At 68.4% G+C, this 55,639-nt stretch carries 53 protein-coding genes, 1 pseudogene and 1 riboswitch (2 of these 55 running past the window's edge); of the genes and pseudogenes, 27 read left to right on the forward strand and 27 right to left on the reverse strand.

Annotated features, from left to right (window positions below):
- From mepK to AC07NN_RS05840, 3 genes are all read left to right on the forward strand, one after another.
- A protein-coding gene (gene mepK, locus AC07NN_RS05830; RefSeq protein ID WP_494638426.1) for a peptidoglycan L,D-endopeptidase MepK crosses the window boundary here: on the forward strand, nt 1-152 show its final stretch. It extends 490 nt beyond the left edge of the window; the window shows 152 of its 642 coding nt (coding positions 491-642); its start codon lies beyond the left edge, outside the window; it ends in the stop codon at nt 150-152.
- Between the two features lie 10 nt (nt 153-162).
- Nucleotides 163-507: a hypothetical protein gene (locus AC07NN_RS05835; RefSeq protein ID WP_494638428.1), complete on the forward strand. Its 345-nt coding sequence runs from the start codon at nt 163-165 to the stop codon at nt 505-507.
- A gap of 98 nt (nt 508-605) precedes the next feature.
- A complete protein-coding gene (locus AC07NN_RS05840) occupies nt 606-1,019 on the forward strand; it encodes a GFA family protein (protein ID WP_494638430.1) in 414 nt (137 codons plus the stop codon).
- Nucleotides 1,020-1,073: 54 nt separating this feature from the next.
- Here AC07NN_RS05840 and AC07NN_RS05845 read toward each other — a convergent pair whose 3' ends face one another.
- The 6 genes from AC07NN_RS05845 to AC07NN_RS05870 all read right to left on the reverse strand — a co-directional run bounded on the left by AC07NN_RS05845 (nt 1,074) and on the right by AC07NN_RS05870 (nt 4,332).
- Nucleotides 1,074-1,235 (reverse strand): hypothetical protein, encoded by a 162-nt coding sequence (locus AC07NN_RS05845; RefSeq protein WP_494638432.1) that lies wholly within the window; start codon nt 1,233-1,235, stop codon nt 1,074-1,076.
- A 71-nt stretch (nt 1,236-1,306) separates the two neighbouring features.
- Entirely contained in the window at nt 1,307-2,347 is a 1,041-nt protein-coding gene (locus AC07NN_RS05850; RefSeq protein ID WP_494638434.1) for a substrate-binding domain-containing protein, read from the reverse strand.
- 113 nt (nt 2,348-2,460) lie between these two features.
- The gene (arsC, locus tag AC07NN_RS05855) at nt 2,461-2,868 is read right to left on the reverse strand and encodes an arsenate reductase (glutaredoxin) (RefSeq protein WP_494638436.1); all 408 of its coding nucleotides are present in this window, start codon (nt 2,866-2,868) and stop codon (nt 2,461-2,463) included.
- Nucleotides 2,865-3,533, reverse strand: a complete 669-nt coding sequence (locus AC07NN_RS05860; RefSeq protein WP_494638438.1) for an MIP/aquaporin family protein — start codon at nt 3,531-3,533, stop codon at nt 2,865-2,867. The genes arsC and AC07NN_RS05860 overlap by 4 nt, the downstream gene beginning before the upstream one ends.
- Entirely contained in the window at nt 3,530-3,862 is a 333-nt protein-coding gene (locus tag AC07NN_RS05865) for an ArsR/SmtB family transcription factor (protein ID WP_494638440.1), read from the reverse strand. Before AC07NN_RS05865 ends, AC07NN_RS05860 begins: the two co-directional genes overlap by 4 nt.
- Before the next feature lie 44 nt (nt 3,863-3,906).
- On the reverse strand, nt 3,907-4,332 hold the full coding sequence (locus AC07NN_RS05870; protein WP_494638443.1) for an Rrf2 family transcriptional regulator: 426 nt from the start codon (nt 4,330-4,332) through the stop codon (nt 3,907-3,909).
- A 141-nt stretch (nt 4,333-4,473) separates the two neighbouring features.
- Between AC07NN_RS05870 and hmpA the strand changes: the two genes are divergently transcribed.
- Together hmpA and AC07NN_RS05880 are read left to right on the forward strand one after the other, a co-directional pair.
- On the forward strand, nt 4,474-5,679 hold the full coding sequence (gene hmpA, locus AC07NN_RS05875) for an NO-inducible flavohemoprotein (protein WP_494638445.1): 1,206 nt from the start codon (nt 4,474-4,476) through the stop codon (nt 5,677-5,679).
- 28 nt (nt 5,680-5,707) lie between these two features.
- Nucleotides 5,708-6,157 (forward strand): hypothetical protein, encoded by a 450-nt coding sequence (locus AC07NN_RS05880; RefSeq protein WP_494638447.1) that lies wholly within the window; start codon nt 5,708-5,710, stop codon nt 6,155-6,157.
- Nucleotides 6,158-6,212: 55 nt separating this feature from the next.
- Here AC07NN_RS05880 and AC07NN_RS05885 read toward each other — a convergent pair whose 3' ends face one another.
- Nucleotides 6,213-8,570: a TonB-dependent receptor gene (locus tag AC07NN_RS05885; protein ID WP_494638449.1), complete on the reverse strand. Its 2,358-nt coding sequence runs from the start codon at nt 8,568-8,570 to the stop codon at nt 6,213-6,215.
- A 187-nt stretch (nt 8,571-8,757) separates the two neighbouring features.
- Between AC07NN_RS05885 and AC07NN_RS05890 the strand changes: the two genes are divergently transcribed.
- From AC07NN_RS05890 to AC07NN_RS05900, 3 genes are all read left to right on the forward strand, one after another.
- Nucleotides 8,758-10,248, forward strand: coding sequence for an esterase-like activity of phytase family protein (locus AC07NN_RS05890; RefSeq protein WP_494638451.1), 1,491 nt, complete (start codon nt 8,758-8,760; stop codon nt 10,246-10,248).
- A gap of 23 nt (nt 10,249-10,271) precedes the next feature.
- A riboswitch (cobalamin riboswitch) is annotated at nt 10,272-10,460 on the forward strand.
- Between the two features lie 30 nt (nt 10,461-10,490).
- Nucleotides 10,491-11,129, forward strand: coding sequence for a cob(I)yrinic acid a,c-diamide adenosyltransferase (cobO, locus tag AC07NN_RS05895; protein WP_494638453.1), 639 nt, complete (start codon nt 10,491-10,493; stop codon nt 11,127-11,129).
- The gene (locus AC07NN_RS05900; protein WP_494638455.1) at nt 11,126-11,530 is read left to right on the forward strand and encodes a DUF1636 domain-containing protein; all 405 of its coding nucleotides are present in this window, start codon (nt 11,126-11,128) and stop codon (nt 11,528-11,530) included. Before cobO ends, AC07NN_RS05900 begins: the two co-directional genes overlap by 4 nt.
- Here the strand turns inward: AC07NN_RS05900 and AC07NN_RS05905 are convergent.
- Both AC07NN_RS05905 and AC07NN_RS05910 read right to left on the reverse strand, forming a co-directional pair.
- A complete protein-coding gene (locus AC07NN_RS05905) occupies nt 11,527-13,737 on the reverse strand; it encodes a transglycosylase domain-containing protein (protein ID WP_494638457.1) in 2,211 nt (736 codons plus the stop codon). The two genes, AC07NN_RS05900 and AC07NN_RS05905, sit on opposite strands and share 4 nt — an antisense overlap.
- 271 nt (nt 13,738-14,008) lie before the next feature.
- A complete protein-coding gene (locus AC07NN_RS05910; RefSeq protein ID WP_494638459.1) occupies nt 14,009-16,033 on the reverse strand; it encodes a phytase in 2,025 nt (674 codons plus the stop codon).
- Nucleotides 16,034-16,218: 185 nt separating this feature from the next.
- Between AC07NN_RS05910 and AC07NN_RS05915 the strand changes: the two genes are divergently transcribed.
- Entirely contained in the window at nt 16,219-17,475 is a 1,257-nt protein-coding gene (locus tag AC07NN_RS05915; protein ID WP_494638461.1) for a histidine-type phosphatase, read from the forward strand.
- A 159-nt stretch (nt 17,476-17,634) separates the two neighbouring features.
- On the opposite strand, the gene iolG (AC07NN_RS05920) is transcribed toward AC07NN_RS05915, so the two are convergent.
- Nucleotides 17,635-18,621 carry an inositol 2-dehydrogenase gene (iolG, locus tag AC07NN_RS05920; protein WP_494638463.1) on the reverse strand — a complete coding sequence of 329 codons (987 nt, stop codon included), beginning with the start codon at nt 18,619-18,621 and terminating at the stop codon, nt 17,635-17,637.
- 16 nt (nt 18,622-18,637) lie between these two features.
- Nucleotides 18,638-19,624, reverse strand: coding sequence for an inositol 2-dehydrogenase (gene iolG, locus AC07NN_RS05925; RefSeq protein ID WP_494638465.1), 987 nt, complete (start codon nt 19,622-19,624; stop codon nt 18,638-18,640).
- Nucleotides 19,625-19,808: 184 nt separating this feature from the next.
- Here iolG (AC07NN_RS05925) and AC07NN_RS05930 point away from each other — a divergent pair, with 184 nt between their 5' ends.
- From AC07NN_RS05930 to AC07NN_RS05970, 9 genes are all read left to right on the forward strand, one after another.
- On the forward strand, nt 19,809-20,684 hold the full coding sequence (locus tag AC07NN_RS05930) for a MurR/RpiR family transcriptional regulator (protein ID WP_494638467.1): 876 nt from the start codon (nt 19,809-19,811) through the stop codon (nt 20,682-20,684).
- 127 nt (nt 20,685-20,811) lie between these two features.
- Nucleotides 20,812-22,743 (forward strand): bifunctional 5-dehydro-2-deoxygluconokinase/5-dehydro-2-deoxyphosphogluconate aldolase, encoded by a 1,932-nt coding sequence (locus AC07NN_RS05935; protein WP_494638469.1) that lies wholly within the window; start codon nt 20,812-20,814, stop codon nt 22,741-22,743.
- A gap of 1 nt (nt 22,744) precedes the next feature.
- Nucleotides 22,745-24,589 (forward strand): 3D-(3,5/4)-trihydroxycyclohexane-1,2-dione acylhydrolase (decyclizing), encoded by a 1,845-nt coding sequence (gene iolD, locus AC07NN_RS05940; RefSeq protein WP_494638471.1) that lies wholly within the window; start codon nt 22,745-22,747, stop codon nt 24,587-24,589.
- Between the two features lie 3 nt (nt 24,590-24,592).
- Nucleotides 24,593-25,492 carry a myo-inosose-2 dehydratase gene (gene iolE, locus AC07NN_RS05945; protein ID WP_494638473.1) on the forward strand — a complete coding sequence of 300 codons (900 nt, stop codon included), beginning with the start codon at nt 24,593-24,595 and terminating at the stop codon, nt 25,490-25,492.
- Between the two features lie 115 nt (nt 25,493-25,607).
- Complete coding sequence (iolB, locus tag AC07NN_RS05950; protein WP_494638475.1) at nt 25,608-26,432, forward strand: 5-deoxy-glucuronate isomerase; 825 nt, start codon at nt 25,608-25,610, stop codon at nt 26,430-26,432.
- A 125-nt stretch (nt 26,433-26,557) separates the two neighbouring features.
- The gene (locus AC07NN_RS05955) at nt 26,558-28,057 is read left to right on the forward strand and encodes a CoA-acylating methylmalonate-semialdehyde dehydrogenase (protein WP_494638477.1); all 1,500 of its coding nucleotides are present in this window, start codon (nt 26,558-26,560) and stop codon (nt 28,055-28,057) included.
- Nucleotides 28,058-28,270: 213 nt separating this feature from the next.
- Nucleotides 28,271-29,608, forward strand: a complete 1,338-nt coding sequence (locus AC07NN_RS05960) for an MFS transporter (RefSeq protein WP_494638479.1) — start codon at nt 28,271-28,273, stop codon at nt 29,606-29,608.
- 3 nt (nt 29,609-29,611) lie between these two features.
- Entirely contained in the window at nt 29,612-30,415 is an 804-nt protein-coding gene (locus tag AC07NN_RS05965; RefSeq protein ID WP_494638481.1) for an inositol monophosphatase family protein, read from the forward strand.
- 87 nt (nt 30,416-30,502) lie between these two features.
- Complete coding sequence (locus AC07NN_RS05970; protein WP_494638483.1) at nt 30,503-30,724, forward strand: hypothetical protein; 222 nt, start codon at nt 30,503-30,505, stop codon at nt 30,722-30,724.
- A gap of 99 nt (nt 30,725-30,823) precedes the next feature.
- On the opposite strand, the gene AC07NN_RS05975 is transcribed toward AC07NN_RS05970, so the two are convergent.
- Entirely contained in the window at nt 30,824-32,848 is a 2,025-nt protein-coding gene (locus AC07NN_RS05975) for a TonB-dependent receptor plug domain-containing protein (RefSeq protein ID WP_494638485.1), read from the reverse strand.
- A gap of 120 nt (nt 32,849-32,968) precedes the next feature.
- On the opposite strand from AC07NN_RS05975, the gene AC07NN_RS05980 reads away from it, so the two are divergent.
- The 5 genes from AC07NN_RS05980 (at nt 32,969) to tpiA (ending at nt 38,843) form a co-directional block, all read left to right on the forward strand.
- A complete protein-coding gene (locus tag AC07NN_RS05980; RefSeq protein WP_494638487.1) occupies nt 32,969-33,313 on the forward strand; it encodes a PepSY domain-containing protein in 345 nt (114 codons plus the stop codon).
- Entirely contained in the window at nt 33,314-33,979 is a 666-nt protein-coding gene (locus tag AC07NN_RS05985) for a response regulator transcription factor (RefSeq protein ID WP_494638489.1), read from the forward strand. It abuts the gene before it with no gap.
- Complete coding sequence (locus AC07NN_RS05990) at nt 33,976-35,328, forward strand: sensor histidine kinase (RefSeq protein ID WP_494638491.1); 1,353 nt, start codon at nt 33,976-33,978, stop codon at nt 35,326-35,328. Before AC07NN_RS05985 ends, AC07NN_RS05990 begins: the two co-directional genes overlap by 4 nt.
- Before the next feature lie 135 nt (nt 35,329-35,463).
- Nucleotides 35,464-38,043: a TonB-dependent receptor gene (locus AC07NN_RS05995; protein WP_494638493.1), complete on the forward strand. Its 2,580-nt coding sequence runs from the start codon at nt 35,464-35,466 to the stop codon at nt 38,041-38,043.
- A gap of 68 nt (nt 38,044-38,111) precedes the next feature.
- Nucleotides 38,112-38,843 (forward strand): triose-phosphate isomerase, encoded by a 732-nt coding sequence (gene tpiA, locus AC07NN_RS06000; RefSeq protein WP_494638495.1) that lies wholly within the window; start codon nt 38,112-38,114, stop codon nt 38,841-38,843.
- On the opposite strand, the gene pcaDC is transcribed toward tpiA, so the two are convergent.
- Genes pcaDC through AC07NN_RS06035 form a run of 7 tightly spaced genes read right to left on the reverse strand, consistent with a single transcriptional unit; the run spans nt 38,840 to nt 45,133 of the window.
- The gene (gene pcaDC, locus AC07NN_RS06005; protein ID WP_494638498.1) at nt 38,840-40,024 is read right to left on the reverse strand and encodes a bifunctional 3-oxoadipate enol-lactonase/4-carboxymuconolactone decarboxylase PcaDC; all 1,185 of its coding nucleotides are present in this window, start codon (nt 40,022-40,024) and stop codon (nt 38,840-38,842) included. The two genes, tpiA and pcaDC, sit on opposite strands and share 4 nt — an antisense overlap.
- Entirely contained in the window at nt 40,024-41,187 is a 1,164-nt protein-coding gene (gene pcaB / locus AC07NN_RS06010; RefSeq protein ID WP_494638500.1) for a 3-carboxy-cis,cis-muconate cycloisomerase, read from the reverse strand. The genes pcaDC and pcaB overlap by 1 nt, the downstream gene beginning before the upstream one ends.
- Before the next feature lie 21 nt (nt 41,188-41,208).
- Nucleotides 41,209-41,862, reverse strand: coding sequence for a protocatechuate 3,4-dioxygenase subunit alpha (pcaG, locus tag AC07NN_RS06015; protein WP_494638502.1), 654 nt, complete (start codon nt 41,860-41,862; stop codon nt 41,209-41,211).
- A complete protein-coding gene (gene pcaH, locus AC07NN_RS06020; RefSeq protein WP_494638504.1) occupies nt 41,852-42,565 on the reverse strand; it encodes a protocatechuate 3,4-dioxygenase subunit beta in 714 nt (237 codons plus the stop codon). Before pcaH ends, pcaG begins: the two co-directional genes overlap by 11 nt.
- 8 nt (nt 42,566-42,573) lie before the next feature.
- Nucleotides 42,574-43,776 (reverse strand): 3-oxoadipyl-CoA thiolase, encoded by a 1,203-nt coding sequence (pcaF, locus tag AC07NN_RS06025; RefSeq protein ID WP_494638506.1) that lies wholly within the window; start codon nt 43,774-43,776, stop codon nt 42,574-42,576.
- Entirely contained in the window at nt 43,773-44,417 is a 645-nt protein-coding gene (locus AC07NN_RS06030; RefSeq protein ID WP_494638508.1) for a CoA transferase subunit B, read from the reverse strand. The genes pcaF and AC07NN_RS06030 overlap by 4 nt, the downstream gene beginning before the upstream one ends.
- Nucleotides 44,417-45,133: a CoA transferase subunit A gene (locus AC07NN_RS06035; protein ID WP_494638510.1), complete on the reverse strand. Its 717-nt coding sequence runs from the start codon at nt 45,131-45,133 to the stop codon at nt 44,417-44,419. Before AC07NN_RS06035 ends, AC07NN_RS06030 begins: the two co-directional genes overlap by 1 nt.
- Before the next feature lie 143 nt (nt 45,134-45,276).
- On the opposite strand from AC07NN_RS06035, the gene AC07NN_RS06040 reads away from it, so the two are divergent.
- Entirely contained in the window at nt 45,277-46,053 is a 777-nt protein-coding gene (locus AC07NN_RS06040) for an IclR family transcriptional regulator domain-containing protein (RefSeq protein WP_494638513.1), read from the forward strand.
- Nucleotides 46,054-46,135: 82 nt separating this feature from the next.
- On the forward strand, nt 46,136-47,308 hold the full coding sequence (locus AC07NN_RS06045) for an MFS transporter (RefSeq protein ID WP_494638515.1): 1,173 nt from the start codon (nt 46,136-46,138) through the stop codon (nt 47,306-47,308).
- Here AC07NN_RS06045 and qhpR read toward each other — a convergent pair.
- Nucleotides 47,305-48,336, reverse strand: a complete 1,032-nt coding sequence (qhpR, locus tag AC07NN_RS06050) for an AraC-like transcriptional regulator QhpR (RefSeq protein WP_494638517.1) — start codon at nt 48,334-48,336, stop codon at nt 47,305-47,307. The two genes, AC07NN_RS06045 and qhpR, sit on opposite strands and share 4 nt — an antisense overlap.
- A 94-nt stretch (nt 48,337-48,430) precedes the next feature.
- Between qhpR and AC07NN_RS06055 the strand changes: the two genes are divergently transcribed.
- A complete protein-coding gene (locus AC07NN_RS06055) occupies nt 48,431-49,795 on the forward strand; it encodes an aminotransferase class III-fold pyridoxal phosphate-dependent enzyme (RefSeq protein ID WP_494638519.1) in 1,365 nt (454 codons plus the stop codon).
- Between the two features lie 43 nt (nt 49,796-49,838).
- The gene (locus AC07NN_RS06060) at nt 49,839-50,963 is read left to right on the forward strand and encodes a class II histone deacetylase (protein WP_494638521.1); all 1,125 of its coding nucleotides are present in this window, start codon (nt 49,839-49,841) and stop codon (nt 50,961-50,963) included.
- A gap of 9 nt (nt 50,964-50,972) precedes the next feature.
- On the opposite strand, the pseudogene AC07NN_RS06065 reads toward AC07NN_RS06060, so the two are convergent.
- From AC07NN_RS06065 to AC07NN_RS06095, 7 genes and pseudogenes are all read right to left on the reverse strand, one after another.
- Nucleotides 50,973-51,061, reverse strand: a pseudogene (locus AC07NN_RS06065) (hypothetical protein); the annotation flags it as partial.
- Entirely contained in the window at nt 51,058-51,831 is a 774-nt protein-coding gene (locus AC07NN_RS06070; RefSeq protein WP_494638524.1) for a MoaF C-terminal domain-containing protein, read from the reverse strand. The pseudogene AC07NN_RS06065 and the gene AC07NN_RS06070, both read right to left, overlap by 4 nt.
- Nucleotides 51,832-51,839: 8 nt before the next feature.
- Nucleotides 51,840-52,634: an SDR family NAD(P)-dependent oxidoreductase gene (locus AC07NN_RS06075; protein WP_494638526.1), complete on the reverse strand. Its 795-nt coding sequence runs from the start codon at nt 52,632-52,634 to the stop codon at nt 51,840-51,842.
- Between the two features lie 19 nt (nt 52,635-52,653).
- A complete protein-coding gene (locus tag AC07NN_RS06080; RefSeq protein ID WP_494638529.1) occupies nt 52,654-53,877 on the reverse strand; it encodes an MFS transporter in 1,224 nt (407 codons plus the stop codon).
- A gap of 64 nt (nt 53,878-53,941) precedes the next feature.
- On the reverse strand, nt 53,942-54,310 hold the full coding sequence (locus tag AC07NN_RS06085) for a nuclear transport factor 2 family protein (protein WP_494638531.1): 369 nt from the start codon (nt 54,308-54,310) through the stop codon (nt 53,942-53,944).
- A 91-nt stretch (nt 54,311-54,401) separates the two neighbouring features.
- Nucleotides 54,402-55,313 (reverse strand): helix-turn-helix domain-containing protein, encoded by a 912-nt coding sequence (locus AC07NN_RS06090; RefSeq protein WP_494638533.1) that lies wholly within the window; start codon nt 55,311-55,313, stop codon nt 54,402-54,404.
- 91 nt (nt 55,314-55,404) lie between these two features.
- Nucleotides 55,405-55,639, reverse strand: the 3' portion of a protein-coding gene (locus tag AC07NN_RS06095; RefSeq protein ID WP_494638535.1) for an aldehyde dehydrogenase family protein. The gene runs 1,265 nt beyond the window's last position; the window shows 235 of its 1,500 coding nt (coding positions 1,266-1,500); the start codon falls outside the window, past its right edge; the stop codon is at nt 55,405-55,407.

A 55,639-nucleotide genomic window follows, 5' to 3' on the forward strand; every position in this document is an offset into this window, starting at 1 on the left:
GCAAGGCCATGGATATCTATCTGGAAGACGTCGATCTCCGATACGTCCGGGCCGCGGCTCTGGACATCGGACGCGGCGGCGTGGGCTACTACCCCACGAGCAACTTCGTGCACGTCGACGTCGGTCCGGTCCGGCGGTGGTCGGGTACCTAAAGGGGACTAGATGAGCGAGCGTCGCGGCAATCCGTTCGGTTGGATCCTCCTGGGGTTCGTGATCGGGGTCCTGGCGACGTTCGGGACCGTCCTGTTCTTCAGCGCCGGTGGCGATGGCGGCTACGAGGATGGCCCGGCCGAGGTGCGCACGGCGGCCGATGACGCGCTCGCCGACGCGATGGGTTCAGGCTCCGGCAAAGCCAAGCCGCCCAAGGTGGAGGCCTCCGCGCCTGTTGCCGAGACTCCGGCTCAAACGCCTGCCCATGAGCGCCCGCCCGCCCAGCCTCTGCCGCCGCTGGACCCGCAGGTCGCCGACGACGCGGCGGCGGCCGGCATGACCTCGCGCACGCGCTAGAGACCGCGACAACCCACCGCACATCGTTCCATCGCCTGCTGACACCAAGCTGGCGGCAGGGGAGGCGCAGGTTCCTTGGGCATTCCAAGGAGATGCGTTTGACGATCAAGGGAAGTTGCTGCTGCGGCGGCGTCCGTTTCGAGCTGTTCGAGCCACCCGCGATGATGGGGACGTGCCATTGCTCGCGGTGCCGCAAGGCCGGCTCCAGCACCTATGTCTATGTTCGGGCCGAGGCGTTTCACTGGCTGGCGGGCAGGGACCTGCTGGTCCGCTACCAGCCCAAGCCGCCGATGAAGTTCAACCGGACCTTCTGCAAGCGCTGCGGCACGTCGCTGGGCGATCCGGACGCCGGGCGCATCCTGGCCATCGCCGCCAATTGCCTGGACGACGATCCGGGGCTGAAGACGGACTTCCATGAATATGCGCCGGGCAAGCCGTCCTGGTACGAGATCCCTGAAGACGAGAAGCCGTACGGGCAGACGCTCGACGCCGAAGCCAAGGGGTCGGAATAAGAGAAAGGGCGGTCGTCGCCGACCGCCCCCTTGTCCTTGTCCGGCGAAGCGCCCTTAGGCGGCTTCTTCCTCGGGCTTGCGCAGCTGGGCGACGGCCGCTCGATGCGAGAGGCGGCCCAGCGCCTGGACCATGTCTTCCAGCGCCTCGATCCGCTCGGCTTGCCTGACCACGAGCGCTTCCAGATCGCGCAGTCGTTCCTCGACCTTGTCGGCCATCGTCGCCTCCAATTCCAGTCGGCGCCATGGAGCGCCGACTGGAGAAGAAGGTCAAGCGTGCGACCGCACCCTTAGTCTTTCGGCGCCGGCATCGCCGGCATAGCGGTGGCTTTCTGCTTCATCTGGCCGTGCACGGCCGGCGGCAGCGGGATCAGGCCACGGCCTTGCAGGTAGCCGCCGCGACCGGTGGCCGAGTCCGAGACGAACTCGGCGATGAACTCCTTCAGGCCCGGCGTGACGCCGACCTGGGACTTCTTCACGTAGATGTAGAGCGAGCGCGACAGCGGGTACTGGCCGCTGGCGATGGCCGTCGGGGTCGGCTTCACGCCGTTGACCGCCGCGCCCTTGATGCGGGCGGCGTTCTCTTCGAGGAACGAGAAGCCGAACACGCCGACGGCGTTCGGGGTCTTCTCGATGGTGCCGACGATGGCGTTGTCGTTTTCGCCGGCGTCGACCCAGCCGCCGTCGGTGCGCATCGGCGAGACGGTGGCCTTGAACTTCTTCTCGTCGTCGGCCTTCAGCTTGGCCAGGCTCGGGAGCTTGGCGGCGCCGCCTTCCATGGCCAGTTCGATGAAGGCGTCACGGGTGCCCGAGGTGGGCGGCGGGCCGTAGGCCAGGATGCGGGCCTTCGGCAGGCCTTGGCCGACCTCGTTCCAGTTCTTGTAGGGCTGCTTGACCAGCTGGCCGCCGCGCAGGCTCTGGTCGGCCAGGCCCAGGTACAGCTGCTCGAGCTTGAAGTTGAAGTCCGGGCCCTTCTTGTCGACCGCGACGACGATGCCGTCGAAGCCGATCTTGATCTCGACGATGTCCTTCACGCCGGCCTTCTGGCAGGCCTGGAACTCGGACTTCTTCATCGGGCGCGAGGCGTTGGCGATGTCGGGGAACTTCTCGCCCGTGCCGCCGCAGAACATCTTGATGCCGCCACCCGTGCCCAGGCTTTCGACCTTGGGCGACTTCTTGCCGGACTTCTTCGAGAAGTTCTCGGCGACGCGGGTCGAGAAGGGGAACACGGTCGAGGAGCCGGCGGCCCAGACGTAGTCGCGGGCGGCGTGCGCTTGGTCGGCGACGGCGAGCAGGGCGATCGTCGCGACCGCGCCAATGAGCTTGTTCATGTCGTCAAATCCTGTGTCGTCCGGTGACTTGGGGGAGCATGCCGGACCGATGACCGGGCTTTTGTCACAGTTCGACGACAGTTTTGCGACACTGCGTCCGTATGCGGACGAAGCTAGGGTTTGACGACCTCGCCGTCTTCCTTGGTGAAGCTGTCCGGGCGGCGTTCTAGCAGGTCGAAGACCTTCTCCGAGGGGCGCGCCAGTGCCGCGCCCTTAAGGGTCACCACGATCGGGCGGTGGACCAGGATCGGGTGCTCGACCATGGCGGCCAGGATGGTCTCGTCCGAGACGCCGTCGGCCAGCAGGCCCAGTTCCTCGGCCGGCGTGCCCCGCTCCCGCATCATCTCGCGCACGGACAGGCCGGAGCGGGCCGAGAGGTCCAGCAGCTGCTCGCGGGTCCAGCCGGCTTTCAGATACTCGACGATCTCGGGCGCGTAGCCGGCGGCCTCGACCATGGCCACGACGTTGCGCGACGTCCCGCACTTGGGATTGTGGAAGATCGTGACGGGGAAGGCGGTCATGCGGGCTCCTGCTTGAGCATCCAGTCGAAGACGGCGACCGCCAGGACGGCGCCGATGATCTGCCCCAGGACGAAGCCCGGGATCGAGGCGGGGGCGATCCCCGAGAAGGTGTCGGTCAGGCCACGCGCCAAGGTCACGGCCGGATTCGCGAACGAGGTCGAGGCGGTGAACCAGTAGGCGGCGGTGATGTAAAGCCCGACGCAGGCGGCGGTGGCGCTGGGACGGAACCGCGAGACGCCCAGGATCGTCGCCATCAGGCCGAAGGTGGCGACGGCTTCGGAGAGCACCTGGGCGGCGCCATCGCGGGTGTGTGTCGAGACCTGCAGCATGGCCTGGCCGAACATGGCGTGGGCGATCCAGACGCCGGCCAACGCGCCGCCGACCTGGGCGAGGACGTAGAGCGCCGCGTGGCCGGGCGCGATCTCGCGTCGGGCGACCATGGCCAGGGTCACGACAGGATTGAAATGCGCCCCGCTGATCGGGCCGAAGACGGTGATCAGCACCACCAGCGCCGCGCCCGTGGCCAAGGTGTTGCCGAGCAAGGCGAGGGCGTCGTCGTATGGCGCTATGGTCTGGCCCATCACGCCCGAGCCGACAACCACGGCCAGCAGCATGGCCGTACCCAGGGCTTCAGCGGCGAGGCGGCGGGGCAGGGAGGCGCTCACGCCGGCGCCTTGCACGACGAGAAGGCGGTGGTCGGCAGGCAGGCCTCCGGGGCGCCCTCGCAGCAGTCCTCGGCCAGGTAGGTGACCAGCGCGCCCATGGCGTCGTAGTCGGCCGCATGCAGGATCGAGCGGCCGTCGCGGCGCGAGCGGGTCAGTCCCGAGCGCTCGAGGATCGCCAGCTGGCTGGACAGGGTGCTGGGCGGGGCGCCGGTCAGGCGGGCGATCTCGCCGGCGGGCAGACCGTCGGGGCCGGCCTTGATCAGCAGCCGGAACGCGGCCAGCCGCGCGGGGTGGGAGAGCGCGGATAGCCGCTCGATGGCCGAGTTCATTTCCATATTTCGCGAATATTCGAAATATGGAGTCGTCGCAAGCCTCAGTTCGCGACCAGCGACAGCAGCCGCCGCGCCGCCGTCTGGTCGGCGACGATCTGGTCCAGGGTCTGGCGGTCCAGCACGGCCAGGAAGGCGGCGGTGGCTTCGTTGAGCGTGCGGGGCAGGCCGCAGACGGGCGCGACCTTGCAGTTGGCGCAGTCGACCAACTGGAAGCCGTCCTCGGTCTCGCGGACGACGCCGCCGATGCTGATCTCCGTGGCAGGTCGGCCTAGCCGCAAGCCGCCGCCGCGCCCGCGCTGGGCGGCCACGAAGCCGGCCTTGGACAGCTGCTGCACCACCTTCATCAGGTGGTCCTTGGAGATGCCGTAGGCGTCGGCGATCTCCTGGATCGAGACCAGTCGGTCGTCATGCGCGGCCAGGTGCAGCAGCACGCGGATCGCATAGTCGGTGTAGCGGGTCAGGCGCATTGCGGGTTCGCTTACAGGTCCGTTCCGGCCGCGTCGAGCGGGTGGGCTAAAAGAGGTACTTAAGGAGCATCTTTTCTTGTTCCGACTCTGGCATGAGTATAGATGCATTTTGTTTGCATCTTTTAACCCAAGAGTCCTTCGATGACGAGCCCGCTGAGCGACAAGACGATCACCCTGGTGAAGGCGACGGTTCCCGCCCTGGCCGAACACGGCACGGCGATCACCACGGCGATGTACGCCCGCCTGTTCAAAGACGACCACATTCGGGCCCTGTTCAACCAGGCCAACCAGGAGTCGGGCGCCCAGGTGAAGGCCCTGGCGGGCGGTGTCCTGGCCTACGCCAAGAACATCGACAACCTGGGCGTGCTGGGCGGCGCCGTGGAGCGCATGGCCCAGAAGCACGTCGGCTATCACATCCTGCCCGAGCACTACCCCTACGTCGCGACCGCGCTGCTGGGCGCGATCAAGGAAGTGCTGGGCGAGGCCGCCACCGACGAGATCCTGGAGGCCTGGGGCGAGGCCTATTGGGCGCTTGCCAACATCCTGATGGGCCGCGAGGCGGGCATCCGACAGGCGATCGAGGCGGAGGAGGGCGGCTGGCGCGGCTGGCGCGCCTTCGTCGTCGAGAAGAAGGTCCGCGAGAGCGCGGTGATCACCTCGTTCGTGCTGCGCCCGCAGGACGGCGGCAAGGTCGTGGCCCACAAGCCGGGCCAGTACCTGACCTTCACCTTCGACACGCCGACGGAGAAGGGTGTGAAGCGCAACTACTCGATCAGCCAGGCCGCCAACGGCGAGACCTATCGCATTTCGGTCAAGCGCGAGGCGCACGGGCTGGCCTCGGGCCACCTGCATGACGCCATCCAGGTTGGCGACGTCCTGATGGCCACGCCGCCGGCCGGCGATTTCCACCTGAAGCCGGCCGAGCGGCCGGTGGTGCTGCTGAGCGGCGGCGTCGGCCTCACCCCGATGGTCGCCATGCTGGAGGCCATCGCCGCTGACCATCCGCAACTGGAGGCCCACTTCGTCCACGGGGCGCTGAACGGCGACGTCCACGCCCTGCGCGGGGAAGTCGCCAGCCTCGCCGCCGCCCACGGCCGGACCAAGGTCGCCACCTTCTACAGCGAGCCCCAGGCCGCCGACGTGCTGGGCCAGACCCACGATGTCGAAGGCTTCGTCTCGATCGACTGGCTGAAGGATGCGACGCCGTTCGACAGCGCGGACTTCTACCTGTGCGGGCCCAAGCCCTTCCTGCGGAACCTCGTCAGCGGCCTCGTCCAGGCTGGGGTGCCCGCCGCCCGCATCCACTACGAGTTCTTCGGCCCCGCCGACGAATTGCTGGCAGCCTAGATTCAGAGCGCAAAAAGGAGCGCAAGCCATGGAACACGCGCCGTATTCCGTCTTCGTCACGAACGTCGAGCCCTATCAGGGACCGTCGCCGATCGCTGAAGCCGCGCAGCCCCGCCTGGGCGAGGCTGCCGCCGAGGACCTGCCCAAGGCCGTCGGCTGGCTGATCGTCGGCAGTTACGGCGCGATCCTGGCCGCCTTCGCCTGGGCCTTCCTGGGCGCCGGCGACGTGCTGTTCAACCTGGGTGTCTGCGCCGTCTACCTGGCCATGTACCTGGGCGTGCCATGGGTGTTCCTGAAGGCCGAGCCGCATCGGAACGGCTTCCGCCGCCCGGACTTCGCCGACTTCATGGAGCGGGGTCTCTCCACCTGGACCGGTGACGTCACCGGCGGCGCGGCCCTGGCCCAGATCCTGACCATCCCCGTCGCCCTGACCTTCGCGGCCCTGGGCATCGGGGTGATCGTCCGGCTGACGACTTAGGCGCTGCTCGCATCACGAGCCCCTCTCTCTCTCACAGAGAGAGGGGTTTAGTTCCTTAGAAGTCGATGCTGATCGTGCCGAACACCTGACGCGGCGCCGACGAGTGGAACACCAGGATGCTACCGGGGGCGTCATCCGGCGCGAACACGCTGCTGTCGAAGTTCGACGCGTGGCGCTCGTTGGTCAGGTTGGTGATGTTCAGCGAGGCCTTGGCGCCCTTCAGGAAGCCGACCTCCTGGAACTTGTAGGCCAGGCCCAGGTCGAAGGTGGCGTAGCCGCCGAAGCTCTGGTCGTTGGTGTAGGTGTAGAAGCGGCGGCCGGTGTACTTGCCCATCAGCGAAGCCGAGAAGCCGCCCTGCTTCAGGGTCAGCACGCTCGAGAACATCTCCTTGGGCGTGTCGACCTGCTGCTTGCCCTTGGTCTGCTTGATCACGCAGGTGGTCGTGCACCAGTTGAGGTCTTCGTCGTAGGTCGACTTGTTGTACGAGGCGGCGTTGTACCAGTTCAGCCACGACAGCGGCCGCCACAGCACGCCGATTTCGGCGCCCTGGCTGGTGACGCTGCCGGCGTTGTGGAAGGAGTTGCCGCAGCCGGGGTTCTGCTGCTGGTTGGTCGGGCAGGGGTTGTACTGCAGCAGGCGGTTGTTGAAATCGACCTCGTAGGCCGAGACCGACAGCTGCAGCGGACCGCTGACATAGCGGTAGCCGGCCTCGAAGCTCTTCGAGGTCTCGGGCTTCAGGTACTGGCCCTGGGCGTCCCAGACGGCCTGCGAGACCGACTGCGGACCGAGCTTGAAGCCGCCCTGGAACATGGCCATGTTCTCGGCGTAGCTGGCGAAGACTTCGTGGCCTTCGGCGATCCGCCAGCGGACGCCGGCTTCCGGCAGGAAGCTGTCCTTGGCCTTCAGCACGCCCGAGGCGAACTGGCTGGAGGCCGTCACCGCCGCCTTGGCGGCGCCGCGCAGGGCCTGGGCGTCGGACTTGGCGCTGGTGCTCTTGAAGCCGAAATCGATGCTCAGGGCGTCGTCCAGCAGGCTCACCGTGTCCTGGACGTAGAACTGCTGCGTGGTCCAGTCGGTCTGCTGCACCCACTGGGCGGTGTCCGGCTGGCCCTTCAGGAACTTGGCCAGGCTGAAGGGGCCGGTGACGTTGGTCCAGATGTAGCGGGCGGCGCTGCTGGTGTTGTCCTCCAGCCAGAGGCCGGCCTGGACGTGGTTGAAGCCGAAGGTCCAACCGATGCTGGCCACCACGCCGGTGCGGTCGATGGTGTAGCGCGTGTCGCGGATCTGGACCGGCACGTCGTCGGCGGTCGAGGTCGTGCCCTGGTTGGACAGGCCGGCGATGAAGTTGTTGCCGGCGCCTTCGTCGGTGTGGCGATAGACTAGGGTGTGGGCGGTGATGTTCTCGCGGACCTGGAAGTCGCCCTTCAGATAGTAGAGCTCGTCGTTGCGCAGGATCTGACCGTTGGTGAAGGTGACGTCCGAGGTCTTCTCGGGGGCCGTCGAGTTCACGCACTTGGACGCCAGCGAGGCCACCGAACAGGCCGCGCGCGAGACGTAGGCGTCCCAGTTCGGCGCGTAGCCGGCCCAGTCCCAGCCCAGGCGCGTGACCATGTCCTTCGACAGGTAGGTGTCGTCGGCCTGGTTGGTCCGCGAGACGTCGGCGAAGGCGGTGATGACGTTGTCGCCGAAGCGGTACTGGGCCTTGGCGTTCAGCTGCTTGCCGGTCGACTTCTTGTAGGCGCCCTGGTTCACGAACAGGTCTTGCTGGACGTACTGGCCCGAGATGTAGGCCGACAGGCCGCCGTGCTCGCCAGTGTCGAAGCGCACGAAGCTGCGGGCGCTCTTCTCGCTGCCGAAGCCCTGGTTGGCCGAGACGGCCATGTCCTTCTTCGGGTTGCTGGACTCATAGGCCAGGGCGCCGCCGAGGTTGCTGGTCGAGGGGATGCCCAGGCCCGCGATGCCGGTGGCGAGCTCTGCCTTGCCCAGGTTCTCGGAGATCAGGGCGCGGCTGATGGTCAGGCCATTGTAGTTGTTGTAGGCGCCGTCGCCCAGCGGGGCGCCGTCCAGGGTGTAGCCCAGGTGGGTGGTGTTGAAGCCGCGCACCTGCAGCGACAGCGACTGCTCGTTGACGCCCAGGGCGTCGATCGACTGGGCCATCACGCCGGGCAGGAAGTTCAGCGCCTTCTGGACGCTCGTGCCCGGGGGCAGGGTTTCGAGGTTCGCCGGGGTCAGGGTCGAGACCGAACGGGTCTGGCCGCTGCCGACGACGACGACCGCGTCCAGCTCGTTGCTGTCGGCGGGCGCGGGGGCCGCGTCGGCCATCTTCATCGCCGGTTCGTCGGCGGCTTGCGCCTGGGTGGCGAGCATGAGGCAGGCGGCGATGGCCACCAGGCTGGCGGAACGAAGAAGCATTCGGATATCCCCCGATATCGAACGCCGCGCGGATTCTCGTCTACGGCGTCGATTGTTTACAAGCGCCGCGTCTATTCCACATGTTGATGACAGTTCTGCTGCGACTGCATGACGTTCACCGTCACAAAACCTACGCAGTCGCTCCCTATGAGCGCGCCAAGCTTACAAAGCACTTGAGGAGTCCTCGATGACGCGCCGCCGCCTCGCCGGAACCATTGTGGGTTTCGCCGCCATGGTCTTAGCTGCCGGCGCTTCGGCCCAGAGCGCGACCTACACCACGCCGCACTGGGACAAGAGCGCGGGGGATGTGACGGTGAGCTTCGGCGGCAAGACCTATGTCAATCACGGCCTGGTGGCGGTGGGCTGGCTGCCGGCGGCGACGCGCGACTTCAACGGCGAGAGCCTGGGCTCGTTCTCCAGCATGGCGTTGTCGGGCTGGAAGAAGAACGCGGATGGGTCCTACAGCGGGACCTTGCGCACTCTGCCGGACCGGGGCCCCAACAGCGTTGGCCCGTTCGCCGGCACGACCGACTACGCCAATCGCGTCCATGAGCACGCGATCACGCTGGTCCCGGGCAAGGGTCTGACCATCACCCCGACCGGCGGCTTCCTGCTGAAGGACCAGACCGGCGCGCCGTTCACCGGCAAGGATCCGGGCTCGAACATCCTGGAGCGCGGCGGCGCCCGCTATCCGTCGCCGGCCAGCGGCGAGGGGGCAGGGCGGATCAGCCTGGACAGCGAGGCCATCGCCTACCTCCCGGACGGGAGCTTCTACGTCTCGGACGAGTATGCGGCGGGCATCTATCTGTTCGACAAGACCGGCAAGCTGACCGGCGTCATCGAGACCGTCCCGGCCATCAAGCCGATCAAGAAGGGCGTGCTGGACTTCGGGGCCGAGAGGGCGCCGACCACGGGCCGCCGCAACAACCAGGGCCTGGAAGCCTTGGCGATCACGCCGGATGGCCAGCGCCTGATCGCCGTGCTGCAGAGCGCGACGATGCAGGACTCCACGTCCAACAACGCCACGCGCAACAACACCCGCGTGCTGGTCTATGACATCAGCAAGACCCGTACGCCCCTGGCTCCGATCGGCCATTACGCGCTGCAACTGCCGACCGTGCGCGAAGCCGGTGACGGCCAGGCGGCGGACGCCACGGCCGCTCAGTCCGAGGCCCTGGCGCTGAGCGACAGCCGCTTTCTGCTGCTGGCCCGCGACGGCAACGGGCGGGGCAAGGGCACGGCCAATGCGCCGGTCTACAAGAGCATCCTGCTGGTCGACCTGGCCGGCGCGACCAACCTGGCCGGCACGCCCTACGAGCAGGACGTGACGCCGATCGCCAAGGACGGCTTGCTGAATGCCGACATCAGGCCGGCCGCCCAGGCCGAGCTGATCAACATCCTGAACCCGGTCCAGCTGGGCGCTCGGGGCTTGAACCTGTCGGTCTCGCCCTCGACCCCGACCAGCCTGCCCGAGAAGATCGAGGCCATGGCCATGGGGTCGGCCTTCGACAGGGCCGCGCCGCACGACGTCTTCCTGCTGGTCGGCTCGGACAACGACTTCGCCAGCGCCAAGGGCCACGTGAACGGCCAGGACTTCGACGCCTCGCTGAAGGGCGAGACGGGGACGGGCGACAACGACAACCTGATCCTGGTGTACCGGCTAACCCTGCCCAACTGAGCTTGACCCCTCGGCCGGGCGCGCCTACCCCGGACGGCGAAGGCATGGAGGTCGCAAGGCCTCCGGGAACGCGGTGACCAATCCGCGGCTGCCCCCGCAACTGTGATCGTCCGTCGATCGTCACGGCACTCAGCCACTGGAGCTTCGGCTCTGGGAAGGCGCCGCGACGGGAGGGCGTAAGCCAGGAGACCGGCCTTCATCGTATCAACGCGGCCGGCGGGGTGTCCGGCGAGGGCAGGGTGATGAACAAAAAAGCCGACGCGGCGGAGGCCGCCCAAGAGGCCGCGAAGAACGCGCGCCATAACGCCAAGATGAAGGTCATCCAGGCCGCGCGCGCCAAGATGATGGCCGAGCGCCAGATCGAGAAGGGCCTGCTGATCGTCCATACGGGCGCGGGCAAGGGCAAGACGACGGCCGCGCTCGGCATGGTCTGCCGCGCCATCGGCCACGGCCAACGGGTCAGCGTCATCCAGTTCATCAAGGGCGCGATGGAGACCGGCGAGAAGGTCGTGTTCGACGCCTTCCCCGATCAGGTCGAGTTCCGGCCGATGGGCGAGGGCTTCACTTGGGACACCCAGGACCGCGCCCGCGACATCGCGGTGGCCCGCCAGGCCTGGGACGCGATCAAGGCCCGCATCGCCGATCCCGACTGGGACATGGTGGTCGCCGACGAGCTGAACATCATCCTGCGCTACGACTACCTGCCGCTGGCCGAGGTGCTGGAGGTGCTGGTCAGCCGGCCCGAGGGCAAGCACGTGGTGGTCACCGGCCGCAACGCGCCGGATGCCCTGATCGCGGCCGCCGACCTCGTCACCGAGATGGCCCAGGTCAAGCACCCGTTCCGCTCCGGCGTGAAGGCCCAGGCGGGGATCGAGTTTTGACCCTCCTGCGCGAGGCCGAAGACGGCCCGGCGGTGGTGGTCTGCAGCACCTGCCGCGTCTCGACGGAAGAGCGGGAAACGCCCGAGGGCGTGCGCGGTGGGGCGCTGCTGGCTGCGGCCTTGCGCGGGATTGCCGACGGAACGGGCGTGGCGATCCAGGAGATGCCGTGCCTGTTCAACTGCACGCAGCACTGCTCGATCCACCTGCGGGCTCCGGGCAAGATCGGCTACGTCCTGGGGCGGTTCGAACCGACAGCGGAAGCCGCGCGGGCGATCCTCGACTACGCTGTGGCCTACGCCGCCAGCGACGAGGGCGTGGTGCCCTACCGCCAATGGCCCGAGGGCGTGAAGGGCCACTTCATCGTGCGGGTTCCGCCGGCGGGGAGGCTGGTGGGAGACTAGCCCCGCGGCTCAGGCGGCGGAGGCGCGGCCGGGGCAGCGGGAACGGGAGCGACCGGCGCGGGCTCGGTCGGGACCGTCAGCGGCGCCACCGGCAAACCGTCGGGGCCGATCTCGCCTTCGAACGGCAGGCCGAGGTCCTCCAGCGGATCCTCTTCGACCGCCGGGCCGACGTTGCGACCCAGGGCGGATAGCATGAAGGCCTTCCAGATCTTGGCGGGCTCGCCGCCGCCGACCACGCCGTTCATCGAGCTGTTGTCGTCGTTGCCGACCCAGACCCCGACCACCAGGTCGTCGACATAACCAACGAACAGGGCGTCGTGATAATCCTGGGTCGTGCCGGTCTTGCCGAACGCGCCGGGGATGGCCGCTTCCAGGCCCGTGCCGCGATGGGTGGCCGAGCGCAGCAGGTCGCGCATGCCCAGCAGCACCTTCGGGTCATAGGCGGTGGTCTTGGGCTTCTTGAAGTCGTTCAGGGCGTGCGGGACGATCGGATATTCGCCGGCCGCCACCGAGGCGTAGGCGGCCGTCAGGCGGGTCAGGCTCATCGAGCCGGTGCCGAGCGCCATGGTCAGGTCGTCGGGGATCTTCTCGGTGATGCCCAGCTCGCGGGCGACCTTGATCACCTTCTTGGGGCCAAGGTCATGCGCCAGGCGCACGGCCGCCACGTTCGACGAGGCGGCGAAGGCGCTGATCAGGGGGATCTCGCGGTCGCGATACTTGCCCTCGTGGTTCTGCGGCGTGTAGCCGCTGACCTGCACCGGGGTGTCGAGGATCGGCGAGGTCGTGGTCATGCCCGACTGTAGGGCGGCCAGGTAGACGAACAGCTTGAATGACGAGCCCGGCTGGCGCTCACCGTCGGCGCGGTTGAACTGGCTGGTCCCGTAGTCGCGGCCGCCGACCATGGCGACGACGCGGCCGTCCTTGCGCATGGCCACCAGGGCGCCCTGGGTGATGTTCAGGACCTTGCCGTCGCGCTCGATATAGTCGTTGAGGATCCGCTCGGCCTTCTCCTGCATCTCGGGATCCAAGGTGGTCTGAACGACCGTCTCGCCATAGCGCGCGCCGATCGAGGCGCGGGCCTGGGGCAGGGCCCAGTCGGCGAAGTAGGAGCCAGTCGGCAGCTTGTCCTCGGACTCTACCGCCGAGACCTCGCCGACCGCGTCGGCCTGGGCCTGGGTGATGGTCTTGGTCTCGACCATGGCGCCCAGCACCACGCGCATCCGCTCGCGGGCGCCTTCGATGTTGTTGGTCGGCGCCAGGCGGGAAGGGGCCTTGACCAGGCCGGCCAGCATGGCGGCCTCGCCGACGGAGAGCTGCTCGGGCTGCTTGCCGAAATAGTGCCGGGCCGCGGCGCGCAGGCCAAAGGCGCCGTCGCCGAAATAGACTGACGACAGGTAGCGCGACAGGATCTCGGACTTGGAGAGGCGGGCTTCCAGATAGACGGCGATCAGCGCTTCCTGGGCCTTGCGACGCAGGTTGCGATCGCTCGAGAGGAAGGCGTTCTTGGCCAGCTGCTGGGTGATGGTCGAGCCGCCTTCGGAGACGCCGCCGGCCTTGGCGTTCTTGCCGAGCGCGCGGGCGATGGCCTTCGGGTCGACGCCCATGTGGCTGTAGAAGCGGCGGTCCTCGATGGCGATGAAAGCGCCGGGCACATAGGCCGGCAGCTTGGCCACGTCGATCGGGGCTTCCTTGTACGACCCGCGACGCGCGATCGGCGAGCCGTCCTCGGCGACCAGCACGATGGCGGAGTTGTTCAGCGGCTCCAGGGCGCGGCTCAGCGGCAGCGACCAGAACAGCGACCCGATCAGCACGATCACCAGCACCACGGCGGCGGCCGCGCCGATCAACCAGGCGGGACGCTTCCAGATCGGCGGCTTCTTGATCTTGACCGGCTCGGCCGGGGATAGGGCGGCTTCAAGAACGGCCTCGACGGCTTCGGGCAGTTCGGTTTCAGCGGCCTCGGGCGGCGCCTCTTCCGGGAGAGCTTCGGGCTCGACGGCCTCGACGGCGACAGGCTTGGCGGCGCGCGGCTTGCGCGGACGGGCCGGCTTCGGCGCGGTGAGCTCCGGCGCGCCTTCACCCAGTCCGGCCGCCTCTGTCATCGCGACCGAAGCGCGCGGCTTGCGAGGCTTGCGCTGCTTGGCAGCCGATGGGGGCGTCGCCGGAGTCTCCGGGGCGTCGTCGTTGGGATCGGTGGGATCGGACATGGGGCTCGGCGCTCGCTTCGGGCCTAGCCCTCAATCGTCGAGGGCGGTCATTACCACACGGCCCCGGCAAGCCAAGCGCGCAGGAATAGAAGTTTTTTCAGGCGCGCCCTTGAATGGCCGTTCGGTGATCATAGATCACTCTCGTGAGGCCAGCGGCCTCTGCCCTTCCTGGGGCGTTTCCTCCCTAACTTCTTAGCCCGGACGATCTTCGCCCGGGCTTTTCTTTTGCCTGAATGGCGGCCGGTCTTGTGACCGGCCGCACATGTGGCGCCTAGAGTTTCAGCTTGGCCGCGATCACCGACCAGGGCACCAGCTTGAAGTTCTGGGCCTCGGGAGGGGAGATGTTGCGCCCGTCCTGGGCGACGAAGGCGCCGCCTTCCAGGCCCGCGCCGAGCGAGGCGCTGGAGACGTCCAGGCCGTCGGTCTCGGAGATCCCGTCGACGCCGTTGTCGCCATTGGCCGTGACCGCGAAGCTGCCGACATAGGCGTTGTCGCCCTCGCGGCGGAACACGGCGTAGGTGTTGTTGCCCTGGCTGGAGACGACCAGATAGCCCTTACCCTTGGGCTGGGCGTAGAGGCCGACGCCTTCCAGGTCGTCCTTCAGGGCGGGGTTGTCGGCGACGCGGGCGATGGCCTTGCGGGTCTGGCCCGCGCTGGCGTCCGCGCCCAGCTTCCACAGCGCCACGTCTTCCTCGGCGATGTAGAGCGCGCCGGTCTCGTCGTCGGCGACGCAGCCTTCGGTCTGGGTGTCGAACTTCAGATCGCGCACGGCCTTGGCGGCGACCTTGCCATTGGCGGTGGCGGTCAGGCTGTACTGGCGGACCAGGCCGTCGGGATCGCTGACGAACACCGACATGCCGCCCTTGCGGTCGCGGTACATGCACAGGCCGTAGGGGTCCGGCAGGCCGCTGGCCTGGACGCCGTCGGCGACGCTGGTCAGCAGGCGGGTCTCGGGATCGATCGTGTACAGAGCGATGGCCTTGTGGGTCCGGTCGCTGGCCGCGACCAGGGTCACGGCCTTGCCGCCCAGTTGGAAGCCGCCGCGCAGGTCGACATTGTTCATCTTGCCGTCGGGCAGGTACTGCAGGCGCTTGCCGGACAGATCGTAGACCAGCATGCCGCCCTTCTTGTCGGTGGCGATGATGGCGCTCTTGGCCGGGTCGGTCGGGTGGACCCAGATGGCCGGATCGTCGGCGGCGTCGCCGTCGTGGCCGACCGGCTCGGTCTCCATGGTGGCCTGGACCAGGGCGACCTTGCTGGGCTCGGCCTGTGGCGCGTCCTGGCCGGGCGCCAGCTTCATCGCCGAGGCGATGTCCTTCCACGAGACGATCTTGCTGTTGGCGCCGTTGTTGCGGTCGTCGGCGATCAGCAGAGCGCCGGCGGGCAGGCCCGGGCCTACCGGCGCACGGACGCCGAACAGGCCCGAGGGACCCTCGATGGCCGGCGCGCCGTTCGTCTGCACCTTGAAGGCCCCGAGGAAGCGGTCGTCGGCGCCACGGTCATAGACATTGTAGTCGCCGGTGTCGGCGTTGGCGGCAACCAGGTGGTCCGCGCCCTTGCCGCCATTGATCACGGCCAGGCCGCCGACCTCGCCGGCGATGTGACCCAGGCGATTGATGTCGACGATGGTCGGGACCGGTTCGGCCTCGGGATCAACGTCATAGCGCCAGATGCCCACGGCCTTCTGGCCGACATAGAGCGCGCCGCTGGCGTCGTCGGCGACGCAGTACTTGGCCTCGGACGACAGGTGCAGGCGGCGGACGACGCGGCCATCCACCTTGCCGTCGGCGTTGGCGTAGAGCAGCCACTGGTCCAGCTGGCCCTCACGACCCATAGCGAAGGCGTAAAGCGCGGCGTCGCGGGCGCTGCGGTGCAGGCAGATGCCTTCGCCGGAATAGCCGAGCATGAGCGGTTTGGCGTCGACAGCGGTGGTAACGCCGCTGGCGTAATCGCGGGCGAAGACGCGCAGGCGGCCGATCTGGCGGTCCAGGGCGACGATCAGGGCGTGCTTGCCGTCCTCGCGGGTGTCGACGGCATAGACCTCGCCGCCCGGGATGGCGGCGATACGCTGGCCGTCCAGGCTGTAGAGCTCCAGCCCGCCCAGCTTGCCGTTGGCGGCGATCACGCTCTTGGCCGGATCGGTCGGGTCACGCACCAGGACCACGGTATTGGCGCCGCCCTGGGCGGTCGGGACGGTGGCGCCGACGACACCCACCGCGGGCGAGGCCGTCTGGGCCAGGGCCGGCGCGGCGGTCAGCAGGGCCAGCAGGCTGGCGGCGAGTTTCAAGCGGTTCATCGTGTTGCCCCTCGTGTCATGGTCACGTCTTGCATCTGGCCTAGACGCCGAGCGCTGACGCCTCGCTGACGGATCGCGTCAATCTGAAGAAAAATTCCATCGATATTGTAAAATAGAAAATTTATTCGTATTCTGATGTCAATGAAACAGCCGCGCTTTGAACCAAGCGGCTTGAGGGAGGCGTTATGGCGAGGCTTCGAAACGCGTTGATGACGGCGGCGATGGCCGTGGTTCCGCTGCTGGCGGGGACGGCGAACGCCGCCTCTACGGGAGGTCCGACCGAGGGCCTGAAGCTGGAACGGGTGGTCATGATGATGCGCCACAGCGTCCGCCCGCCGACCAAGGCGCCGGCCACGCCCGAGGGCACGACCGCCCAGGCCTGGTCGAGCTGGACCACGCCCTTCGGTGAACTGACCCCGCACGGCGCCGAGGGCGCGCGGCTGATGGGCGTCTACTACCGCACCTTCCTGGGCGCGCGGGGCCTGTTGCCGCGCGACGGCTGCGCCCAGGCCGGCGACATCGTCGCCTGGGCCAGCGGCAAGCAGCGGGCGATCAAGACCGCCGAGATGTTCGTCGAGGGTCTGCAGCCTGGCTGCGGCCTGAAGGTCACCCACCCGGACGACGAGGCCAACGACCCGATCTTCCACCCGGCCGAAGGCATCGACGGCGACATCGCCCTGAAGGCCGCCCAGAGCCAGAAGCCAGGCATCGCGGCCGAGGCCCGCGTCCACGCCGCAGACTTCGCGGTGCTGCAACGCGTGCTGGGCTGCGACCCGGCGACCAAGGCCGGCTGCGGGATCGCCAAGAAACCCTCCAGCCTGAAGGGTAACAAGGGCGACAACCCGGACGTGGAAGGCGCGCTGTCGATCGCCTCGACGGCCGGCCAGACGGTCCTGCTGGAATATGTCGAGGGCAAGCCGATGGACCAGGTCGGCTGGGGCCGCGCCTCCAAGGCCGACATCCAGGCCATGCTGCGCTTCCACCCGGTGAAGTTCCACTACGAGGTCGGTTCGCCCTACATCGCCGAGCGCTACGCCGCCCCGGTTGCCAAGGAGATCCTGGGCGCGCTGACCGGCGCCGAGGGCACGGGCGGCAAGCTGACCATGCTGGTCGGCCACGACACCAATATCGCGGCCCTGCGCGGCTTCTTCGGCGCGCACTTCACCGCCACCGACTATCCGCAGGACGATCCGCCTCCGGGCGGGGCGATGGGCTTCGAGCTGCTGAAGGACGCTGGCGGTAAGGCCTATGTGCGGGCCTTCTACACGGCCCAGACCATGGACCAGCTACGCGAGCTGCAACCGCTCTCGGCCAGCAACCCGCCGTCCTATTCGTACTTCAAGATCCCCGGCTGCGGCGTCCCGGGCGAGGCGACCCTGTGCCCGCTCGAGACCTTCCAGAAGATCGTTGGCGGCAAGCTGAAGAGCCCCGCCAAGAACTGACCTCTGTCCCCCCGATAGGGCAAACTGCAACGGCGGCTCTCCTGCGGAGCCGCCGTTTTTCTTTGGCTTGAGAGCGGACACGAAAAAGGGGCCGCCGGAGCGACCCCTCATCCGCCAGCCTGCGGCTGCCACCTTCTCCCGCAAGGGGAGAAGAGGTCTTCAGAGTTTCACGACCTGACCCGTCTTCGCCGACTGGCCCGCGGCCTCGGCGAGCGCCAAAGCCTCGACGCCATCGACATAGCCGACCGAGGGCAGGGCCTCGCCGCGGATGATCTCGGCGAAGTGCGCCATCTCGCGGCGATAGGCTTCGGCGTAGCGGTCGAGGAAGAAGTTCTGGAAGGCGTCGCTGGCCGCGCCGTTCTCGCCCCAGACGCTGACCGTGCTCTCCATGACATTGTCGGCGCGGACCAGGCCCTTGGCGCCGAACGCCTCGATGCGCTGGTCGTAGCCGTAGCCGCTGCGGCGGCTGTTGCTGATCACGCAGATCTTGCCCGAAGCGGTGCGCAGCAGAATCTTGGCGGTGTCGACGTCGCCGGCCTCGCCGATGGCCGGATCGACCAGGCAGCTGGCGGCGGCGAACACCTCGGTCACCGGCTCGCCCAGCAGCCAGCGGGCCATGTCGAAGTCGTGGATAGCCATGTCCTTGAAGAGGCCGCCCGAGACCTTGACGTACGAGACCGGCGGCGGGGCCGGGTCGTGGCTGGTGATGTGCACCGTCTCCAGCGCGCCGACGACGCCGGCCGAGAGGCGGGCTTTCAGCCCTTGGAAGTTCGGGTCGAAGCGGCGGTTGAAGCCCAGGAACAGCTTCACGCCCTTGCCGCCCAGCTCGCCGGACGCCGAGCGGGCGCGGGCCAGGTCCTGGTCGATCGGCTTCTCGCAGAACACCGCCTTGCCGGCCGCGATGGCCTTGAGGCTGTAGTCGAGGTGGGTGTCGGTCGAGCTGGCGACGATGACGCCGCCCACGCTCGGGTCGTTCAGGGCGGTGTCGAGGTCGGCCACGGTCGCGCCGGTCTCGGCGGCCAGGCTTTCGGCGGCCGAGGCGACCGGATCGACGACGTACTTCAGGCGCAAGCCCGGCTGGCCGGCGACGTTCTTGGCGTGGATGCGGCCGATGCGGCCGGCGCCCAGGATGGCGATGTCGTGCATGAGGATACCTGTACGCTTAGAGTCTGACGGGCGCGCCGGTCGCCACCGAGCGGGCGGCGGCTTCGGCGAGTTCGAGCGAGGCGATGCTGGCGGTGAGGCCCGCCTCGGGCTTGGCCTTGCCTTCCAGGATGTCGGCGAAGTGGTCCATCTCGGCGGCATAGGCCCCGACGTAGCGGTCGATGAAGGCGTAGGGGAACTTGTCGGCCTTGGCGCCGCTCTCGCCCCACACCGACACGGCCGTGTTGGTGACGTTGTCGACCCGGGCCGCGCCCTTGGAGCCGAACGCCTCGATGCGCTGGTCATAGCCATAGCCGGTGCGACGGCTGTTGCTGATCATGCAGAGACGACCCGTGGCGGTGGTCAGCAGCACCTTGGCGGTGTCGACATCGCCCAGCTCGCCGATCTCCGGATCGATCAGGCACGAGGCCCAGGCGAAGATCTCGACCGGACGCTCGCCCAGCAGCCAGGGCGCCAGGTCGAAGTCGTGGATGGTGAAGTCCTTGAACAGACCGCCGCTGGTCGGGATAAAGGCCGGGGGCGGGGTGGCCGGGTCGTGGTTGACGATGTGCAGGCTTTCCAGCGCGCCGATGTCGCCGCCGTCGATGCGGGCCTTCAGGGCGCGGTAGTGCGGGTCGAAGCGGCGGTTGAAGGCGACGAACAGGCTGTCCTCGGCCTTCTCCAGCTCGCCCTTGGCGGCCAGCAGGGTGGCCAGGTGCAGGTCGAGCGGCTTTTCGCAGAACACTTTCTTGCCGGCCCGGAGGGCCGACAGCGTGTTGTCGAGGTGCGCGTCGGTCGAGCTGGCGACGATGATCCCCTTGATCTCTGGATCGGCCAGCGCGTCGTCGAAGCTCTTGAGCTCAGCGCCCAGTTCCTTGGCCAGCGGGCCGGCGACCTCGGGGCGGGGATCGACCAGGGCCACGAGGTCCAGCCTCGGATTGGAGGCGGCGTTGCGGGCGTGCACCGCCCCCATGCGTCCCGCGCCCAGCTGCGCCACCTTGATCATCGTCCGCTCCCAAATCTTCGAGTCGTCTGTCTGCGGCTCATGCGACGGCCGCGTTCCATTCTCGTGTAATATGGAACAAAAATTCCTTCCAGATGGAAAGTGGAACGGTTCGTCAATTTCCCTGCGTTTGTGTTCGTGGGCGGAATGGATATTCTAAAACTGAAGCGATCGTACCGGGGCGGAAATGACCGAAGACATTGTGGCTGTGAACGCGCCGGCCAGCGCCGAGGAACTGCGGGCGGCGATCCTTGAACGCTACGATTCGCTCAGCAAGCGGCTGCAGCAGATCGCTCGCTACGTCCTGGACGAGCCGAACGAGTTGGCGCTGGAGACCCTGGCGGTGATCTCCGAGCGATGCGGGGTGCAGCCCTCGGCCATCGTTCGCTTCGCCAAGACCTTTGGCTATCCCGGCGCCAGCCAGATGCAGCGGCTGTTCCGCGACGGCCTGCTGTCGGGCCATGCGGGCCTCGGCTACGGCGAGCGCGTGCGCCACTTCAACGAGGCCGTGGCCAAGAAGCCCGAGGGCGGGGCGGACGTGCTGGCCGAGTTCGTCGAGGGCAACACCCTGGCGCTGCAGAACCTGGGTCAGACGGTCAGCGAGAGCGACATGGCCAAGGCTGTCTCGCTGATCGATCAGGCCGAGACCGTCTATGTCGCCGGTTTCCGCCGCTCGTTCCCAGTGGCCTCGTACCTGGCCTATTCGCTGCAACAGGCCAACAAGCGGACCCTGTTCATCGACGGCGTCGCGGGCCTGACCAAGCAACAGGTCCAGACCATCGGGCCCAAGGACCTGCTGATCGCCGTCAGCTACCACCCCTATGCCGAAGAGACGGTGATGGCGGCCGAGATGGCCACCCAGCGTGGGGCCAAGATCCTGTCGATCAGCGACAGCCTGGTCAGCCCGATCGCCAAGCCCGCCGAACTGGTCCTGCACGTGCGCGAATCGGAAGTCCGCACCTTCCGTTCGCTGGCCGCTTCGATCTGCCTGGCCCAGGCCCTGGTCATCGGCTTCGCCTTCGAGGCCGGCAAGGAAAAGGGCAAGGCCAAGAAGGGCGCTTGAACGGGCGGTTGAACTGTTCATTCCATTTCAAACTGAAAATGAAATGGATGTTGCAAGCATTCTAGGTTTGGAATATGCGTTACATATCGCCGGTGGGGAGCCGGCCCGAGAGTGACGTGGAACCGGTATGGCCCAGGACGCAAAGACCCTTGATCTGATCGCGGTGGGCCGTTCCAGCGTCGACCTCTACGGCCAGCAGGTCGGTGGTCGCCTGGAGGACATGGGGTCCTTCGCCAAGTACCTGGGCGGCAGCCCGACCAACACTGCTTCGGGCGGCGCGCGCCTGGGCCTGAAGACCGGTCTGCTGACCCGCGTCGGCGCCGACCACATGGGCCGTTTCATCCGCGAGCAATTGGAGCGCGAGGGCGTCGATGTCGCCGGCGTGCTGTCCGACCCGGACCGCCTGACGGCCCTGGTGATCCTGGGCATCCGCGACCGGGTGAACTTCCCGCTGATCTTCTATCGCGAGAACTGCGCCGACATGGCGCTGGAGCCGGCGGACGTCGACGAGGCCTGGTTCGCCAGCGCCGGGGCGGTGCTGATCAACGGCACGCACCTGTCGCAACCCAATGTCTACGACGCCAGCCTGAAGGCCGTCCGCGCCGTGAAGGCCGCCGGCGGCCGCGTGGCCTTCGACATCGACTATCGCCCGGTGCTGTGGGGCCTGACAGGCAAGGACGCTGGCGAGAACCGCTTCGTCGAGAACCGAGAGGTCACCGCCAAGCTGCAGGAAGTGGTGGCGCTGTGCGACCTGATCGTCGGCACGGAAGAAGAGATCCACATTCTGGGCGGCTCGACCGACACCATCGCCGCCCTGCGCGCCATCCGCGCCGGCGCGCCGGACGCTTTGCTGGTCTGCAAGCGCGGTCCCGAGGGCTGTGTCGCCTTCCCGGGCGCGATCCCCGACAGCCTGGACGAGGGCGTCAGCGCCCGGGGCTTCAAGGTCGAGGTGTTCAACGTGCTGGGAGCAGGGGACGCCTTCATGGCCGGTTTCCTGCGCGGCTGGCTGCGCCACGAGAGCGTCGAGACCTGCTGCGAGTGGGGCAATGCCTGCGGGGCCATCGTCGTCTCGCGCCACGGCTGCGCGCCGGCCATGCCGACCTGGGTCGAGCTGGAGGCCTTCCTGTCGGAGCGTGAACGTCCGTTCCGCCTGCGCGAGGACGTCGAGCTGGAGCACATCCACTGGGCCACCACGCGCGAGCACGTCTATGACGAGCTGACCGTCCTGGCGATCGATCACCGCAGCCAGTTCGAGGACCTGATCGAGGAGACCGGCGGCGACGTCGCGCGCATCCCCGACTTCAAGCGCCTGGCCCTGCGCGCCGTCCAGGCCGTGGCCGGCGAGGACGAGACGCGGTTCGGCATGCTGCTGGACGGCCGCTTCGGCTTCGAGGCCCTGGCCGAGTCCGCCGAGCACGACTACTGGATCGCCCGCCCGATCGAGCTGCCCAAGTCGCGACCGCTGGAGTTCGAGAGCTCGGCCGACGTGGCCACGGAACTGGCCGAATGGCCGCTGAACCAGGTCGTGAAGTGCCTGGTGTTCTACCATCCGGACGACGAGGTCGAGCTGCGCGATCGCCAGGAGCGCCAGCTGCTGCGCCTGGCCGACGCCTGTCGCAAGACCCGCCACGAGTTGCTGCTGGAACTGATCCTGCCGCGCGGCATGGACAGCGACAGCAAGACCGTGGCGCGCGGTATCCGCCGGCTCTACGCCCTGGGCATCCGGCCCGACTGGTGGAAGCTGGAGCCGCTGACCGATCCCGCCGCCTGGCGCGAGATCGAGATCGCCATCGCCGAGAACGACCCCCTGTGTCGCGGCGTGGTGCTGCTGGGCCTGTCGGCGCCGGAGGCCGAGCTGATGGCTTCGTTCGAGGTGGTCGCGCCGTTCCCGATCGTGAAGGGCTTCGCCGTCGGCCGGACCATCTTCTACGACGTCGCCCGCGAATGGCTGGCCAACCGCATCGACGACGACGCGGCCGTGACGGCTCTGGTCGGCAAGTTCAAGGTGCTGGTCGACGCCTGGCGTCGCCTCCGAGGTTCAGTGGAAAAGGCCGCGTAGCATGGCTTCCGTTCGTCTCACCGCCGCTCAGGCGACCGTTCGCTGGCTGAGCCAGCAGTACGTCGAGACTGCCGATGGCGTGGTCCCGTACTTCGCCGGGGTCTGGGCGATCTTCGGTCACGGCAATGTCGCCGGCCTGGGTGAGGCCCTGCACGGCGCCCGCGACGTGCTGCCGACCTACCGCGCCCATAACGAACAGGGCATGGCCCACGCCGCCATCGCCTTCGCCAAGCAGTCGCGACGCGAGCGGGCCATGGTCTGCACGACCTCGATCGGCCCCGGCGCAACCAACATGGTCACCGCCGCCGCCCTGGCGCATGTGAACCGCCTGCCGGTGCTGTTTCTGCCCGGCGACGTCTATGCCAGCCGCCGGCCCGATCCGGTGCTGCAGCAGATCGAGGATTTCGGCGACGGCACGATCAGCGCCAACGACTGCTTCAAGCCCGTCTCGCGCTATTTCGACCGCATCACGCGGCCCGAGCAGATCCTCGACGCCCTGCCACGCGCCTTGGCCACCATGCTGGATCCGGCCACTTGCGGCCCCGCGACCCTGGGCTTCTGCCAGGACGTCCAGGCCGAAGCGTTCGACTATCCGGAAGCCTTTTTCGAGAAGCGCGTCTGGCGCATCCGGGCGCCGCAGCCCGATCCGCGCGAGCTGGTTGATCTCGTGGCCCTGATCAAGGCGGCCAAGCGTCCTCTGGTCGTCGCCGGTGGCGGAGTGCTCTACGCCCGCGCCGAGGCCTCGCTGGCGGCCCTGGCCTATGACGCCGGCCTGCCGGTCGCCGAGACCCAAGGCGGGAAGGGGAGCCTGGCCTGGGATCACCCGATGAACCTGGGCGCCGTCGGCGTCACGGGCACGACTGCCTCGGTGGCCGCGTCGGAAGAGGCCGACCTGATCATCGGCGTCGGCACGCGCCTCCAGGACTTCACCACCGGCTCGCGCGCCCTGTTCGGCGCCGCAGACCGCAAGCTGGTCCAGATCAATGTCGCCCCGCACGACGCCCACAAGCACGGCGCGGTCAGCGTCGTCGGCGACGCCCTGGCGGTGGTCGAGGCCCTGGGCGCGGCCCTGAAAGGCTGGCGCGCGCCAGCGGCCTGGACCGCTAAGGCCACGGGCGGTGTCGAGGGCTGGAACACGATCTTCGACGAGGCCACCAAGGCCGATGCGCGACCGCTGCCGACCGACGCCCAGGTGCTGGGCGCGGTGTGGCGCGCCTCGTCCGACGACAGCGTGGTGGTCTGCGCCGCAGGCGGCCTGCCGGGCGAGCTGCACAAGCTGTGGCGCACCCGCGCGCCGGGCGGCTATCACGTCGAGTACGGCTTCTCGTGCATGGGCTACGAGATCGCCGGCGCCGTGGGCGTGAAAATGGCCGACCCGGACCGCGAGGTTCACGTGATGGTCGGCGACGGCAGCTACCTGATGCTGAACTCCGAGCTCGCCACCTCGGTGATGCTGGGGACCAAGCTGATCGTCACCGTCCTCGACAACCGGGGCTATGGCTGCATCAACCGTCTGCAGGCGGCGACCGGCGGGGCGGCGTTCAACAACCTGCTGGCCGACACCTGCCACGAGACCCTTCCCGACATCGACTTCGCCGCCCATGCCAAGAGCCTCGGTGCGCGGTCGGAGAAGGTCGCCAATCTCGCCGAGCTGGAGGCCGCCCTGGAGCGCGCCAAGGCCAGCGACCGGACCTATGTCGTCGTCATCGACACCGACCCGATGCCGACCACCGAAGGCGGCGCCTGGTGGGACGTGGCGGTGCCGGAAGTCTCGGTGCGCCCGGCCGTCAATGCGGCCCGCGCCGACTACGAAACCAAGATCAAGCAACAGCGTACGGGGAACTGACCCATGACCATCCGTTTCGGCGTGAGCCCCATCGCCTGGATCAATGACGACATGCCCGAGCTGGGCGGCGACACGCCTCTGGAGAGCGTGCTGGCCGACTGCCAGGCGATCGGCTTCACGGGCGTCGAGCTGGGCGGCGTCTTCCCGCGCGACCCGGCGGTGCTGAAGCCGCTGCTGGACCGCTACGACCTCACCCTGGTCGGCGGCTGGTACAGCGGCAACTTGCTGGTCCAGTCGGCCGACGACGAGATCGCGGCGCTGCAGAAGCACCTTGCCCTGCTAAAGGCCATGGGCTGCACCGTCTTCGTCCACGCCGAGACCAGCAACGCCATCCACGGCGACAAGACCAAGGCGCTGTCGGCGACCCCGCGTCTCGACGCCGAGGGCTGGAAGGAATTCGGCGCGCGCCTGACAAAGGTGGCTGACTACGTCCAGGCCCAGGGCCTGAAGTTCGCCTATCACCATCACCTGGGCACCGTGGTCGAGCGGCCCGAGGATCTGGAAGCTTTCCTGGCCAATACGGGGCCTTCGGTCGGCCTGACCGTCGACACCGGCCACGCGGCCTTGGGCGGCCTGGACCCGGTCCAGGTGATCCGCAGCTATCCGCACCGCGTCGCTCACGTGCACTGCAAGGACATCCGCAGCGAGGTCTTCCACAAGGTGGTCTCGCGCGGCGGCGGCAGCTTCCTGGACGGGGTGCTGGCCGGGATGTTCACCGTGCCCGGTGACGGCTACCTGGACTACGCGGCGGTGATGCAGGCCCTCGCGGAGATCAATTATTCGGGCTGGATCATCGTTGAGGCCGAACAGGACCCGGCCGTCGCTAATCCGCGTGAATACGGCGAGATTGGTTTGGCGACGCTGAAACGTGAGGCTGCTGCTGCTGGCCTGAAGGCGGCCTAGTGATCGATTGCCTCTCAACCGCTCATCCCCGCGAAAGCGGGGAGCCATGCGACCTTGAGAATGTCCCTGCCTCAGCTTGGGTCCCCGCTTTCGCGGGGATGAGCGGAGAATAAAGATGCCAAACCTTTTGGTTCGTTCGCACGCTCCCGATCCGTCGGGGTCCGTTCTGGAAGTCACCCCAGCCTCTGCCGGCTGGACCCATGTCGGCTTCCAGGTCGTCAAGCTGGCGGCCGGTGAGACCTATGACGGTTCCGAGCCCAGCCGCGAGACCTGCGTTGTGGTGATGAGCGGGACCGCCGAGGTTTCGGCCGAGGGCGTGTCCTTCGGCAAGATCGGCGGTCGCGCCAATGTGTTCGAGGACCGGGCTCCGGGCGCGGTCTATGTCCCGGCCGCCGCGCCGTTCGCCGTGACCGCCGTCACCGATGTCGAGCTGGCGCTCTGCACCGCGCCCGGCAAGCCGGGCGGGAGCGCGCGCCTGATCGCCGAGGGCGACATGCCGCGCGAGGTTCGCGGCAAGGGGACCAATGTCCGCCACGTCCGCAACATCCTGCCCGAGACCGCGCCCGCCGACGGCCTGCTGGTGGTCGAAGTGATCACCCCTGGCGGCCACTGGTCCAGCTATCCGCCGCACAAGCACGACACGGCAACGGAGGGCGAGGAGACGGCGCTCGAGGAGACTTACTACCACCGCCTGAACCCGCCGCAGGGCTTCGCCTTCCAGCGCGTCTATACCGACGACCGCAGCCTGGATGAGACGGTCTGCGTGCAGGACGGCGACGTGGTGATGGTGCCGCGCGGCTACCATCCGGTCGGGGCCCCGCATGGCTACGACCTCTACTACCTCAACGTCATGGCCGGACCGCACCGGAAGTGGATCTTCCGCAACGACCCGGCCCACGACTGGATCATGCGGCAAAGCCTTCCCGCATCGGATCGATGATCCGATGCGGATGAGAAGGCTTTGAAACTTTAAACTAGGACGCGATCTCGCGCCGAACCGGCCTCCACTTCGGCGGATCGCGTCCGGCCCTGATCCTGATGTTTCTGTAAGCGAAGGAGCGCGTCATGCGCAGCATCCCCCACTTCGTCGGCGGTCGCGCCGTCGAGGCTACGTCCGGCCGTTTCGGCGACGTCTTCGATCCCAACACCGGCAAGGTGCAGGCGCGTGTCGCCCTGGCCTCGGCATCGGAACTGGACGCCGCCGTCGCCAACGCCAAGGCGGCTCAGCCGGCCTGGGCGGCGACCAATCCGCAGCGCCGGGCGCGGGTGATGTTCGACTTCGCGCGCCTGCTCAATGCCCACATGGACGAGCTGGCCGAACTGCTGTCGTCCGAGCACGGCAAGGTCATCGCCGACTCCAAGGGCGACATCATGCGCGGCCTGGAAGTCATCGAGTTCTCGTGCGGCATCCCGCACCTGCTGAAAGGCGAATACACCCAAGGCGCCGGCCCGGGCATCGACGTCTATTCGATGCGCCAGGCCCTGGGCGTCGTGGCCGGCATCACCCCGTTCAACTTCCCGGCCATGATCCCGATGTGGATGATGGGGCCGGCGATCGCCTGCGGGAACGCCTTCATCCTGAAGCCGTCGGAGCGCGATCCGTCGGTGCCGGTGCGCCTGGCCGAGCTGATGATGGAAGCCGGCCTGCCGCCAGGCATCCTCAATGTCGTCCACGGCGACAAGGACTGCGTCGAGGGCATCCTCGACCATCCGGACATCAAGGCCGTCAGCTTCGTCGGCAGCTCGGACATCGCCCAGTCGGTGTTCCAGCGCGCCGGGGCCAACGGCAAGCGCGTCCAGGCCATGGGCGGCGCCAAGAACCACGGCCTCGTCCTGCCCGACGCTGACCTCGACCAGGCGACCGCCGACATCATCGGCGCGGCCTACGGCTCGGCCGGCGAGCGCTGCATGGCCCTGCCGGTCGTCGTGCCGGTCGGCGAGAAGACCGCCATCGCCCTGCGCGAGAAGCTGGTCACCGCCATCGGCGCCCTTCGCGTCGGCGTCAGCACCGACAAGGGCGCCCACTATGGCCCGGTGGTCAGCGCCGCCCACAAGGCGCGGATCGAGAGCTACATCCAGATGGGCGTCGACGAGGGCGCCGAGCTGGTCGTCGACGGTCGCGGCTTTGCCCTGCAAGGCCACGAGGACGGCTTCTTCGTCGGCCCGACCCTGTTCGACCACGTCAAGCCGACGAGCCGCTCATACCAGGACGAGATCTTCGGTCCGGTGCTGCAGATGGTCCGCGCCGAGAGCTTGGCCGAGGGCATCGGCCTGGCCTCGCGCCACCAGTACGGCAATGGCGTGGCGATCTTCACCCGCAACGGCGACGCCGCCCGCGAGTTCGCCGACCAGGTCGAGGTCGGCATGGTCGGGATCAACGTGCCGATCCCGGTGCCGGTCGCCTATCACAGCTTCGGCGGCTGGAAGCGCTCGGGCTTCGGTGACCTGAACCAGTACGGCATGGACGGCGTGCGCTTCTACACGCGGACCAAGACTGTCACCCAGCGCTGGCCCAAGGGCGGGGCGGTGCTGGACCAGAGCTTTGTCATCCCCACCATGCGGTGACGATTTCGGGACCTCCCCCGAACGATAGCGCCTCCTGCGTGCGCGACCTCAAGGCCTCGGACGAACCTGTCCGGGGCCTTTCTTTTTCCACGTTCCAACTGTTTCGAACGTAGAAAAAATCTTCCATTAATTCTGAAAATGAAATAGCGTGTTCCATATCGGCCGATCGCGATGACTCGATGCGTCGCGAGGTCCGGGGGAGAGAACCAAGGGATGCTGAAGTTCTTCGCGCCAGGCGCCGATGCGCCGCCACTGAGCGATCCGTCGACCATCGACACGCTCTACAAGCGCCATCGCTTCCGGATCATGGTGGCGATCACCATCGGCTACGGCCTGTCCTACACCTGCCGCCTGGCGCTGGGGGTGGTGAAGAAGCCGCTGATCGACGCGGGCGTCTTCACGCCGACGGAGCTTGGCCTGATCGGCTCGGCCCTTTTCTACACCTACGCCTTCGGCAAGCTGACCAACGGCTTCCTGGCCGACCACGCCAACATGAAGCGGTTCTTCGCCTTCAGCGTGCTGATCTCGGCCATCGCAAATATCGGCATGGGCTTCTCGACCACGGTGGCGCTATCGGCGCTGCTGTGGGGGCTGAACGGCTGGTTCCAGAGCTTCGGCGCCCCGGCGGGCGTCGTGTCGATGAGCCAGTGGTTCTCCAACCGCGAGCGCGGCCGCTACTACGGCATCTGGAGCACCGCCCACTCGATCGGCGAGGGCCTGACGTTCGTCGGGGTCGGCGGCATCGTCGCGGCCCTGGGCTGGCGCTACGGCTTCTGGGGTCCCTCGGTGGTCGGGGTCCTGGTGGCGATCGGCGCCTATCTGTGGATCCAGGACCGCCCGCAGACCATGGGCCTGCCTCCCGTCGCCGACTGGCGCAACGACCACTGGCAGGGCGACAAGCCCAAACAGGAAGCCTCCAGCGTCTTCAAGACCCAACTGCAGATCCTCAAGATCCCCGCCGTCTGGGCGCTAGCCCTGTCGTCGGCCCTGATCTACGTGACCCGCTACGCCATCAACAGCTGGGGCGTGCTCTATCTGCAGGAGGCGCGGGGCTACAGCCTGACCGCCGCCGGCACTATGCTGATGATCTCGACCCTGGCCGGCATCGTCGGCGCCATCGGCTACGGCTTCATCTCCGACAAGCTGTTCAACGCTCGCCGTCCGCCGGCCAACCTGCTGTTCGGCCTGATGGAGCTGGCGGGCCTGGGCCTGATCTTCTACGGCCCCAACACCGGACCCGTGCTGGTGACCGGCATGATCCTGTTCGGCCTGGGCATGACGGCGCTGGTCACTTCGCTGGGCGGCCTGTTCGCCACCGACATCTGTCCCAAGCGCGTGGCCGGGGCGGCCATGGGTCTGGTCGGGGTGTTCAGCTATCTGGGCGCGGCCATCCAGGAACAGATCAGCGGCGCCCTGATCGACAAGGGCCTGCGCGTCGTCGACGGCGTCCGCCACTACGACTTCGGGCCGGCCATCATCTTCTGGATCGGCGCCTCCGTCGCCTCCCTGACCCTCGCCACCTGCCTGTGGCGCACCAAGCTGAGAGACTAGACCGTGACCGAGCCCTCCTCCCTGGTCCAGACGATGATCCGCGCGGCGCGGGCCGCTGGCGACCGCCTGAAACAGGACTTCGCCGAGATCGCCACCCTGGAGATCAAACACAAGAACGGGCCGGCCGACCCCTTCACCATCGCCGACGTGCGCGCCGAACAGACCGTGAAGTCGATCCTGTCGGAGGCCTATCCTGACTACGGCTTCCTCGGCGAAGAGGGCGGTCTGGTCGAAGGGGCGGACGCCTCCAACACCTGGATCTGCGATCCGCTGGACGGCACCGCCAACTTCCTGATCGGCCTGCCGATCTGGGCCGTGAACATCGCCCTGCAGCGTGACGGCGAGATCGTCGCCGGCGTCACCTACATCCCGATGCTGGGCGAGCTGTTCCGGGCCGAGAAGGGGCAGGGCGCCTATCTCAACGACGTGGCCATCAGCGTCTCCAAACGCCAGGGCCTGGAGCAGGCCGTGCTGGCCGTCGGCGTGCCGTTCATGGGTAAGCCACGCCAGGAGCAGTTCCATGCCGAGATGCAGCGTCTGACCAACAAGATCTCTGGCATCCGCCGTCTGGGCGCGGGGGCTGTGGACATGGCCTATGTCGCCTGCGGGCGCATGGACGCCTACTGGGAACAGAGCGTCAGCGCCTGGGACATGGCCGCCGGGGCGGTGATCGTCCGCGAGGCCGGCGGGGTGGTCACCGACACGCTTGGCCGCGCGCTCGACGTCATGAACGGCACGGTCCTGGCGACCACGCCGCAGATCCACGACGTGCTGCTGCACGAACTGCGTCCAGTCGACGCGATTTAACGCCGTAATCTTGCTATATAATTCAAGGACGGTGCGTTCTAGAAGGGCGCGCCGCTGATCTCGCGCGCGCCGAAGGACGCCACGCCCATGCTCGATCTCGTCACCGTCACGCCCGAGGAGTTCGCCGACCTGCGCATGAGCCTGCCGGCGATCACCGACCGCTACCTGTTCGACGTGTTCGGCATCAGCGAGACCACCTGGGTCAAGTTGCGCAAGGGTTTGCCGATCAAACGCATCACCTTGGAGCGAGCCCTGGCCAAGCGCGAACGCTGGCGCGCCATGGGCGGCGCCAGCCGGATCGCGGCCTAGGGGCATCAGGCTCAGGGTGAGGTTTTCTACTGGATCGGCGTCGAAAGTCGTCCTCACCCTGAGCTTGTCGAAGGGCGGGGGCGGCTCCGCTGACTCCCTTCAGCCTCCAAAACTCCGGCGCAAGGTCAGGCCCGCGAACGCCCCGTGCGTCATCTCACGCGTCTCGATCCGCTTCAGGCCCGAAGTTCCACGCGGCCCCGCATACTGCTCGCGACGCCGGACGACCTTGCCGTCGGTCAGGTTGTCGGCGTGCAGGCGCAGGCTCCAGGCCGGGGCCGGATGCAGCTCGGCGAACACCGCATAGCGCGCCGCCGTCCTGTCGTGGCGCACCTCGTCGAAGCGGTATTCCGGCTTGTTTTCGGCGATCGTGGCGTCGATCCCCCAGCGTAGGCGATGGGCCGGCAGGTCCTGGGTGAAGTGGATCGCGCCCTCCAGCGGCGGCTCGTCCGAGATCGGGCGGGACGCGCCGGTGGCCGGATCCGTCACCCGGCTGCGGCGGGCGATCACCGTGGCCTTCAGCAGGCCGCCGCGCACCTGCAAGGCGTCCAGCGGCAGGGTGGCGTTCAGCTCGATCTCGGTCCGGCGGCCGTCGCCGATATTGCCCGGCGCGTCGAAGGCGTAGCCGGGGCCGACCACGGGCACGCGATCCACGGCGTCGGAAATGGCGTCATGGCGCGCCGTCAGCACGATCGCGCCGTCGCCGGGCAGTCGCCGTTCCCAAGTCGCCGTCAGCCTCCAAGCCTTGTCCGGTTCCAGGTCCGGATTGCCCGCCGTCACCGTGTTCGAGGTCAGGGAGGTCGAGCTGACGAAATCGGCGAAGTCCAGCTGGCCGACGCGGCGCTCCAGCGACAGTCGCAACTGGTCGCGCGGATCGGCGGCCCAGGCGACCAGCAGGCGGGGCTTGGGATAGAGGAACGACTTTCTGAGCGCGCTGTCGCCGCTCTGGGTCAGGGTCGAGGTCTCCAGGCGCGCCCCGGCCTCCAGGGTCAGGCGATCGGTGGTCCGCCAGGTCAGTGTCGCGAAGCCCTCGGCGCGGCGCTCCTCGACCCGGACATTGGCGGCGGGCAGGGCGATTTCGGCGCCGTTCTCGGAAAGGCCGCTGTGGCTGTTGAGGCTGTTCAGCGCGGCTTCGCCGCCCAGTTCCAGGGTCGTCGATCCGCCCTGGCGGCGAACGAGGGCGCGGGCGATGGACTCGCGACCGTCGGACGCCAGGCGCGTGGCGCTTAGGTCCGCGCCCTCGACCGCCTGGTCCCCGGCGCGGATGCGCTCGGCGCGATGCAGGGCCAGGGTCTCCAGCGTCCATTGCGGGCCCAGCGCGTGGTCGTAGTGCCCGCCGACCTCGCGTTCCAGCACCCGCTCGCGCTCGACCACGACCTCGGTGGTGGGGGCGGGGAAACGAGCGACCTCCAGGATGTCGGCGCGGGTGCGCTCGGACTTCACAGAGGCGTCCAGGCGTAGGCGGCCGCCGGCCAGGTCACGCTCATGGCCGGCGGTGGCTTCGGCGACGCGGTGGGCCTGGTCCTCGCGATAGGTGGCGTCGCGGAGTAGGGCGCCGGTCGGCGAGACCCGGAGGCGCGGGCCGGCGCCCTTGTCGTCGTCGACCTCGCGGCCGAGCGAGGCCGAGAGTTCGGTGAGCTGGTCGCTCGAGCGGCGCGAAATCTCCGCCGACAGGCTAGGCGCGGTCGTGCGGCGATGGACGTCGAAGCCAGCTTCCAGGCGGCCCCGCGTCGTGGCCTCGCGCACCCGCACGACATTGGCCACCAGCGGCCGGCCTTGCAGGTCGACGCCGGGGGCGCCGGGGCGGAGCAGTTCGATCCGCTCCACCGACCGCGCCGGAATGCGTTTGAGGATGTCCTCCAGGCTCTCGGCCTTGCTGGCGGGCGGCTTGCCATCGATCAGCACATTGCCGCCCGCGCCCGAGAAGCCGCGCACGTCGCTGTCGCCGCCGTCGAAGGAAAAGCCCGGCAGCCGCGCGATCATGTCGAAGGCCGAATAGGGCTGGGCCGGCGCGAAGAAGGCCGCGGGGTAGGGCGTCACCGCCTCCTGGGCGGCCAGGGCGAAGCCGCCGGGCAGGACGGCGGCCAAGGCGGCCAAGGCCGGGACGATGCGGCGACGTGCGGTCATGGAAGGCTCCCCAATGGGCGCTCCGTCGGCGCCCGCGAGCTTTCTGGCCCAAGCTTGCTGACGTCCGGGCGTTGCGGCCCGTCAGGGGCGTGTCAGGATGGCCGTGGAATCGTCAGGCCCATGACCCAGTCTCATTTCAACTTCCGCACCGCTCTGATCGCCGTGGCGGCCACCGCCGCGCTGTCGGCCGGCGTCGCCTCGGCCAGCGACCACAAGAGCGACCACAAGAAGCAGAGCCACGAGGCCGCGCGTCAGGCGCTGCTGCGCCACGAGGTCCTGCCGCTGACCCGCATCCTGGCCATCGCCGCAGAACGCGCGCCCGGCGAGGTGATCGAGGTCGAGCTCGAGCAGGGCGATAAGGGCCGCCTGAAGTACGACCTGAAGATCCTGGGCAAGAATGGCCGCGTCCGCGAACTGGAGCTCGACGCCAAGACCGGTGCGACCCTGAAGCTCGAGGACGACTGAGTGCGGGCCCTGGTCGTCGAGGATGATCCGGTTGTCGGTCCGGACCTGGCCAAGGCGCTGAGCGCCTCGGGCTTCGTGGTCGATCTCGCCCGCGATGGCGAGGACGCCTCGTTCAAGGGCGAGGTCGAGGACTATGCCGTGGTGATCCTGGATCTTGGCCTGCCGCGCCTGGATGGCCTGTCGGTGCTGCGCCGCTGGCGGGCCAATGATCGCGCCTTCCCGGTGCTGATCCTTTCGGCGCGCGGCGACTGGACGGAAAAGGTCGAGGGCATCGAGGCCGGCGCCGACGACTATCTGGCCAAGCCCTTCGAGATGGGTGAGCTCCTGGCGCGGGCGAGGGGGCTGGTCCGCCGCGCCGCCGGCCGTGTCTCGCCGGTGATCGAGGCGGGTCGCCTGGCGCTGGACACCCGCCGGATGTCGGCCACCTTGGACGGGGTTCCGGTCAAGCTGTCGCCGTTGGAATTCCGCCTACTGGACTGCCTGGCGCACAATCCCGGCCGCGCGGTCTCGGCCGGCGAGTTGGCCGAGCAGCTGTACGGCGTCGCCGACACCGCCGACGCCAACGCCATCGAGGCCCTGGTCACCCGCCTGCGCCGCAAGGTCGGTTCGGACGTGATCGAGACGCGGCGGGGCTTCGGCTACCTGCTCGCTGGCGGGGTCATGTGAAGGGCGGCTCGCTGCGATGGCGATTGATCGCGGGCGGCATGCTGGCGATCCTGGCGGCCTTGGCTGTCGCGTGGCTGGCCATGACCTGGCTGTTCGAGCGCCATATCGTCCGCCGCGAGACAGCTGAACTGACCCGGGCGGGCCAGGTGCTGATCGCCGGCCTGCGGCTGGAGCCGAGCGGCGTCCCGGTCGTCGAGGCGACCCTGCCTGATCCGCGCCTGTCCAAGGCCGCCGGCGGCCTCTACTGGCAGGTCTCGACCCACGGAGGCAGCGAGCGGTCGGTGTCGCTGTGGGACCAGGCGCTGAAGCCGCCCCTGGACGCGCCGGCCGACGACTGGGCCTCGCGCATCGCCGCCGGGCCGTTCGACGACCGGGTCCTGCTGGTCGAGCGCTCCGTTCGCCCGGATCGCGGCGGGCCCGCCGTGCTGATCCAGGTGGCCAGCGACGAGAAGGGCTTGCGGGCCGCGCGGCGGGAGTTCGGCCGCGACCTGGCGCTGTTCCTGGCCGGCCTGTGGGTCGTGCTGTCGGCCGCCGCCGCCTTGCAGGTGACCCTGGGTCTGTCGCCCCTGGCCCGCGTCCGCGACGACCTCGCCCGCCTGCGCAAGAGCCCCTCGGTCCGGATGTCCGAGGATCATCCGCGCGAGATCGCGCCGCTGGCCGAGGCGATCAACGCCCTGGCCGAGGCGCGGGAAGGGGACCTAGCCCGCGCCCGACGCCGGGCCGGCGACCTAGCCCATAGCCTGAAGACTCCGCTGGCCGCCCTGTCGGCCCAGAGCCGCCGGGCGCGCGAAGCCGGCGCGACCGAGGCCGCCGACGGCCTGGACGCCGCCATCGCCGCCGTCGGAGCGGCCCTGGAGGCCGAACTGGCCCGCGCCCGCGCCGCCGCCGCTCGCGAAGCCGCCTTCGCCACCGAGACCGCGCCCCTGGCCGTCGCCGAGCGCCTGGTCGCCGTGCTGGAACGCACCGCCGAGGGCGAGCGGCTGATGTTCGATGTCGAGATCCCAGACGACCTCAAGGTCCCGGCCTCCGAGGACGCCGTCACCGAGATGCTGGGCGCCCTGATCGAGAACGCCGCCCGCTACGGCCGCCGGCAGGTGCGAATCTCCGGCGCTCCGATGGCGGAGGGTCCGGCCCTGTTCGTCGAGGATGACGGGCCCGGCATGGACGAGGGGCGGGCCGAAGCCGCCCTGGCGCGGGGCGCGCGGCTCGACGAAGCCGGACCCGGCCACGGCTTGGGCCTGGCCATCGTCCGGGACCTGGCCGAGGCCTCCGGGGCCTTGCTGCGTATGGATCGTTCGGACCTCGGGGGACTGCGCGCGGCCATTGTCTGGAGGTCGACCGTGGCCTGAAATCCCGTTCCAATCACAATTTGCACGAAATTTTCTATTCTATTTGCAAAATAGAAAATTCGTTCGTATTGTCCTGTTCAGCGACCCAGAGCGCCCAATGGCGCCGTGGCGGAGTCGCGAAGAGGAAGGGGAGGGATGATGAACGCATCCGGCAAACTCGTTGGCGCTCTGCTGCTGACGTCCTGCATCGTGGCGCCCGGCGTGGCCGCCGCTCAGTCCGGCCAAGCGGTCACCGTCGAGGAAGTGGTCGTCACCGGCCAGCGCGCCTCCGACCGTGACTCGCTGCTCAAGAAGCGCGACGCCGTCAGCGCCGTCGAAGTGGTCTCGGCCAACGACGTGGGCAAGCTGCCCGACCAGAACGTCGCCGAATCCGTCCGTCGTCTGACGGGTGTTTCGGTCGCCACCGACAAGGGCGAAGGCCGCTATCTGATCATCCGTGGCATCGAGCCGAACCTGGCCAACGTCACGATCAACAACCAGACCGCCTCGGCCCCGGAGCCGACCGATCGTAACGTCAAGCTCGACGATATTCCCTCGGCCCTGATCGGTTCGGTCACTGTCGTGAAGTCGCTGACGGCCGATCTGGACGCCAACGCCATCGCCGGTCAGGTCGACATCAACACCCTGACGGCCTTCGACCGTAAGAAGAACATCCTCAGCGCCCGCTATGTGCGCGGCGTCTATGAGAACACCAACCGCAAGGCCAACGAAGGCGACATCTCGGTCGGCGGCAAGTTCGGCCCCGAGAACCAGTTCGGCCTGGTCCTGGCCCTGAACTATTCCAAGCGTCCGTCCTATTCGGAAGACATCCTGGCCACCAGCCGCCAGGTCGTGAACGGTATCGACCTGCCGGCCGAAATGGACCAGCGCATCTATGATCCGGCCTGGCGCACCCGCAAGGGCGCGGTCGCCAACTTCGACTGGCGTCCAAACGACGACGTCAAGCTCTACGCACGGGTCATGTATTCGGAGTTCTCGGACAACGAGAGCCGTAACCGTTTCCGCTTCTTCTTCCCGGCCACGGCGGCCAGCTACACCAACCTGACGGCCAGCGGCGGCGACATCAATGTCGGCTCGACCACGGCCCGTCGCCTGTTCCGCCAGCGCAGCGAGACCACCGACACGACCACCTTCTCGGTCGGCGGCGACTTCAATGTCGGTCCGGGCACGCTGACGCTGCAAGCCACCCACGCGGAGTCCAACAAGAAGGACCCGGTCCGCGACGAGGTCGAGTTCCGCGCCGCCGCCTCCACCGGCCTGGGCGGCAGCTTCAAGCTCGGCGACGAGATGCCCGAGAGCTTCACGGCCAACGCCGCGGCGCTGAACGCGGCCAACTACCGCCTGAACAACTACAAGCGCGTCTCGCGTCTGGCCGGCGAAAAGCTCAACCAGGCGCGCGTCGACTACAAGCTGCCGATGTCCGACTGGGGCGAGGGCAGCTACGTGAAGTTCGGCGCCAAGTACCTGAAGCGGGACCGCTTCCAGGATCAGACTGGCCGGACCTTCGTCGCCACCGGCGCCGCCGCGGCCATGACCGTCGCCAACTTCCAGGCCGACAACTTCCCGCTTATCAACGACGGCAAGTACAGCTTCGGCCCGACGATCAACTTCAAGAGCGCCAAGGACTACGTCGACAGCAACCAGAGCCTGTTCACGGTCAGCGGCAGCGACCAGATCAGCCAGTCGGTGACCTCGGACTACAAGGTCGTCGAAAAGGTCACGGCCGCCTATGCGATGGCCGCTATTCAGAAGGGCGACCTGACGGTCCTGCCGGGCGTGCGTGTCGAACGCACCGAGGGCGACACCAAGGCCATCGCCTTCACGGCCGCCACGACGCTGAACAGCACCTACAACTCGTTCGGCAGCTACAGCTACACCAACTGGTTCCCGAGCCTGAACCTGAAGTACCAGTTCTCGTCGCACGTCCTGGCGCGCGCCGCGGTCACCAAGGCGCTCGGCCGCCCGCCCTTCGTGGACCTGGCGCCGACGGTCACGGTCGATACGGCCAGCAACACCGTCAGCATGGGCAATCCGATCCTGAAGCCGCAGAAGGCCACCAACTACGACTTCTCGCTGGAATACTACTTCCCCAGCGAAGGCGGCATCTCGATCGGCCTGTTCCACAAGGACATCGAGAACCCGATCTTCAACTCGACGGCCACCGGCCAGAACGGAACCTTCGGCGGCGTGACCCTGACCAACGCCATCGTCAACTCGTACGCCAACGGCACCAGCGCCAAGGTCACGGGCCTGGAGTTCAGCTTCCAGAAGCCGTTCACCTTCCTGCCGTCGCCGCTTGACGGCTTCGGGGTCAACTTCAACATGACCTTCACGGACGGCGAGCTGAAGGTGCCGGGCCGCACGGTGAAGACGCCGCTGATCGGGCAGGCCGACAAGATCGCCAGCGCCCAGATCTACTACGAGAAGTACGGGTTCTCGGGTCGCCTGGCCTATACCCACCACTCGTCGTACCTGGACACCGACGGCGGCCTGAACGTCAGCGACGCCACCGGTCGCTCGGACGGCTACTTCGGCAAGCTCAGCACCCTCGACGCCAAGGTCGCCTACAAGGTCACCAAGCAGTTCGAGATCTTCGCCGAGGCCAACAACCTCAATGACGCCGAGGACTACTACTTCTTCCGGACCAGCAACCGGTTCCGCGAAGGCGAGGCCTACGGTCGTTCGTACCGCTTTGGCATGTCCTTCACCTACTAGTCGAAGCTTCCAGGGCCGGTCGTGGCGACAGCCGCGGCCGGCCTTCGCATGTCTGAAATCCAAGACCCATGACCGTCTCGACCGCCCGGCTGATCGTCGGAAACTGGAAGATGAACGGCGACACGGCGCTGATCGACGCCCTGGCCGAGACCCTCGCGGGCGGCGGCTGGACGGATCGCGCCGTCGTCTGCCCGCCCGCCACCTTGCTCGCCGACGCTCATCGCCGGCTTGCGCCCCTGGGCGTCGAGATCGGCGGCCAGGACTGCCATACCGCCGGAGCGGGGGCCTATACGGGGGATCTCTCGGCCGGCCTGCTGGCGCGAAGCGGCGCTCGTCACGTGATCCTGGGCCACTCCGAACGTCGCCAGGCCCATGGCGAGACCGACCTGTCCGTGCGGGCGAAGGCCGGTGCGGCAGTGGACGCGGGGCTGCAGCCGATCATCTGCGTTGGCGACGCGGCCGAAGACCGCGCCGCCGGGCGGGCGATCGAGGTTGTCGTCGGCCAGGTCCGCGCTGTGCTGGACGAGCGCCTGCGCGGTCGATCCTGGGCCCTGGCCTACGAGCCCGTGTGGGCGATCGGCTCGGGGAAGGCGGCGACCGAGGACGACATCGCGGAGATGCACGGCGCCATTCGCGAGACCCTGGACGCGGCGTGTGGCGAGCGGCCGCTGATCCTGTACGGCGGCTCGGTCACGGCCGACAACGCCGCCGCGATCCTGGCGACGCCGGAAGTGGGTGGACTGCTGATCGGCGGCGCATCACTGAAGTCCGACCAGTTCGCCCGCATCCTGCGCGGCTAGACGCCGAGCTCGGCCATCACTTCGGCGGCCTCGGTGAAGGCGGTGTTGGCGGCCGGGACGCCGGCGTAGATCGCCAGCTGCATCAGGGTTTCCTTCAGCTCGTCCTGGGTGAAGCCGCCTTGCTCCAGCCCGGCGCGGACGTGCAGGCGGAACTCCTCCCAGCGCGCCAGGCTGGCGCAGATGGCCAGCACCAGCAGGCGGCGGGTGCGGTGATCCAGGCCCGGACGACCCCAGATCTCGTTCCAGGCGTAGCGGGTGATCATCGCTTGGTAGTCGGCGGTGAACGGCGTGCGTTTGGCCAGGGACTTGTCGACCCAGGCGTCGCCCAGGACCTTGCGGCGGGTCGTGAGGCCGGCTTCGAACAGGGTGTCCTTGGCGTCGCGCACGGTGGTCCCGCGCAGCACCTCGCCGACGAACTCGCGGATGGCGCCGGCCAGGGCGGTCGGGGCTTCCAAACTGGGCAAGTGGGCGCCGCCGATCTGGAGATGGCGCGAGTCCTGGACAGCGGCGACGATGCGCTCGGCGTGACCCTCGTAGGGTGTCGCGGCGTCCTGGGCGCCCGTGATCACCAGGGTCGGGGCGGTGATCGAGGGCAGGCCCTCCAGCAGCGCCATGTCGCGGATGGCCGCGCCGCAGCCGCAATAGCCATCAGGGTTCTGGGCCAGCATGCCGGCGCGGACGGTCTCGACGACCTCCGGGTGCTGGGCGCGGAAGTCGTCGGAGAAGAAGCGGCCCATCACCGCCTCGGTGATGGCGCCCAGGCCCTCGGCGCGGATCAGCGCCAGGCGGTCGTTCCAGACGGTCGGGTCCATGGCGGGCGAAGTGCAGGCCAGGATCAAGGCCTCGACCCGTTCGGGAGCCTTCGTGGCCAGGGCCATGGCGATCATCGCGCCTAGCGAGGTGCCGGCGATCGTGGCCTTGGCGACGCCCGCTGCGTCCAGCACCGCCAACACGTCGTCGGCCAAGAGATTGAGGCTGTAGTCGCCGGCCGGCGCGTCAGAGGCCCCGTGGCCGCGCGTGTCCATGCGCAACACCAGGAAGTCCGGCGTCAGCAGCGGCACGACCGGGTCGTACAGCGACAGGTCCGTGCCGATCGAGGTCAGTAGCAGCAGCGCCGGCTTGTCGGCCGCGCCATCCTGCCGCCAGTAGAGGCGGGCGCCGTGCGAGGTCGCGAAGGGCATCAGTGGTCCTTTTGGTAGGCGGCGAGGGCCCAGATCTTGAGAGCTTTGGTCGTCAGGGTTTCGGACTCGCCGATATCGGCGCCGACGCCTGCTGCGGCAAGGTTTTGGGCCATGCGGTCGGTGTCGACTTCCAGGCCTTCGATCACGGGCGCCATGGCGGCCAGGGCGCCATGGGTCAGCTGGAACAGATCGGCCAGGACCGGCGCCTCGGCCTGCCAGCCGCCCAGGCCGCGCTCGTGCTGCTGGGGCAGGGCGGCGACGATGGTCGCGGCCAGGTGCGGCGCGCGGGCGGCGGCGGTCAGGGCGACCTGGCAGTTGGTGGGGTTGCGCTTGTGGGCCATGGCCGAGGAGCCGCCGCGACCTTGCACGCGCGGTTCTTGCGCCTCGGCCACCTCGCCCTGCGCGAGGAGCGCGATGTCGCCGGCGATCTTGCCGACGGCGCCGGTCAGGATGGCCAGGCTGGACGCCAGGCCCGCCAGGCCCTCACGGCGGGAATGCCAGGGGGTGTCGGCGGCGGGCAGGTCCAGGAGCGCGGCCAGGCGTTCGGTGACTTCACGCGCCTGGCCGTCCAGCCCGGCCAGCGAGCCCGTCGCGCCGCCCAGTTGTAGCTGGATGGCGGCGGTCTCGCGCAGGAACCGGGCGCGGGCTCCGGCCAGGCCTTGCAGCCAGCCGGCGACCTTCAGCCCGAAGGTTATGGGCAGGGCGCCCTGCAGCAGGGTGCGGCCCAGCATCGGCGTGGCCTGGTGGGCTTCGGCCAGGGCGGCGAGGGCGGTCTCCAGGCGAAGGGCCTCCTCGACCACCAACGCCGCGCCGGCCTTGGCCTGCAGCATCAGGGCGGTGTCGGCGAGGTCCTGGCTGGTGGCGCCCTTGTGGACCAGCTTGGCGATGTCGGGATCGGCGATCCGTTCCCGGATGATCGCGACGAGAGGGATCGCCAGCGTGCCGGCGTGGGCGGCCTGCTCGGCGAGGTCGTCGATGTCCGGAAGCTCGGCGCAAGCGGCCGCGATGGCCTCCGCCGCTGAGGCGGGGATCAGCCCGACCTCGGCCTGCGCGCGGGCCAGCATGGCCTCGAAGGTCAGGGCCGCGCGCAGCAGGGCTTCATCGCCGAACACGGCCAGCATGGGCGGCGTGGAGGTCGCGCGGTCGCGGATCAGGGACGGCAAGCGGCGACTCCCGGGTTAAAATCAGACGTCGAAGAAGACTGTTTCGGCCTCGCCCTGCAAGACGATGTCGAAGCGCCAGGCCTCACCAGTCTTGCGGGCGACCAGGGTCTCGCGGCGGTCGGCGGGAACCAGGGCCAGCACCGGGTCGGCGGCATTGGCCGGATCGCCCTCGAAATAGACCCGCGTGGCCAAGCGCTTGAGCACGCCGCGCGCGAAGACGCTGACGGCGATGTGCGGGGCGTGGGTGTTGTCGATGCGGCCCGGACGCACGGTGCGGAAGCGGTAGACCCCGTCCTCGCCGGTGGGGGCGCGGCCGAAGCCGATGAAGCCGTCCGCATCGGCGCCGTCGGCGTAGCGGCCGTCGCCGTCGGCTTGCCAGATCTCGATCAGAGCGTCGTTGACCGGCTTGCCGTCGGCGTCGGTCACCGCGCCTTCCAGGGTGATGACGTCGCCGCGCACGCCGGCCTTCTGCGAGGGCGAGGCCAGCACGTAGTGCTCGGCCGGCATCAGCTCCAGGCGTGCGCCGATGTCGCTGTCGCCGACGAGGTCCGCGCCGCCGGTCCAGGGCAGGCCGTAGTGGAAGAACGGGCCGACCGTCTGCGACGGCGTTTGGCCGAACAAGGCCGGGTCCTGGTTGTCGAGGCGCGGCGCCGGGTTCACCTGCTTAGTGGTCATGATCATCCTCGAACGGCGTGGCGTCGCGGCCGCGCAGCACGACGTCGAACAGATAGCCCAGGGCCCAGTTCGGCCGGGTCGTCTCGATGTCGAAACGCGAGACCAGCCGCTGGCGCTGGGGCAGGGGAACGGCGTTGGCGATCGGATCGATCTCGATCAGCGGATCGTCCGGGAAATACATCTGGGTGATCAGGCGCGTGGCGAAGGCCGGGCCCAGCAAGGACAGGTGGATGTGGGCCGGTCGCCAGGCGTTGTGGTGGTTGCCCCACGGATAGGCGCCGGGCCGCACCGTGACGAACTGGTAGCGGCCCTCGGCGTCGGTAATCACTCGGCCCGCGCCCGTGAAGTTGGGGTCGTGCGGCGCGTCCCACTGGTCCTTCTTGTGGATGTAGCGGCCGGCGGCGTTGGCCTGCCAGATCTCCATCACGGTGTTGGGGACGGGGCGGCCGTCCTCGTCCAGCACGCGGCCGGAGACGACGATGCGCTGGCCGATGGGCGTGGCCTTGTGCTGGGCGGTGAGATCCAGCAGGGCGCCGCCCATCAGGCGATCCCAGGCGTTGGTCGGCCCGGTGGTCTCGGTCAGGCCGTGGGGCAGCTTCACCAGCGGCTGGCGCGGCGAGCGGGCGACGGTGGCGGCATAGGGCGGGTGCAGGGACGGCGGCTGGCCCGCGTCCTCCCGCTTGAAGGCGAGGATCTCGCTCATGGAAACTCCTAGACGCGCTCGAAGGCGAGGGCCGCGCCCTGGCCGACGCCGATGCAGAGGGTGGCCAGGCCGCGCTTGCCGCCGGTGGCTTCGAGCTGGCGCAGGGCCGTGAGGACGAGGCGCGCGCCCGAGGCGCCAAGCGGGTGGCCCAGGGCGATGGCGCCGCCGTTCGGGTTTACGTGCGCGCCGTCGTCGGGCAGGCCCAGCTGGCGCAGAACCGCCAGGCCCTGGGCCGCGAAGGCCTCGTTCAGTTCGACGGTGTCGAAGTCGCCGATGGCGAGGCCGGTCTTGGCCAGCAGCTTGCGGACCGCCGGGACCGGGCCGATGCCCATGACGCGCGGCGCGACGCCGGCGGTGGCGTAGCCGACGACGCGGGCGCGCGGTGTCAGGCCGTGACACTTGACGGCCTCTTCCGAGGCGATGATCAGGCCGACCGCGCCGTCATTGACGCCCGAGGCGTTGCCGGCCGTGACCGTGCCGCCCTCGCGGACGACGGGCTTCAGCTTGGCCAGGGCCTCGATGGTGGTCTCGCGCGGGTGCTCGTCGCGATCGACGATCGTGGGGCCGGCCTTGCCGGGGATCTCGACCGGGGTGATCTCGCCGGCCAGGAATCCCGAGGCTTGAGCGGCCGAAGCGCGGGCCTGGCTGCGCAGGGCGAAGGCGTCCTGGTCCTCGCGGTTGACGCCGTAGTCGGTGGCGACGTTCTCGGCCGTCTCGGGCATGGAATCGACGCCATACAGCTTCTTCATCGCCGGGTTGACGAAGCGCCAGCCGATGGTGGTGTCGAAGATCTCGGGGCCGCGCGCGAAGGCGCTGTCGGCCTTGGGCATCACGAACGGCGCGCGGCTCATGCTCTCGACGCCGCCGGCGATGACGAGGTCGTTGTGGCCCGAGGCGATGGCGCGGGCGGCGTAGCCGATCGCTTCCAGGCCCGAGGCGCAGAGGCGGTTCACGGTGACGCCCGGGACCTCGACCGGATAGCCGGCCAGCAGCAGGGCCATGCGGGCGACATTGCGGTTGTCCTCGCCGGCCTGGTTGGCGCTGCCGAGCACCACTTCGTCGATGGCCGAGAGGTCGAGGCCCGGATTGCGCGCGGCCAGGGCCTTCAGCGGCACGGCCGCCAGGTCGTCGGCGCGGACCTTCGACAGGGAGCCGCCATAGCGGCCGAAGGCGGTGCGAATTCCGTCACAGATATAGGCGGTGTGGGTCATGCGAAGGCTCCAGCGACGAAGTCAGCTTCGGTCTTGGCGCGCACCTCGTCCAGGGTGACGCCTGGGGCAAGCTCGATCAGCGTCAGGCCGTCCTTCTTGTCGACGTCGAAGACGCAGAGGTCGGTGATCACCATGTCCACGCAGCCGGCGCCGGTCAGGGGCAGGGCGCAGCGCTTGAGGACCTTGCTCTCGCCCTTCTTGTTGGCGTGATCCATGACCACGATCACCCGCTTGACGCCGGCGACCAGGTCCATGGCCCCGCCCATGCCCTTCACCATCTTGCCGGGGATGGTCCAGTTGGCGATGTCGCCGTTCTCGGCCACTTCCATGGCGCCCAGCACCGTCAGGTCGATGTGGCCGCCGCGGATCATCGCGAAGCTCTGGGCGCTGTCGAAGAAGCTGGACGTCGGCAGTTGGGTGATCGTCTGCTTGCCGGCGTTGATCAGGTCTGGATCGGCCTCGCCCTCATAGGGGAAGGGGCCCATGCCCAGCATGCCGTTCTCGCTCTGCAAGGTGACGTGGACACCTTCGGGAATATGGTTGGCCACCAGCGTCGGAATGCCGATGCCGAGGTTCACATAGAAGCCGTCCTGCAGTTCCTGGGCGGCGCGGGCCGCCATCTCTTCGCGGGTCCAGGCCATTATGCGGTCTCCACTTCACGCGGACGGGTCGTCAGCTTCTCGATGCGCTTTTCGTTGATCGTCGACTTGATGATGCGGTCGACATAGACGCCGGGCGTGTGGATCGCATTGGCGTCCAGTGCGCCAGCCTCGACGATCTCCTCGACCTCGACAATCGTGACCTTACCGGCCGTGGCCATCACCGGGTTGAAGTTGCGGGCGGTCATCCGGAACATCAGGTTGCCCTCCGGATCGGCCTTCCAGGCCTTGATGATGGCGAGGTCGGCGCGCAGCCAGGTCTCGCGGACATAGTCCTCGCCCTCGAAGGTCTCGACCGGCTTGCCCTCGGCCACGACCGTGCCGACGCCGGTCTTGGTGTAGAAGGCCGGAATGCCCGCGCCGCCCGAGCGAATGCGCTCGGCCAGGGTGCCCTGCGGGTTCAGCTCCAGCTCCAGTTCGCCGGACAGGTAGAGCTGCTCGAACAGCTTGTTCTCGCCCACATAGGACGAGATCATCTTCCGGATCTGGCCGTTGTTGAGCAGCATCCACAGGCCGAAGCCATCGGCGCCGCAGTTGTTGCTGATCACGGTCAGGTCCTTGACCCCCGTGTCTTTCAGGGCCGGGATCAGGGTCTCGGGGTTGCCCGACAAGCCGAAGCCGCCGGACATCAGCGTCATGCCGTCGAAGGCGACGCCTTCCAGGGCCGCGGCCGCGCTGTCGTAGATCTTGCTCTTCATCGAGACCTCCCGGGTCCACGCCGTCCTCTGGCGGGACCGTTCATGGCGGCGACCTAACGCCCGCTCGAATGAGGAGTCAACATATCGCACACTTGTGCGATAATCGCACATTTGCTAAGGCTGGATCTCGGGAGGATTCCGCCTTGAACGACGCCGCCAAGCCCTTGAACGAAAAGGACTACGCCCAGACCTTCGCTCGGGGACTGGACGTCATTCGCGCGTTCGACGCCGAGCATCCGCGCATGACCCTGAGCCAGGTCGCTGAGCGCACGGGACTGACCCGGGCGGCGGCGCGGCGATTCCTGCTAACCCTGGTGGCGGAAGGCTATGCGAGCACCGACGGCAAGGTGTTCGGCCTAGCGCCGCGCGTGCTGGACCTAGGTTTCGCCTACCTCTCGACCCTGGGCGTCTGGCAGGGCGCGCTGACGGTGCTGACCGACGTGACCCGTCAGGTCGGGGAGTCTTGCTCGGCCAGCGTCCTGGACGGGAGCGAGATCGTCTATGTCGCCCGCGTGGCGGCCAGCCGGATCATGACGGTGAACCTGCATGTCGGCAGCCGGCTGCCGGCCTTCAACACCTCGATGGGGCGGATGCTGCTGGCGCACCTGCCGCCGCTGGAGCTGGAGCGGGTGCTGTCGGCGACCAAGCTGGAGAAGATGACGCCACACACCGTCACCGATCCTGATCAGTTGCGAGCCATCCTGCGGCAGACCGCGATCCAAGGCTGGTCGCTGACGAGCGAGGAGCTGGAGCTGGGCCTGCTGTCCCTGGCCGCGCCGCTGCGCGATCGCACAGGCAAGGTGGTGGCGGCGATCAATGTTTCGACCCAGATCAACCGCATGAGCCCCGACCAGCTGAAGGAACGGGTGCTGCCGGTGCTGCTGGACGCGGCCCAGCGGATCGGCTCGGTCTCGCCGTAAAGGTCAAGGGTCTGACCGGATCGATCAAGGGCAGGCGAGGGGCTCGCCGTACCGTCGGCCTCACATAACAGGGGGATCCGACATGCCAGCCGTCCAGCCATCCAACGCCGCGTCCGTCGGCGCGGGAGAGAACGCCTGGGCCACGACGGCCAGCGCCGTGACCATGGGGGCGATCGCGCCGCTGGTGCTGGGCATGGCGCCGGTGCTGGTGGGGGCCATGGTCGGCAAGCTGGGGTTCAGCCCTTCGCAGGCGGGCCTGGTGATCTCGGCGCATCTGGGCGGCATCGGCCTGATCGGCCTGCCCATGACCCTGCTGGTCCAGAAGCCACTGTGGCGCAAGCTGCTGGTCGTGGCCATCCCGATCCTGGCGGCGCTGTTCGTCGTGGCCGCCTTCGTCACCGATCCGACAATGCTGGCCCTGACCCTGTTCGGCGCGGGCCTGGCGGGTGGCGTCGCCGTCTCGATCACCCTGCCGATCATGGCCCGCAGCAAGGCGCCGACCCAGGCCTTCGCCTGGTGGGTGGTGCTGCAATTGGCCATGGGCTCGGTGGGGGTGGCCCTGCTGCCGTTCGTGGTCGAGAGCCACGGTTTGCGGGGCGCCTTCCTGATCCTGGCGGTGGTGATGGGCGCGATGGCGTTGATGCTGCCGTTCATCCCCGCCGGACCGGGCGAGACCGCCAGTGTCGACGCCGCGCCGACCGCCAAGCTGTCCAAGGTCGACGGCGCGCTGGGCCTCGTTGGTCTCTACGCCTTCTACGTCGCGGTCGGGGCGGTCTGGACCTATTTCGAGCGGATCGGCGACGCGGCCGGGCTGGACGCCCACTGGATCGCCACGACCCTGTCGATCGCCACTCTGTTCGGCGTGGTCGGCGCGGGTCTGGCGGCGTTCACGCCGGTGAAGCTGGGCAATCTGGGACCGCTGGAGGCTGGAGTCATTGTGCTGCTGGTCGCCCTGGCTATCCCGTTCGGACCGTTGAGCGGCGGCATCTATTTCGGCTCGGCGGTGCTGTTCAAGGTGGCCTGGACCTTCACTCTGCCGTTCCTGCTGGGTTCGCTGTCCAAGGTCGACGCTTCGGGCCGCCTGCTGGTGCTGGCCAATATCATCATCGGCCTGGGTCTGGCCTCGGGGCCGGGGATCGCGGCGGGCCTGGTGCGGCCGGGCCTGTTCTCGGGCGTGCTGCTGCTGGGCGTGATCGGCGTGCTGCTGTGCGGCGGGGCGTTCCTGCTGCTGAGCCTGCGCCTGCGGAAGGTTTAGCCGCCCCGGTAGTCGCGCGGTGAGACACCGGTCCAGCGCTTGAAGGCGCGGGTGAAGGCGGCGTTCTCGGAAAAGCCCACGAAGGCGGCGATGTCGGCGATGGTCATCTGGCGGTCGTCCAGCAGGCGCTGCGCCAGGGCCAGGCGGCGCTGATCCAGCACGGCCTGGAACGAGGTCCCCTCGGCCTTCAATCGGCGATGCAGGGTCGATTCCGACAGGTTGAAGTCGGTCGCCACCGAGGCCGCGCTGGCGCCCCGCTGCAGAACCGCTGGGCTCAGCGCATCGGCTACCCGCTCGGCCACGCCGCTGATCGACTCCTTCTTGGAGATCAGCTCGCGGATCTGGCCCTCGAGGATCGGGAAGAGCTTGGCGTTGATGACGCTGGAGCTGAGCTTCAGGTCCTCTTCGGCCAGAACCAGGCCATTGGTCGGCTGCTGGAAATAGACCGGGCAGCGGAACACTGCCTCATAGGCCTTGGGCGACTGCAGCGGCGAGTGCTCGAAATGCGCCTCGGCCAGCTTCAGGCGCGGACCGACATATGAGCGGATCAGGCGGTAGGTGCAGCCGATCGAGAATTCGGCGTCCTGGGCGCGCGGGCCGATGGCGTCGTCGCGGATCTGGTAGGTGACGTGAGCCAGCCCTCCGCGCACGCTGACCCGCTGCTCGGTCGCGTCCTGCACGGCGGCGGTGTAGCGGACGAGATTGGCCAGGGCGTCGCCCAGGCTGGACGAGCTGAGGAACAGGAAGCCCAGGGCGCCCAGAGCCTCGGGGCCGACGGCGCTGGACAGCGACAGACCCAGGCCCGGCTGGCCAGTCTGGAGCGCGGCCTCCTCGAACAGCCGGACATAGGTCTTCAGCGGCGCGGTGGCGTTGAATTCGCCGAGCGGCGCGACGGCTAGGCCGTGGCGTGCCAGCAACGGCAGGGCGTCGAAGCCGCGCTCATGCAGCAGGTCGACCAGCGACAGCACCACCGGCGCGATGATCATCGGCTCGGCGCGTTGGCGGCTTTTGGCGGCGTTCTCCCTCATGAAGCTTATGATCAAATCGCTGACGCTTGAGGTCAAGCGGCGAGGCGCGCGTCACGCGGATCATGGTCCCGAGGAAATCCCAGGGAGATGGGCCGTGACCCAACCGGACGCCAATGCGCTGAAGAGCGCCAACGCTAAGCACCAGTGGCACCCGATGGTGCATCCCAAGCGCTCGGAAGCCCATCCGCCGCTGATCATTTCCAAGGGGCGCGGCTCGATCGTCGAGGACATCGACGGCCAGAGCTATGTCGATGGAATCGGCGGCCTGTGGTGCGTGAACGTCGGCCACGACCGCGCCGAGGTGAAGGCAGCGGTGCGCGAGCAGATGGACCAGATCGCCTACTATTCCAGCTTCGACGGCACGGTGACGCCGCCGTCGATCCGCCTGTCGCAGAAGCTGGTCGAGATCGCCGCGCCAGAAGATGCGGCCAAAGTGTTCTTCTGCTCGGGCGGTTCGGACGCGGTCGAGACGGCCATGAAGCTGGCTCGCCAGTACTGGCGTCTGGTCGGCGAACCGCACCGCACCAAGTTCATCTCGCTGAAGGGCGGTTATCACGGCGTGCATTTCGGCGGCGTGTCGCTGAACGGCAATCCGCCGTTCCGCTGGGCCTATGAGCCCTTGCTGCCGGGCTGTCTGCAGGTCGACACGCCCTGGCTTTATCGCAACCCGTGGACCAGTGATCCGGCCGAACTGGCCCGCATCTGCGCCGAGCAGCTGGAGCGCGAGATCCAGTTCCAGGGCCCGCACACGGTGGCGGCCTTCTTCGCCGAGCCGATCCAGGGCGCGGGCGGGGTGATCGTGCCGCCAGAACAGTACTGGCCGCTGGTCCGCGAGGTCTGCGACCGCTACGGCGTGCTGCTGGTCTCGGACGAGGTGGTGACCGGCTTTGGCCGTTCGGGCGCGATGTTCGGCGCGCGGGGCTGGGGCGTGAAGCCCGACATCATGTGCCTCGCGAAGGGCCTGTCGTGCGGCTACATCCCGCTGGGCGCGACGGTGGTCAACGCCCGCGTCGCCTCGGCCTGGAGCGGCGAGGAGAGCCCCGAGGGCGCGATCATGCACGGCTACACCTATGGCGGTCACGCCGTGGGCTGCGCCGCGGCCCTGGCCTGCCTCGACATCGTCGAGAAGGAAGACCTGCCGGGCAAGGCGGCCAAGATGGGCGACCGGCTGCTGGCCGGCCTCACACCGTTCGCCGAGCGCTTCCGCAGCGTGGGCGAGGTGCGCGGCAAGGGCCTGATGATCGCCATCGATCTGGTGTCCGACAAGAAGACCCGCGAGCCGATCGATCCTGGCCAGGGCCTGGCCTACGAACTGGCTGAGCACACCCGCCGCCACGGCGCCATCGTCCGCCCGGTCGGCCCCAAGATCATCCTGTCTCCGCCGCTGGTCATCACCGAGGACGAGGTCGACACGCTGGTGAACGCCCTGACCAAGGCCTTCGAAGCCGTGGATCGCTGAGCCGGACTCGGTTACAACGGCAAAAAGGTAGGAGATCAAACTAATGAGCGCTCAACGCGCCCCGACCGGCCTCGTCTGGCACGAGCGCTACATGTGGCACAGCACGGGGACGAACGCTGGCATCATGCCGTATGGCGGCTTCGTCCAGCCGGGCGAGCCGGCAGAGCATCCGGAGACCAAGCGCCGGTTCAAGAACCTGCTCGACGTCAGCGGCCTGACCCCGCACCTGAAGCTGATCGAGCCCAAGCCGGTCGATCTGCAGCTGCTGCATCGCGTGCACAGCGAGGCCTATGTCGCCTCGCTGGCCGAGCGCTCGCGGGCGTTCGGCGGCGAGGCGGGGCCGTCGACGCCGTTCGGCACCGACTCCTACGAGATCGCGTTGCTCTCCACGGGCGGTGTGGTCGAGGCCGTACGCCAGACCGTGGCGGGCGAGGTGGCCAACGCCTACGCCTTGGTGCGCCCACCGGGCCACCACGCCACGCGTTCGGGGGCGATGGGCTTCTGCCTGTTCGCCAACGCCGCCATCGCTGGGCGGTTCGCGCTCGACGATCTGGGCCTGAAGCGCGTGGCCTTCGTCGACTGGGACGTCCACCACGGCAACGGCACCCAGGACGTGTTTTGGGAAGACCCGCGCGCCCTGACGATCTCGATTCACCAGGACGGCTGCTTCCCGCCCGACAGCGGCCATGTCAGCGAGATCGGCGCCGGGGCCGGGGAGGGCTTCAACCTGAACCTGCCGCTGCCGCCGGGCTCGGGCCTGGGCGCCTATGCGGCCGCCTTCGACCGGGTGGTGATCCCGGCGCTGTACGCGTTCCAGCCGGACCTGATCATCGTGCCGTCTGGCTTCGATGCGGGTGGTCATGACCCGCTGGGCCGGATGATGCTGCACTCCGACGCCTATCGCGACATGACGCGCAAGCTGATGGACGCGGCCAACGACCTGTGCGGCGGCCGCCTGGTGATGAGCCACGAAGGCGGCTACAGCGCCTCGACCGTGCCGTTCTTCGGCCTGGCGGTCATGGAGACCCTGGCCGAGCGCCGCACCGAGGTGGTCGATCCGTTCGTCGAGGTGATTGGCGACATGGCCTATCAAGACCTGCAGCCCCACCAGGACGCCGCCATCGCGCGGACGGAAGCAGTGCTGGCGGAGAGCCGCAAGCGCTGGTAGCGGCGCAAAACCTCGCCCTTCGACAAGCTCAGGGTGAGGTTTTCTTCGGCGCTCAGGTATTCCTCATCCTGAGCTTGTCGAAGGACGAGCCGGTTCAGACCGGCTCGACCGCCTCGTCGTAGAAGGTGCGCGAGGCGCGGCGCAGGAAGGCCCCGGCCTTGCGGTTCTCGACCGCGCCGTCGCCGGTGATCCCGAGGAACTTACCGGTCGAGCGGCCGTCCTCGAAGTTGATGAAGAACACCGAGGCCACCGGGATCTTGAACTCCCGGAACGCGAACACGTACTGGTCCGGCGCGAAGCGGAAGACGGTGGAGAGGTCCACGTCGCCATGGCCACGCTGCTCGCCCTCCAGGCACTGCCAGCAATAGCGCTCCGAGCTCAGATAGGTGTGCTCGTAGAGATGGTTGGGGCTGTAGCGATAGAAGGCGCGCAGGCCGATCAGGTCCCGAGACGGGGCGGGGACTTCGCCAGTCCCCACGACGCCCGCGATGACGCCGGCCTCGAACACCTGGTCCACTTGTGGTTCGCCAAGCGTCGGCTCGGGGCGGACGCGGGAGAGGATGCTCAAGGTCCGGCCGGTGGCCAGGTTGAGGATCAGGGTCAGGGCGTCGGGCGGTCGAGCAGCGAAGACGATGTCGACGAAGTAGAGGTCGGTGGCGAGCTCGACGACCTCGCAAGCGTCGCGGCCGGACTCCTGGTCTTGACGCCACGACACCCAGTCGTCAGCGACGAAGGCCAAGTCGAGGCCGCCGCTGTCGCTCTCGATGCGCAACTCGTGACCGGCGAGGGCGGAGGAGGGCGGCAGACGGTTGGTGTCGATGCCGGCGGCGAAGTCCTCGTACGTCTTCCAATTCTTCGGCGTGGTCATGCTCGCGCTCACTTGGTGAAGGCCACGGTGGGCAGGTCCACCGTCGAAGCGCCGCCATCGACCGTCAGGGTCGCGCCGGTGATCATCGAAGCCTCGCTTGAGGCCAGGAAGCAGATGGCCGAGGCGACTTCCTCAGGGCTGGCGGGACGACCCAGCGGCACGTCCTCGGTGACCTTGGCGTAGGCCTCCGCGACCGTGGCCAGGCCGAAGCGCGCCTGGATCGGGGCCATCTGCTCGTCGGCCATGGCGGTGGCGACCCAGCCCGGACAGACGACATTGGCCCGCACGCCGACGCGGCCATAGTCGCGGGCGATCGAGCGGGTCAGGCCGATCAGGGCGTGCTTGGTCGTGGTGTAGCCGGCCACTGAGGGCCCGGCGAACAGGCCGGCGATCGACGAGACCACCACGACATTGCCCTTCCGCTCGATCAAGCGCGGCAAACTCTCGCGGGCGGCGACGAAGGCGGTGTTGAGATTGGCAGAGAGGCTGTCGGCCCAGGTCTGGTCGCTGGTGTCGGCGACGGCGCCCAGGCCGTGGCCGCCGGCGTTGGCGATCAGGATGTCGAGGGCGCCGAAGCGTTCGACCGCCAGGGCGACGGCGGCTTGGGCGTCCCGCGCGTTCGAAGCGTCGCCGACGCTGATCGCGGCGGCCTCACCAAGAGGGGCGGCGACGTCTTCCAGCGGTCCGGCGCGGCGGCCGGTCAGCACCACCTTGCCGCCCTCGGCGACGATCCGGCGAGCGACCGCCGCGCCGATGCCGGTGCCGCCGCCCGTGATCAGGGCGACCTTGCCTTGGAAACGCATTCTCGAACTCCTCGGGAAATCAGACCACACGGCGCGAGGGCGCGGTCTCGGTCAGGAACAGGGAGAAGACCGCCGCCAGGGCCGCGCCGGCGGCCGAGATCCAGAACGGGGCGGACGCGCCCAGGTGGTCGGCGGTGATGCCCGCCACGGTCGGCGCCACGAAGCCGCCGGCCAGCTCGCCGACGCCCATGACCAGGCCCAAGGCCGTGGCCAGGGAGCCGGCGGGTACGGTCTCGGCCGGGATGGTGGCCATGAACAGGACGAAGCAACCGAGGCCGGTATAGGTGAGCGCGATGGCGATCGCGGCCGTTAGGGGCGTCTGGGCGAAGATCAGCGCGAGCGGCGCGCAGACCGATAGGGCCGAGAACACCAGCATGGCCGGCTTGCGGCCGATGCGGTCGGAGATCGCCGGCACCGCTGTGCCCCAGAAGACGTGGGCGGCGCCCAGCACGGTCATGACAAAGCCCATCTGCCCCGGCGTGAAGCCGCGCGCCTGGACCAGATAGGTCGGGGCGAAGGTGGTCATGACGATGAACCAGGTCACGAACACCGCGCTGATCAGCACCGACAGCCAGATGTTCCGGTGGCGCAGCACGGCCAGTAGGCTGGGCTTGTCGCGTGGTGTGTAGGCGGTCTTCGGTTCAGGCTTGGGCTCGCGCACGAAGCGCCAGATTAGCGCCGCCAGGATCAGGCCGGGGATGCACGAGACGTAGAAGGCCGTCCGCCAGCCGTGCGCCTGGGCCAGGGCCAGGATGATCGGCGGTCCGGCCAGGGCGCCGAGAAGTCCCGCCGCCGAGCTTTGCAGCAGGCCCATGTTCAGGCCGCGCCGGCCGCTGGAGGACTCGGCCACCATCAGCGACTGGGCCAACGGCAGGACGGGACCCTCGGCCAGGCCCATCAGCAGGCGGCAGGTCAGCAGGGCGCCGAAGCCGGCGACGAGGCCCGAGCCCAGCGAGGCCAGGGAGAAGATGATCACGGCCGCGACCAGCAGCGGCTTGCGCTTGCCCAGGGCGTCGGAGACGAAGCCCATGACCAGGCCCGACAGCGCCCAGGTCAGCGCCAGGGCCGAGGCCAGCATCCCCAGATGCGTGGCGTCGAGGCCGAACTCCTTGGAGACGAACGGGAACAGGAAGTTCAGCGCCAGTCGGTCGAAGAAGACGAAGCCGAACGTCAGGAAGAGCAAAGCGAGCAGCGTGTTCTCGTACGCGGAGCCGGACTTGGCCGTCCCAGTCTTGGCCGTCATGGTGGTTTCCCCCGGAAAAGGCGCGGCCGCGCCTCTGCCGGGCGCTGGCTGCGAAGCCGCGCCGCTAGTCCAGCGACGAGAAGGTCTTGCTGCTGATCGCCCAGCCGTCGGCGTCGCGGATCAGGTGGAAGTAGTCCTGGAAGTCCAGCGCGCCGGCCAGCTTCTCCATGCGGACGCTGGCCTGGGCGATGGCGCCGTTGACGGCGAGGTTGGTGATCGAAGCGCTGAACGCCGAGTGGTCGACGCCGCCGGCCTTCATGCCCGCGATGTCCTGGAAGAACGGCTCGGGACCGCCCAGCAGCAGTTGGCCGCGCAGATAGCCGTTCATCACCGCGTCGGCTCGGAAGCAGGTGCGCAGCAGGTCGGCGTCCAGCGCGCGGCTGCCCTCGATATAGGCGTCGAGCACGGCGTCGGGCGTGGCGTAAGCGGTCATGCAAATCCCCTCGAACTTGAGACGGGGATGCTAGCCCAGGCCCCGACGTCGGATTTGACCGACGCCGCACGCCTGCCTGTTCGTGGCGGAACTAGGCGAGCGCGGCGCGGCGAGCTTCGCTGGGGCTGAGGCCGAAGCGGCCCCGGAAGGCGCGCGAGAAGTGGGCGCTGGAGGCGAAGCCGTGGCGGTAGGCGACCTCCGAGATCGAGCAGCCCGCCCAGGCCGGGTCAGCCAGCACCTCGCCGCAGCGGGAAAGGCGAGCGTCCCAGATGTAGCGGTCGGGGGTGACGTCCTGGGTTTCGAAGGCCTTATAGACATAGCGTTCCGAGCAGTTCATCGCCCGCGCCACAGCCTTCACGCTGAGGTCTGGGTCAGTCAGGTGAGCCTTGATGAAGAGCTGGGCGCGCTCGCGAAGCAGATCGGCGGGCAGGATGTCGGCGGCGTGGCGGCGGACCTCCGAGAGGGCCAGGGCGGCGATCAGGTCGGCCACCGTGTCGGCGAAGCGGGCCGAGCTGGCGTCGTCCAGGTCGTCGATCTCGTCGGCCAGGGTCGAGAGCAGAGTTCCCAGCACCCGCGCCGCCCCGTGCGGCTCGGCATGGACCAGGGGCGCGCTGAGCCGGCCGATGGCGCGGCGGGCGACGAGGTCCAGCGGCGCCTCGACCAGCACCTGGTCGACGGGCGTCTGGTTGATCACCGCATAGGCTTGGTCGCGCGGGCATAGCAGCCAGCCGCCGGGGGGCAGGGCGTAGGTCGCTTCACCCTGGGCGAAAGAGGTCTGGCCTTGGCGTTGAACCAGGATCTTCAGGCTGTCCGAGCCTCTGCGCCCGCCGGCCCAGGTGGCCACGTGCGACGGGGCCGACAGGAGGCTGAAGCGCAGTGCGCCGAGGGCGGCGGTCTTGAAGACGCAACTGGACGGCTCGCCGCCCCAGTTGCTCTGGCGCACGCCGGCGAAGGCGTCCTGGAAGGCTTCTTGATAAGCCTCGTTGTTCAGGTCTCGCGGCATGCGCCGTCTTCCCCTGTTTCCTCTAGAGAAAGGGGTATCACGCCCAGCGCACGCCGCAAGAATTTAGTTTGTATTCAAACTTATTGTGAGGTCAGTAAGCCATGCAGACCGACTTGGTCTCCAGATAGGCGTCCAAGGCGTTCGGTCCGAAGTCGCGACCCCAGCCCGACTGCTTGAAACCGCCGAACGGCATGTGCGGATCCAGCGGCACGTGACTGTTGACCCACAGGGTGCCGGCCTCGATGCGCGGCGTCAGGTCCAGGGTCTTGGACAGGCTGTCGGTCCACAGGCTGGCGGCCAGGCCGTAGGCGGTGTCGTTGGCCAGC

Source organism: Caulobacter sp. GW821-FHT09H08 (assembly GCF_059415885.1).

Bases quoted from the DNA above. Each gene is read 5' to 3' on its own strand.
- AC07NN_RS06045 (WP_494638515.1), top strand. From the start codon at position 46,136: ATGCCAGCCGTCCAGCCATCCAACGCCGCGTCCGTCGGCGCGGGAGAG.
- AC07NN_RS06035 (WP_494638510.1), bottom strand. From the start codon at position 45,133: ATGAAGAGCAAGATCTACGACAGCGCGGCCGCGGCCCTGGAAGGCGTC.
- AC07NN_RS05835 (WP_494638428.1), top strand. From the start codon at position 163: ATGAGCGAGCGTCGCGGCAATCCGTTCGGTTGGATCCTCCTGGGGTTC.
- AC07NN_RS05915 (WP_494638461.1), top strand. From the start codon at position 16,219: ATGGCGAGGCTTCGAAACGCGTTGATGACGGCGGCGATGGCCGTGGTT.
- AC07NN_RS05905 (WP_494638457.1), bottom strand. From the start codon at position 13,737: ATGTCCGATCCCACCGATCCCAACGACGACGCCCCGGAGACTCCGGCG.
- AC07NN_RS05995 (WP_494638493.1), top strand. From the start codon at position 35,464: ATGATGAACGCATCCGGCAAACTCGTTGGCGCTCTGCTGCTGACGTCC.
- pcaG (WP_494638502.1), bottom strand. From the start codon at position 41,862: ATGACCACTAAGCAGGTGAACCCGGCGCCGCGCCTCGACAACCAGGAC.
- qhpR (WP_494638517.1), bottom strand. From the start codon at position 48,336: ATGAGGGAGAACGCCGCCAAAAGCCGCCAACGCGCCGAGCCGATGATC.
- iolB (WP_494638475.1), top strand. From the start codon at position 25,608: ATGCCAAACCTTTTGGTTCGTTCGCACGCTCCCGATCCGTCGGGGTCC.
- AC07NN_RS05890 (WP_494638451.1), top strand. From the start codon at position 8,758: ATGACGCGCCGCCGCCTCGCCGGAACCATTGTGGGTTTCGCCGCCATG.
- AC07NN_RS05970 (WP_494638483.1), top strand. From the start codon at position 30,503: ATGCTCGATCTCGTCACCGTCACGCCCGAGGAGTTCGCCGACCTGCGC.
- pcaDC (WP_494638498.1), bottom strand. From the start codon at position 40,024: ATGCCCTTCGCGACCTCGCACGGCGCCCGCCTCTACTGGCGGCAGGAT.
- AC07NN_RS06030 (WP_494638508.1), bottom strand. From the start codon at position 44,417: ATGGCCTGGACCCGCGAAGAGATGGCGGCCCGCGCCGCCCAGGAACTG.
- AC07NN_RS06080 (WP_494638529.1), bottom strand. From the start codon at position 53,877: ATGACGGCCAAGACTGGGACGGCCAAGTCCGGCTCCGCGTACGAGAAC.
- hmpA (WP_494638445.1), top strand. From the start codon at position 4,474: ATGACGAGCCCGCTGAGCGACAAGACGATCACCCTGGTGAAGGCGACG.
- AC07NN_RS06060 (WP_494638521.1), top strand. From the start codon at position 49,839: ATGAGCGCTCAACGCGCCCCGACCGGCCTCGTCTGGCACGAGCGCTAC.
- iolG (WP_494638465.1), bottom strand. From the start codon at position 19,624: ATGATCAAGGTGGCGCAGCTGGGCGCGGGACGCATGGGGGCGGTGCAC.
- AC07NN_RS05850 (WP_494638434.1), bottom strand. From the start codon at position 2,347: ATGAACAAGCTCATTGGCGCGGTCGCGACGATCGCCCTGCTCGCCGTC.
- AC07NN_RS05935 (WP_494638469.1), top strand. From the start codon at position 20,812: ATGGCCCAGGACGCAAAGACCCTTGATCTGATCGCGGTGGGCCGTTCC.
- arsC (WP_494638436.1), bottom strand. From the start codon at position 2,868: ATGACCGCCTTCCCCGTCACGATCTTCCACAATCCCAAGTGCGGGACG.
- AC07NN_RS05870 (WP_494638443.1), bottom strand. From the start codon at position 4,332: ATGCGCCTGACCCGCTACACCGACTATGCGATCCGCGTGCTGCTGCAC.
- AC07NN_RS05845 (WP_494638432.1), bottom strand. From the start codon at position 1,235: ATGGCCGACAAGGTCGAGGAACGACTGCGCGATCTGGAAGCGCTCGTG.
- cobO (WP_494638453.1), top strand. From the start codon at position 10,491: ATGAACAAAAAAGCCGACGCGGCGGAGGCCGCCCAAGAGGCCGCGAAG.
- iolG (WP_494638463.1), bottom strand. From the start codon at position 18,621: ATGCACGACATCGCCATCCTGGGCGCCGGCCGCATCGGCCGCATCCAC.
- pcaF (WP_494638506.1), bottom strand. From the start codon at position 43,776: ATGACCCACACCGCCTATATCTGTGACGGAATTCGCACCGCCTTCGGC.
- AC07NN_RS05880 (WP_494638447.1), top strand. From the start codon at position 5,708: ATGGAACACGCGCCGTATTCCGTCTTCGTCACGAACGTCGAGCCCTAT.
- AC07NN_RS06070 (WP_494638524.1), bottom strand. From the start codon at position 51,831: ATGACCACGCCGAAGAATTGGAAGACGTACGAGGACTTCGCCGCCGGC.
- AC07NN_RS05930 (WP_494638467.1), top strand. From the start codon at position 19,809: ATGACCGAAGACATTGTGGCTGTGAACGCGCCGGCCAGCGCCGAGGAA.
- AC07NN_RS05975 (WP_494638485.1), bottom strand. From the start codon at position 32,848: ATGACCGCACGTCGCCGCATCGTCCCGGCCTTGGCCGCCTTGGCCGCC.
- iolE (WP_494638473.1), top strand. From the start codon at position 24,593: ATGACCATCCGTTTCGGCGTGAGCCCCATCGCCTGGATCAATGACGAC.
- AC07NN_RS05960 (WP_494638479.1), top strand. From the start codon at position 28,271: ATGCTGAAGTTCTTCGCGCCAGGCGCCGATGCGCCGCCACTGAGCGAT.
- AC07NN_RS05955 (WP_494638477.1), top strand. From the start codon at position 26,558: ATGCGCAGCATCCCCCACTTCGTCGGCGGTCGCGCCGTCGAGGCTACG.
- AC07NN_RS05885 (WP_494638449.1), bottom strand. From the start codon at position 8,570: ATGCTTCTTCGTTCCGCCAGCCTGGTGGCCATCGCCGCCTGCCTCATG.
- pcaH (WP_494638504.1), bottom strand. From the start codon at position 42,565: ATGAGCGAGATCCTCGCCTTCAAGCGGGAGGACGCGGGCCAGCCGCCG.
- AC07NN_RS06075 (WP_494638526.1), bottom strand. From the start codon at position 52,634: ATGCGTTTCCAAGGCAAGGTCGCCCTGATCACGGGCGGCGGCACCGGC.
- AC07NN_RS06090 (WP_494638533.1), bottom strand. From the start codon at position 55,313: ATGCCGCGAGACCTGAACAACGAGGCTTATCAAGAAGCCTTCCAGGAC.
- AC07NN_RS05865 (WP_494638440.1), bottom strand. From the start codon at position 3,862: ATGAACTCGGCCATCGAGCGGCTATCCGCGCTCTCCCACCCCGCGCGG.
- tpiA (WP_494638495.1), top strand. From the start codon at position 38,112: ATGACCGTCTCGACCGCCCGGCTGATCGTCGGAAACTGGAAGATGAAC.
- iolD (WP_494638471.1), top strand. From the start codon at position 22,745: ATGGCTTCCGTTCGTCTCACCGCCGCTCAGGCGACCGTTCGCTGGCTG.
- AC07NN_RS05980 (WP_494638487.1), top strand. From the start codon at position 32,969: ATGACCCAGTCTCATTTCAACTTCCGCACCGCTCTGATCGCCGTGGCG.
- AC07NN_RS06085 (WP_494638531.1), bottom strand. From the start codon at position 54,310: ATGACCGCTTACGCCACGCCCGACGCCGTGCTCGACGCCTATATCGAG.
- AC07NN_RS05910 (WP_494638459.1), bottom strand. From the start codon at position 16,033: ATGAACCGCTTGAAACTCGCCGCCAGCCTGCTGGCCCTGCTGACCGCC.